The following is a 49630-nucleotide window of genomic DNA, read 5'->3' on the forward strand; positions in this document are numbered from 1 at the left end:
CCGACCCAGGCATACTCGGTTTGCGCGACGGCGCTGGCGGCAAGAAGCGAAAGTGAAGCAGCAAGCAGGTGATGGGCAGTTGGCATGGTGACTCCTTGATGATTCGGTGGGGGTTTTTCCCCTCACCCTAACCCTCTCCCCTGAGGGGCGAGGGGACCGTTCGGTACATTTACGCACGAACGGCGCAAACGACACGGTAGGTTTTCTCCCTCTCCCCTATAGGGAGAGGGCCGGGGTGAGGGGCAATCGGCACTATTTCATAGCTGTTTAGTGATCTCCAGCAGCTGACGTACGTCCGCCGGACGAGTATTACCGCTGGCTTTATCAATAATCGAACTATAGATATGGGGAATAATTTTGCTAACACCAGCATCCAGCGCAATTTTCAGGATTTCGCCGTAATTTTCCAGATCGATACCGCCGGTCGGTTCCAGCCAAAAATCATGACGCGCGCAGGCCTGCGCCACGGCAACGTACTCGTCACGATGTTTCAGACCACCCATCGGGAAATATTTAATAGAGCTGCCGCCCATATCTTTTAGCAGCGCAATCGCGGTCTCCAGCGGGACAATGCCGTCAGGTGTCGTAGAGGACAGCGGGCCGGTGGAGATTTTCACCATGCCCACGGTGCCGGTCGGAGAGACCAGGCCGTTTACCACGGTTTCATTCTGCCCCAGCAGCGCGCGGCTGGTGGCCACGCCGGTGAAGACCTGGTTGACGTGCTGTGGCTGAACCTGGCGAGAAATTTCGCTGACCATCGCCGACTGGTTCGGATCGCCCGCACCGAGCCCGACGGAAAGCGCGTTATCAATCAGCTGCGCATATTCGCGCATGTCCGCTACCGCGCTTTCGATATCCGGGTAATTTTTGGAGAGCACGCCAACCAGCACGTGGCCTTCCGCCGCGTCATAAATCTCGCGCGCATTATCTTTGCTACCCGCAAGGACGTTCAGGCAGACGCGATCGCGATAAAAGTTTGGGGTCAGTTTCATGCGTTTTTCTCCTTGTTAAGAACTTCAGCAATACGACGGGAGACAATCTCCAGCTGCTGCGCGTCCACGCTGCGAACATCGGCTTCGATAATGCCTTCGTTGGCCTTGTAGCCGCGGAAATAGATGGCGTACTCACCCTGCATGAGCGCGCTGACCAGCTCGCCGGTGGCGATACCGGTGACGGCTTCATCAAACTTGATTTCCGCACGGGCGATATCACGCCCGGCGCTATCCCACACCACGCGCGCGGTGACGCCGTTTAGCGTATTCAGCTGTTCAATGAACGGGGTCATTTTGGCCACCATCTCGTCGCCGCTCTCTTTACGCGCCGTCAGATAATGTTCAATGGCGCAGGTCAGCCCCAGAATGCCCTCTTTGCCCACTTTCATGGCGCGGCCAATGCCCATCGACTGGCGCTTCACCCACTCAACGTACTGGGTTTTACCAATCACCAGCCCGCTGGTTGGCCCTTCAATCGCCTTCGCGCCGCTGTAGATAACCAGATCCGCGCCAACGCGGTAGTAGCACTGCAAATCTTCTTCCGCCGCCGCATCCACAATCAGCGGCAGATTATGATGACGCGCCACCACCGCCGCCTGCTCAACGCTGAGCATGCTTTTCTGCACGCAGTGGTGTGATTTGATATACAGAATCGCCGCCGTACGCGGGGTAATTGCCGCCGCTAACTGTTCTGCGGAGCATTCGTTCGCATAGCCCGCTTCCACCAGCTTACCGCCACCCAGCGCGACCATGGTGCCCACCGGTGCGCCAAAGTTCACGTTGTGGCCTTTTGGCAGGACAATTTCGTTGTTCTCAATCGGCGTGACGTGGAGGTTTTCCAGCAGCCAGTCGCTGTCTTTGACCAGCACCGCCGCAACGGACTGCGCAATCCCCGCCGAAGCGCAGGAGACAACGGTCGCCCCTTCTACGTCCAGCAGCCTGGCAATGTAGTCACCGGTTTTGTTGACCAGATCTTTCATCTCAAAATACTGATTCATCCCCGCCATCGCGGCGTCCACCACTTCCGGGCGCGGCGTCGAGACGCCCAGCGCCGTCATGCGGCCGGAGGTATTAATGACTTGTTTTAAATTGTACTTCTCAAAAATTGAAGGCATTTTCCGCGCTCCCTTGTTCGGTCAAATAGCCCTTGCCCGCGCGAATCGCGGCAAGCGGCAGCAGAATCTTGTCAGCCTGAAGGCTCTCTTTTTCAGCATCCACCAGCAGCGTCGGCGTAGATGCGAGGGTGAACAGCGTGAGATCAGCGTCATAGCCAACGTTCAGCCGTCCTTTGTGGGACAAACGCAGCCCGTCGGCGGCCTGTGAGGTCACGCAGGCGATGACCTGCGGCAACGACATGCCGATGGCGAGGAATTTCGACATCACCAGCGCCAGTGAACGCACCGGGCCGTCGATGCGGTTGCGGCAGTAAATATCGGAGCTGATGGTGTCGGGCAGAATGCCCATCGCAATCGCCCGCCGCGCCACTTCAAAGCTGAAGCTGGCGGTACCATGGCCGACATCAAGCCGTACCCCGCGCTTTAAGGCACGCACAATGCTGCTGCGCAGCTCGCCTTCCGGCGTCAAAATACGGTTCGGTTTGCCGTTATAGCAGTGGGTGATAATGTCGCCCGAACTCAACAGTTCGGCGATTTCATCGAGGTTCGGCGGGTTATTGCCGATGTGCACCATCAGCGGCAGATCGCCGTTTTGCTGCTGAATGGCTTTCGCCCGCTCCAGCGGCGTAATACCGTTTTCACCGACTACGCTGCTGCTCATGCGCGCTTTCAGGCCGACGATAAAGTCCGGGTGACGCTGCACCGCCTGTTTCACCGCATCGGCATCGATATTGGCCATATTGGCCAACTCGTTCTGCGCAATCAGCCCGACGCGGGAGATATTGAGCAGCGCGTAAACATCGGTCGCCGCCTGACGGGTGAGCTGATAAAAATCGTCCACGTCATCGGCACCGGTACTGCCCGCGTCAATCACGGTGGTGACACCGGTGGCAATGCCCACGCTGTCCGGCTGGTCGTGGTAAATCGGTGAGTTGGGGTAGCAGTGAACGTGGGAGTCAATCCAGCCCGCGCTGACGTAATAGTTGCCGTCCAGCTCGATGGTTTTGTGCGAGGGCGCGCTAATCTCGCCCAGCGCCGCGATTTTCCCGTCCTGGATGGCGATATCAGTGAGGGTATCGTCGACGAGGCGCGCACGGCGCAGGAGTAAATCAAACATCTCTCTCTCCTGTAAAAATAGGGGGAGGCGTTCGCGTCTTATCCGGCCGGTCTGTTTTGGCCGGATAAGCACTACGCCATGGGGCACTTAGCTAATTGCCACCGGGAAGATAGAACCCAGAAGCATGGCGCCAAGGATCGCGCCGCCGGTAATCGGCTTCTGCCAGATGTAGAAGAGCAGCGCGCCGACCAGCGAACCGATACCGATAGGAATCGAAGCGGTCATCGCACTGAGGATAATCAACGGGCCGAGGAAGCGGCCTGATGCATTACCTGCGCCCATCATCACGTCGGCACCGTAGGTGGAGTCGCTCTGGTTGATGGTGAACTTACGCGCCAGAATGATGATGTAGCCAATCGCCAGACCGATCACCAGCCCGGTAATCAGGGAAGCGATAAAGTTGGTCACCGGGAACATGATGCCCGCGCCCAGCAGCAGCGCCGGAACGCCGAGGCCTACGCCGGTCTGGATGGCGCCGCCGATATCAAGGATCCCCACCAGCGAGCCTTCGATGATACGGGCGAACAGGAAGCTCGCGCCAAACGCCGCCACCGCGCCGTAAGCACCGGTATCAATCCCCGCTTTTAACATCGCCACGAAGGCCACTTCGTTAAACGCGCCGATACCGTACAGGTAGTACATGTGTGTCCCGGCAAAGACGCCGGAAGAGAGCAGGCCCACGAAGATCGGGAACGACCAGTCGGCATACCAAAAACCTTTATTTTGTTCCATGTCAGGCTCCCGTTATTTGCCGCTGATTGAGCTGTGGATCAGGTCCAGCCAGTTCGGCACGGTCAGGTGGAAGGATTCGATCATCTTCATGTCGAAGCCGCGGAAGAAAGCGCTCAGGACGAACAGCGCAACGATGGCAGCCATCATCACCTTGGTGACGCGATGCCAGCCGCTCTCTTCTACACCCTTACCAATCAGGATACCCAGCACCAGGCCCGGTACCGCGTTGCCCATAATCAGCTGCGCTGCGCCGCCGAAGATGGTGGCCCAGAAGCCGGATTTCTTACCGGCATCAATCGCGGCCAGCCAGAAGATCACCGGCATCACGGTGTTCACCAGCAGGTTTGCCGCAGGGACCAGTACCTTCACGGCGGTGACCTGCAGCGCCTGCGGTACGGAGGAAGCCGTTAAGTTAAGGAAGGCCACGACGATCATGCCGATCACGCCGCAGGCAATCGCCATTTTCTTCGGATCGTGCAGCGTCTCACCGACGTTGCGATTTTTGATCATCAGCGCTGCCGCACCCCAGTTCGGGATAATGCGGTGATCGACGTCCTGGGTGAAGGAACCTGCTGCAACGGAAGAAGCCCAGGCGTTAAAGAAGAAGCCAAGGCCAAAGGAGAAGTGGGAAGCCGGATCGCCTTCACAGGAGTTCAGTTCGCCCAACGTACGAAATGCGCCCATCCCTTGGGTGGTGGGCGCATGAAACATACGTGCCGCTCCGGCGCCCACGCCGACGCCAACCAGGCCGCCGATGATGAGCGATTTTATTAAAATTATCAGGAACATATTCTGACCCTTTGGTAAAAATCAGGTTTGCGCGACGAAATCCACTTTATCGATATCAATGGCGGTCACGTTGACGGTTACGTCCAGCTCCACGCTGTACGCACGTCGTTCACGGCGTAAAAAGAAAAACAGGAAGGCTTCTTTTCGTACCGCTTCACGCGCATGAACAACCGCCACGTCCTGTGGCTCAATACGCAATAAGATGTGCGATGATGTTTTCATCACCGCGGCCTGCACATGGTTCAGGGCATCGGCGAACGCCCGCGTTTTGCTCTCGCCTTTGCCCGTGACCCTCACCGTGGTGGTGAATTGTTCTTTCATGTTCACGCGCCGTACTTCTTCTTCCAGGCTTCAACCAGACGCTCGCCCAGCTCTTCTTTATCCATAAAACCGAAGCCCAGTACGTTGAAACCTTCGTTGATGGCGGTCACGCCCTCTTCCACCGAACGCATGCCGTATTTGGCTTTGTAGCCGTGTTTGTTCTGTGCGGTGATGGCGCCTGCGCCGCCGCTGCCGCAGAAAGAGATGCCGAAGGTGGCGTTTTCTGCTTTCATCATGTCGCCAAGCTTCATGTCCGCGGCGACGCCCGGTACGACTACTGCACGAGCACCGGCTTTTTCCGCGCCAGCGGCAACTTTTTGTCCTTTACCCAGGCGGTCGCCAATTACTACGGTGATCTGTTCCATGTGTTGCTCCTTACAGGTTTTCTTTTGCGACTTCGAAGTGGACGGACAGCAGCCAGGCCTCTTCTTTTGGCAGATTGCCGAATTCCGCGACCACGTCGCGAGCCAGATTCATTGAGTCTTCTGATATTTCTTCAAACAGACTGGCGTCCACTTCCGGCAGCGGTTCACCGCTGATTGACCGATGGGCCATGGCCCGCACGTGGGACGTCAACATTTGCTCCTGCACGTCGTTGGGGGTGATACCGCGTTGGCGTAACAGTGCGAACACCTGCTTAAGCATCTTGTCTGCCAGCTGTTCGGTCTGTGCTGCCTGCTCCCCTGCGTCGTGTATTACCGCTCCGTTATTCACTCGTGTTACCCCGCTAATGTCTCTGGGGATAAAACTAACGTTGGGGGCGAGGAGTTTGTAGCGAGTTGTTTTCCACTTCGAAGTGGAAAGGCAGACGGCCTGGGTGATCTGATTCACATATTCATCACGAATCTCACGATTTCGATATATTCGCGTGATGAATGTCACGAATGCGGGACGAGGCAATAGGAAAAGCGAATGGTAAAACGAGGGTCAAAAGTGTGAAGCGGGCGGAACTTTGCGAGAGGAAAGCGGGAAACGTCGGCTGACGCTTCCCGGAAATGCTTAGCGGTACTTCTTGTGATAGGTGTTGCGGGTGGTTTTAAACTCTTCAGCCGCGGCCTGAGCTTCTTTGATTTTGCCTTCGTTGGCCAGCTTCAGCGCACCGTCAATCTGGCCAATCAGGATATCGAAGCCGTGGCGGAAATCTTTCATCTCAGGGCTATCAGGCGCTTTGCCTTCCAGCTTCGGCGGAGTCTCTTTTTGCGCATCGACGGCGGCGGTACGCATCTTGTTCAGCGCGCCTTTCAGCTCGCCTGCATCGGAGGTTTTCTGCACGACTTGCAGATTTTCCGCCAGCGTATCCATATCTTCACCGAGATCAGCAAAGGCCGAAGCCGAGCCGAGGGCAAAAGCAGAGACAGCCAGCATCGCTAACAGTTTTTTACGCATTGCTCACTTCCTTTTTATTATTTAAGCAAAACGGGCGCAGCAGGATGCGCCCTAAACGTGATTACTGGCCGGCGATTTTCATCTCCGGTAACAGTACAGAACCACACTGGATATTACTCCGTGTCTCAATATCGTCGGCAATGGTGACCATATTGCGCCACATATCTTTCAGGTTGCCGGCGATGGTGATTTCACTTACCGGATACTGAATTTCGCCATTCTCAACCCAGAAACCAGAGGCGCCGCGGGAGTAATCGCCGGTGATGCCGCTAACACCCTGCCCCATCAGTTCAGTGACGACAAGGCCCGTGCCCATCTCTTTAAGCAACTTTTCAAAACTCAGACCGCGGCCCTGGATGCGCCAGTTGTGGATGCCGCCCGCGTGGCCGGTGCTTTTCAGTCCCAGCTTGCGCGCAGAATAATTGGTCAGCAGCCACTGCGTCAGCACGCCGTCTTTAATAATGTCGCGACGCTCGGTGCGCACGCCTTCACCGTCGAATGGTGTAGAAGCCAGCCCTTTCAGCAGATGTGGATGCTCTTCAATAGTCAGCCATTCTGGCAGAATTTGCTCACCCAACGAGTCAAGCAGGAAAGTGGATTTACGGTAAACCGAACCACCGGCAATCGCCCCGACCAAATGGCCAAACAACCCGGTAGCCACTTCATTAGCAAAAATCACCGGCGCTTTCATGGTGGAGAGCTTGCGCGGTGCCAGGCGTGATAAAGTGCGGCGGGCGCACTCTTCACCCACCCATTCCGGCGATTGCAGGTCACCCAGCGCGCGCCCGATGGTGTAAGCGTAGTCGCGTTCCATATCGCCATTGGCTTCGGCAATCACGCAGCTGGAGAGCGAGTGGCGGGTCGAGCAGTAGCTTTGCAGCATGCCGTGGCTGTTACCAAATACCTTGATGCCGTAGTGGCTGTTGAAGCTGCCGCCTTCGGTATTGGTGATACGCTTATCGGCTTTCAGGGAAGCCTGTTCGGCGCGAGCCGCCATTTCAATCGCTTCGTCCGGGGAGACTTCCGCCGGGTGGAACAGGTCAAGATCCGGAGCCTCAAACGCCAGCAGATCTTTGTCCGCCACGCCCGCACACGGGTCTGGCGAGGTGTAACGCGCGATATCCAGCGCCGCCTGTACGGTACGCGCAATCGCATCCGGGCTCAGGTCGGTTGAAGAGGCGCTGCCTTTGCGATTCTGGTGATATACGGTGATCCCGAGCGCGCCATCGCTATTAAATTCGACGTTTTCAACTTCACCGTAGCGGGTGCTGACGCCAATACCGGTGGTCTTGCTGACCGCGACTTCTGCACCATCTGATTTACCGGCCGCCAGCTCTAACGCCGTGGAGACCGCTTTTTCCAGCGCAATACGTTGTTCCGCAACTTGTGTGATCACTTTCATCGTCTAAGCCATAATCTGAGGTAAAGTTAAATGAAGTCTAACAGAGAACCCTTTCTCAGTATGCGCTCAAGCTGTTAGTATTAGCCTCTTTTTTAAGGAGCCTGAAATGACAAAGCAGCCCGAAGACTGGCTCGACGAAGTCCCCGGTGATGATATCGAGGACGAAGATGATGAAATTATCTGGGTCAGCAAGAGTGAAATTAAGCGTGATGCCGAAGAGCTGAAAAAGCTCGGAGCAGAGCTGGTTGATCTGGGTAAAAATGCCCTGGATAAAATCCCGCTGGACGCCGACCTGCGCGCCGCCATTGAACTGGCGCAGCGTATTAAGATGGAAGGCCGCCGCCGCCAGCTGCAGCTGATTGGTAAGATGCTGCGTCAGCGCGACGTGGAACCTTTCCGTCAGGCGCTGGACAAGCTGAAAAACCGTCACAACCAACAGGTCGTTCTGTTCCATAAACTGGAACAGCTGCGCGATCGTATGGTTGAAGGTGGGGATGAAGCGGTTGAAGAGGTGCTGAACCTCTGGCCAGACGCTGACCGCCAACAGCTGCGTTCGCTGGTGCGTAACGCGAAAAAAGAGAAGGCTGGGAATAAGCCGCCTAAATCCTCTCGTCAGATCTTCCAGTATCTGCGCGAACTGGCTGAAAACCAGGATTAAATCTCTTAAAAACGCCCTCTTCCGAGGGCATTTTTTATCGGCTACAGCGTCATCACCACCTGACGTAACTCATCATTAAAACGTTGATACTGCGCGGCATCAATCGCCTGCGGATAGCTCAACACAATCAATTCATGGTCAGCAATACCGACATGATAAGTCGGGTGCGCGTGCGGCCACGGGTTAGCGCTAAAGCCCATTCCCTCATAAAAACGCAGACGCTTCTGCGCAATCTCGGTGGTCAACGGGTCGATTTCCAAAACGGTGAGCGGCGCGCGCGCCAGCATCTGCCCCAGCAGGCGTTTACCGTAGCCCTGTGAGCGTAGCGTGCTATCAACAGCCAGATGCTCAATATAGAGATAGCCATCAAACGCCCATGTGCCGCTCATTCCAATAAACTGCTCACCGTCAAACCAGGCTTCCAGTGCATAGTGCGTATCGTTCATGGCGCTCTGTTTGGCCGCTAACTCCCGCTGTTCATGCCAGGGAAAAGCCTGCTCATACAGCGCATCAACCCGTGGAAAAAAGAGGGACTGCGTTGAAGTCAGCTTCTGTGACGTTAACTTGTCCATGTCTGGTCCTTACTGAAATCAGGAAATAAAAAAGCCAACCGGTTTCCCGATTGGCTGAGGAGAAACCTGAGCGATCAGATTAATGCTGTTGTTGTTCCGCTTTTTTCGCCAGACCATCCAGCAATTTCTGGTGAATACCACCAAAACCACCGTTGCTCATCACCAGAATATGGTCGCCCGGCTCGGCGTTTTTCACCACCATATCGGCCAGCGTATCAACGTCTGCGCTCCAGTGTGCTGGCTGCACGCAGGCTTCAGCCACTTCCGCCACCTGCCACGGAATATGCTGCGGCTGCAGCAGGAATACTTCATCGGCACGGCCCAGGGACGGTGCCAGATCGTCTTTGCATACGCCCATTTTCATGGTGTTCGAACGCGGCTCGAGCACGGCGATGATTTTAGCCGTGCCGCCAACTTTACCGCGCAGTGCCTGCAGCGTAGCGAGGATAGCGGTCGGGTGGTGGGCAAAATCGTCATACACGCAGACGCCGTTAGCTTCACCACGCAGTTCCAGACGACGACGGGCGTTGATAAAGCTTCCCAGCGCGTTGGCTGCATCTGCCGGCGTTACGCCAACATGGCGCGCGGCGGCGATCGCCATCAGACCGTTGTGCATGTTGTGTTCGCCAACCAGGCCCCACTTCACTTCGCCAACCTTTTCACCGTCCAGCAGCACTTCCCACTCGGAGGCGTCGGTATTCAGCTTCTTCGCCTGCCAGTGGCCCTGCTCGCCCACCAGCTCCTGCTCACTCCAGCAGCCCATTGCCATCACCTGTTTCAGGTTGGCGTCGTTCTCAGGCAGGATGATGCGGCCTTGTCCAGGGACAATACGCACCAGGTGGTGGAACTGTTTCTGAATCGCTTTCAGGTCATCGAAGATGTCCGCATGGTCGAACTCAAGGTTATTGAGGACCAGCGTACGCGGGCAGTAATGCACGAACTTGGAGCGCTTATCAAAGAAGGCGCAGTCGTATTCATCGGCTTCAATCACGAAGAACGGGCTATCACCCAGACGAGCGGAAACATCGAAGTTACCCGGCAGGCCGCCAATGACAAAACCTGGCTTATAGCCACAGGCTTCGAGGATCCAGGTCGCCATCCCGGCGGTGGTGGTTTTACCGTGGGTACCGGCAATCGCCACGACCCAACGGTCACGCAGCACGAAATCGTGCAGCCACTGCGGGCCGGACATGTACGGAATGTTTTTCTCCAGCACCGCTTCCACGCACGGGTTACCGCGAGTCATTGCGTTGCCGATGATGACCAGATCCGGCTGAGGGTCAAGCTGGCTTGCATCGTAACCTTGAATTAAATCAATGCCTTGATTTTCCAGCAGCGTGCTCATCGGGGGATACACATTGGCATCCGAACCCGTGACTTCATGACCCAGAGAACGAGCCAGCATGGCCAGGCCGCCCATGAAAGTGCCACAAATACCCAAAATATGAATGCGCATACGTCACTATCCTTTTGTAATCTGCCTCGCATTTTACCCATATGTTTGCCATCAGAGAAATGCATTTAGGGATATTCCGTAGTTTGCTGGCGCGATTCACCTGTGCGTATTTTTTTTATTCTTTGTTAAGATTGTTGCAGTCGCTTTACTCATCATCCAATGCAGGGAAAGTGTTATGAAAACGTTAGGTGAATTTATTGTCGAAAAGCAGCACGAGTTCTCTCATGCTACCGGTGAGCTCACTGCTTTGCTGTCGGCAATAAAGTTAGGTGCCAAGATCATCCACCGCGATATCAATAAGGCCGGTCTGGTCGATATCCTGGGTGCCAGCGGCGCAGAAAACGTACAAGGAGAAGTACAACAAAAGCTCGATCTGTTCGCGAACGAGAAACTGAAAGCCGCGCTGCGCGCACGTGACATCGTCGCCGGTATCGCCTCCGAAGAAGAAGACGAAATCGTCGTCTTTGACGGCTGCGAACACGCAAAATATGTGGTCCTCATGGATCCACTGGATGGCTCATCTAATATCGACGTTAACGTCTCTGTCGGGACTATCTTCTCTATCTATCGCCGCGTAACGCCAGTCGGTACGCCGGTGACCGAAGAAGATTTCCTTCAGCCGGGTAACCGCCAGGTTGCTGCGGGCTACGTGGTTTACGGCTCGTCCACCATGCTGGTCTACACCACCGGCTGCGGCGTGCACGCCTTTACCTACGACCCTTCTCTGGGCGTGTTCTGCCTGTGCCAGGAGCGCATGCGCTTCCCGGAACGCGGCACCACGTATTCCATCAACGAAGGTAACTACATCAAATTCCCGAACGGTGTGAAGAAGTACATCAAGTTCTGCCAGGAAGAAGATAAGTCCACGCAGCGCCCGTACACCTCCCGCTATATCGGTTCTCTGGTCGCTGATTTCCACCGCAACCTGCTGAAGGGCGGCATCTATCTGTACCCAAGCACCGCCAGCCACCCGGATGGGAAGCTGCGTCTGCTGTATGAGTGCAACCCGATGGCGTTCCTGGCGGAACAGGCAGGCGGTAAAGCCAGCGATGGTAAAGAACGTATCCTGGATATTCAGCCGGAAACGCTGCACCAGCGCCGTTCGTTCTTCGTCGGTAACGACCACATGGTTGAAGACGTTGAGCGTTTGATTCGCGAGTTCCCAGACGCGTAAGCATTAGGTTCGAGGTTTCCCCTCACCCTAACCCTCTCCCCTGTGGGGAGAGGGGCAAACCAATTACGCCACCTGCAGACGGAACGAAGCCATCGCTGAGGTCAGCGCCTGCGACTGTTCTTCCAGCGAGCGAGTTGCTGCCGACGACTGCTGAACCAGCGCCGCGTTCTGCTGCGCCGTTTCATCCATCTGGCTCACCGCGATGTTCACCTGCTCGATACCGCGACTCTGCTCCTGAGAGGCGCTGGCAATCTCGCGCATCAGTTTGGTCATCCGCATTACCTCAGTGGCAATCTCATCCATCGTTTCCCCGGCCTGCTGCGCCAGGTCGCTGCCTTCACTAACATGATTCTGCGACGCGGAAATCAGCTGGCGAATCTCTTTCGCCGCATCGGCGCTGCGGCTCGCCAGGTTACGTACTTCGCCCGCGACCACGGCAAAACCGCGTCCCTGCTCGCCCGCGCGGGCGGCTTCAACGGAAGCATTGAGCGCCAGAATATTGGTCTGGAACGCAATGCCGTCAATCACCCCAAGGATGTCGGCGATACGGTTGGAACTACCGGCGATGTCCTGCATTTTTTCAATCACGTAGCAGACCATTTCGCTGCCGCGATCGGCGGTATCGGAAACGTCTTTCGCCAGCTTATGCGCCTGATCGGCGTTGTCAGCGTTTTGCTTCACGGTCGCTGTCAGCTCTTCCATGCTGGCCGCCGTTTGCTCCAGCGACGTGGCAGTCGACTCGGTGCGCTGCGCCAGATGGTTATTGCCCGCCGTCAGCTCGCGGCTGCCGATATCAATTTGCGAACTGGCATCACGCACCCGCATTACCGAGTTCATCATCGACTCGCGCATCCCGGCAATCGCCCCGTTGAGACGCTTAATCTCAGCGCTATTGGCCTTCAGCGGTGAATCGGTTAAATCGCCGGAGGCGACTTTCTCCAGCTGCGCAATCGCGGCATCCAACGGTTTAAGCAGCAGGTGGCGCAGCTGCAGCCAACCGAGCGCCATAACACCTGCGGTCAGCAAAATAGCGATCGCCATCAGCACCAGCACTTTATTTTTCGTGGCGTGAACAGCAGCGACTTCCACCTGGCCGCGAGACTCACCCCAGTCCTGGAAAGCATGAATGGAATTATCAAACTGGCGGGATACCGGAATCATGGTCTTTTCCAGCAGGTCGTAATAACCATCGACGTTTTGCCCTTCGAGCGCAGCCAGCATCGGTTTGATCGCCTGGCTATTGTACTGCTCATAGCTTTTCGCCACGTTCGCCATCAGCTGTGCGCCGTCGGCATCATCCATCGACGACTGGCTAACGGCGGCAATAATTTTCTGCGCCTGCACCACTTCTCCACTAAGCTGTTTGACCGCTTTCGCCGCATCCTCCAGCATGCCGATTTCCATCAGTCTCACCGCCTGACTGGCCTCATTACGCGCACGCAGCAGCAGCGTATAGCCTTCATTAAGCTGAGTCATTTGGTCGCTTTGTAAGTGGTCGATACGTTGCAACGAGGTGGAGCTTTGGGTGAGAGCATAAATGCCAATGCCACTCACCAGGAGAAGCAGCAGGGTCATCACGGCAAGCAGGGACAGCAGGCCGGTACGGATAGAAAGCGTTCTGAGCATCATAGTTTTGTCCGGTAGCAGGGTACGTTTGGCGTAAAAGTAAACTATCGGCTGCTACCGGAAAAACTTTAGCGTATCAGTATGTTAGTTCTTTGTTACTTCAGCATTGACGCGGGTTACGGCCGCGTTTTGCCGATTCTCCCACAGTACTGTCAAGCCGCGCTGGAGCGCGATAAAAATAAACAGCAGAATGCCGATGGCGATTTTGGTCCACCAGGAACTCAACGTACCGTCAAAGTTGATATAGGTTTGAATCAGCCCCTGAATCCCCACACCGAACAGCGTCCCCAGCACCGTACCGACGCCGCCGCTGAGCAGCGTGCCGCCAATCACCACCGAGGCGATGGCATCCAGCTCCACCCCAACCCCCGCCAGCGCATAGCCCGCTTGGGTATAAATGGAGAAGACGATACCCGCCAACGTCGCCAGCCCGGTCGACAGCATATAAATACGCACAATGGTGCTGCGGGTCGGGATGCCCATCAGGTTTGCCGACGTGGCGTTACCGCCGATAGCGTAAACCTGGTTGCCAAAGCGGGTGCGGTGAGCGAGAAAGATCCCCAGAATCACCACCAGCAGCATCAGCAGCCCCATGGCGCTCAGGCGTCCACCGCCGGGAATAGTCCATGCCAGCCCGGAAAGCGTATCGTACAGCGGGTGATCGATAGGAATTGACTCTTCGGACACCAGATAGCTGACGCCGCGCAGGAAAAACATCCCGGCCAAAGTGATGATAAATGCCGGAATCTTCAGGGCATCAATCAGCCAGCCCATAAAGGCGCCAAAGGCACAGCCCATGACCAGTACCAACGGGAAAGCCACCAGCGGCGACAATCCCCAAAAGCCGATCGCTTTGGCCAGGAATACGCCGGTGAAAGCGATCACAGAGCCGACCGACAGATCGATCCCACCGGAGAGGATCACGAAGGTCATTCCCACGGCAATGATCCCCAAAAAGGCATTATCGGTGAGAATGTTGCAGATCACCCGCGTGGAGGCAAAACCCGGAAACTGCGTCAGGCAGTAGAGATAGCCAAGGACAAAGACGCCGAGGGTGATCATCAGCGGTAAGTTACGTTTTATCATGGCCCCGTATCCTTTTCAGCATCTGAATAAAGCGCGGTGATTGGACGATCAGCACGCACATCACCACTACCGCTTTCACTACCTGGTTAAGCTCCGGCGGAAAACCGGAGAGCAAAATACCGGTATTCATACCCTGAATGATCAGAGCGCCCACCACCGACAGCAGCAGGTTAAAGCGCCCCCCCATCAGCGATCCACCGCCGATCACCACCGCCAGAATAGCGTCCAGCTCCAGCCACAGCCCGGCGTTATTGGCATCCGCTCCGCGAATATCCGCCGCCACAATGATCCCGGCAATCGCCGCACAGACGCCGCTTAACACGTAGGCCAGCATCACCACGATACGAGTATTCACCCCCGCATTTTTCGCCGCACGGATGTTAATCCCCACCGCTTCAATGAACATACCGAGCGCCGTTTTACGGGCTACCACCCAGAAGATCACGAGGGTGACCAGCGCAATAATGACCGGCGTTGGAAACAGCAACATTTTACCGCTGCCGAGCCAGGCCAACGCCGGCGAATCGAAGGTGACAATCTGCCCTGAAGTAATGAGCTGCGCGACGCCCCGCCCGGCCACCATCAGAATAAGCGTCGCCACAAAGGGCTGAATTTTCAGAATGGCCACCAGAATGCCGTTCCACAGCCCGGCTAAAACGCCTGAACCCAGCGCGGCCAGTAGCACCATCGGCAGGCTATGCCCGGCGACGGTCATTGAGGCAGCGGTCGCCCCGGCAATCGCCATCACCGCGCCGACCGACAGGTCGATACCTCCGGTGGCAATCACCAGCGTCATACCGATGGCCAGCAGGGCAACGGGGGCCGCGCGGTTAAGAATATCGATAGGGCTGCCGAACAGACGGCCATCCTGGAGGGTTATCTGGAAAAAGTGCGGTGCCACCAGGCTATCGACCAGCAGCACCAGGATAAGGGCCGCCACTTGCGGCATCCCCGGCGGCCAGCGAAAGCGGCGCCCGGACGACTCAGTATGTGGAACGGATCGAGGCATCACGGTTAACTCCTTAGGCCGCAATAGCGTTCATAATGGCGGGAACGGACAGCTCATCAAGTGGGATCTCAGCGATCTGCTGACGATCGCGCATGATGATCACCCGGTCGGCGTAGCCCACCAGCTCTTCAAGTTCAGACGAAATAACCAGCAGCGCCAGGCCGTCGGCACACAGGGTTTCAATCAGGCGGATAATCTCCGCGTGCGCCCCGACGTCGATCCCGCGCGTTGGCTCATCGAGGATCAAAAACTGCGGGCGCGTCAGCAGCCAGCGAGACAGTAAGACCTTTTGCTGGTTGCCACCGGAGAGAAACTCCACCGGCTGTTCAGCGCTGGGGGTACGGATCCCCAACTGGCGGATAAAACGTTCGGCGATGTCGTTTTGCTCTTTGCGCGGAATGGGCCGCAGCCAGCCGCGCTGAGCCTGTAACGCCAGAATGATATTTTCCCGTACCGAAGCAGCGGCAATAATGCCGTCGGTTTTTCGATCCTCAGGGCAGAAGCCGATCCCAAGGCAGGAAGCCTGATGCGGCGATCGCAGCGTTTGCGGTTTGCCTTTGATCGTTGCCTGACCGCTGTCAGCAGGACGAATGCCGAAGATCACCTCTGCGGTTTCCGTACGACCCGATCCCAACAGCCCGGCGAGCCCGACAATTTCCCCAGGGCGGACCTGAAGATCGAACGGCGCAATGGTGCCTTTTTTGCCGTAGCCTTCAAACGAGGCCACCGGTTTATCGCTAAGCAGCGTACGCCCGGCGCGCTGTAACGCCTGATGTTCCAGCTCACGGCCAAGCATCATTTTGACCAACTCAATCTGCGGCAGCTCGCGGGTTTCACGGCAGCCGACAAAGCTACCGTTACGTAGAACGGTGATGCGATCGCTCACCGCGTAGACCTGATCGAGGAAATGGGTCACGAAGATCAGACTCACGCCCTGATCGCGCAACTGGCGCATCAGGGTAAACAACATCTCCACCTCTTTGGTATCGAGACTGGCGGTCGGTTCATCGAGGATCAACACTTTGGCAGAGAGATCGATGGCCCGGCAGATAGCGACAATCTGCTGCATCGCCACCGAAAAACGGTTCAGCGGCTCGCGAACATCAAGCACAAAGCCATAAGAGGCCATCAGCTCACTGGCGCGTTTCTCCATCTCTTTACGTCGCAGCAGGCCGAAGCGTTTTGGCTCGCGGCCAATAAACAGGTTATCCGCCACCGACATGTTCGGCAGCAGATTCACTTCCTGATACACCGTGCCAATACCCAGTTGCTGGGCGTGGGCGGTATTTTTGGGATTAATTTGTTGGCCTTCCAGCCAGATAGTGCCGCTGTTAGCGTGATAGACGCCGGTCAGCGCTTTAATCAGCGTCGATTTACCCGCACCGTTTTCACCCAGCAGCGCCATGATTTCCCCGCGCCGTAGGCTGAAATTCACGTTATCCAGCGCCTTAACGCCGGGAAAATATTGGCAAAGCCCCTCGGTGCGGAGGATTTCCTGGTGTGTTTCAGTGGTCATTACGCGCTCCCCCTCACCCTAGCCCTCTCCCGCGGGGGAGAGGGGATATATTGTGCCAACAGCCCGCTCGGAATCTGACGCCCTGCACCGCCCGGCACTCTCTCCCTTTCAGGGAGAGAGTTGGGGTGAGGGGGTAGGCGGCTTAGTAGCCCATATTTTTCTTCTTCTCTAACTCTTCTTTCGCTGTATCCGGCAGGTAGAGCGTGGATTTGGTCAGGGTGACTTTTTCCGGCATGGTGCCGTCTTTCTTGAATTTCTCCAGCGCATCAAACGCCGGGCCAGCCATATTTGGCGTCAGCTCGACGCTGGCGTTAGCGTCACCGGCAATCATCGCTTTGTAGATATCCGGCACACCGTCAATCGAACCGGTCAGGATATCCTTACCCGGCTTGAGCCCGGCTTCTTTGATAGCCTGAATGGCACCGATCACCATGTCGTCGTTGTGCGCGTAAACCATGCAGATGTTTTTGCCGTTGTTCTCAGCTTTGATAAAGCTCTCCATAACCTCTTTACCTTTACTGCGGGTAAAGTCGCCGGACTGAGAGCGGATAATCTTGATATTCGCGGCTTTAGAAATAGCGTCGGCAAAGCCTTTCTTACGGTCAATCGCCACGCTCGCCCCAACTGTGCCCTGCAGCTCAACCACGTTACATGGCTTGCCGTCGATGGTTTTAATCAGCCATTCACCAATCAGTTGGCCTTCCAGCACGTTGTTGGCGGTGACGGTGGTCATGTAGAGCGATTTGTCTTTCACATCAATGGAACGGTCGAGCAGGAAGACCGGGATTTTGGCCTCTTTCGCTTCTTTCAATACCGGTTCCCAGCCCGTCGCCACGACAGGTGCGATAAAGATGGCGTCAACACCCTGGGCGATAAACGAACGCACCGCTTTAATCTGGTTTTCCTGTTTTTGCTGACCATCGGCAATCTTCAGGGTGATACCGCGTTTTTCCGCTTCCTGCTTGGCGACGTTCGTTTCCGCCGCTCGCCAGCCGGATTCAGAACCGACTTGCGAAAAACCCACCGTTAAAGGGGCAGCCATGACCATAGACGACATGGCTGCGGAAACTGCTGTGACAAGAAGTAAGCGCTTCCACATAGAGGTATCCTCGTAGGGTTATTGTTGGTTAAAGATCCACCTGCGGGAAAACTATAGACAATGGGATATGTAACGGAATGAGTTACATCACACTTCAAAAAAGTAAATTATTTGTTAATTAGCGTAGTGGCGAAGAGATCAGGGAGGAGAAGGCGTCGCGCACCCATTGAGCGCTATCACTTTTGTCGAAAAAATGTGCGCGTCACCGTCATTTTTCATCGTGATGTAAGCGGTTTCATGAATTTATTCAGTATGCAGCTAAGATTATGGATTTTCCTGCCATAAGAAGCGGCTGAAAAAGGCGGGGTCATTGGGGCAGGACGTAAAACAGGCCAAGACTTTCGCGATGAGTTGGCTATAATACCGGGCACTAGTTTGCCATACATTCTAAAGGAAACAGACATGAGCTTACTCAACGTCCCTGCGGGTAAAGATCTGCCGGAAGATATCTACGTTGTTATTGAAATCCCAGCTAACGCAGATCCTATCAAATACGAAGTCGACAAAGAGAGCGGTGCACTGTTCGTTGACCGTTTCATGTCCACTGCGATGTTCTATCCGTGCAACTACGGTTACATCAACCACACTCTGTCTCTGGACGGTGACCCGGTTGACGTTCTGGTCCCAACTCCATACCCACTGGAGCCAGGTTCCGTCATTCGCTGCCGCCCAGTTGGCGTGCTGAAAATGACCGACGAATCCGGTGAAGATGCGAAACTGGTTGCGGTACCGCACACCAAGCTGAGCAAAGAATACGATCACATCAAAGATGTGAACGACCTGCCAGACCTGCTGAAAGCGCAGATCACCCACTTCTTCGAGCACTACAAAGACCTCGAAGCGGGCAAATGGGTTAAAGTTGACGGTTGGGACAACGCTGAAGCGGCTAAAGCTGAAATCGTTGCTTCCTTCGAGCGCGCGAAGAAATAAGATTTCTTTTCATGCTTTGAAAACACCGCCTTCGGGCGGTGTTTTTATTCCACAATAGCCTGCAATCGCAGCAAAGACTCTTCAACCACGTTCTCTTCAGCCTTTGCCAACCACTTAGCCTGCCTGGCCTGCAAATCCATCATACACAGCTGATTTAGCAGCACTACGCCCTGAACATCCCCTTCTGCGCAGCTGACGGGAATCGCAAACCCTGCGTAACGCGCATAATTTCCACCCTGCGAAATAGGCGCAACGAGCACCGTACCTAACTGATTAAACGCGCCTGTCGAGAGGACTAATGCAGGCCTTCCTGCTCCCTTCTGCTCATGCCCGCACGCAGGATCAAAGCCAACCAAGACGATATCCCCGCGCTGAAAAATGGGGCGCTTTACCATATTTCGTTGCCCACAGGCTTATCATGGCCCCAGATATCCTCTTCGGTGATAGCTGGCGCGTTCGGATCGCACTGCGCCAGAAGCTCATCGAGGGTATAGCGCTTAGCAATCGGTGTTAATACCCACTGATTATTCTGCACATTTGCCTCCATACATTGCCCCGGCTGCAAACCGAGCTCTTTCATCACAACGCCAGGAATGACCATACCCGCACTGTTTCCCCATTTCTTTATAATGATTCGCATCGCCCCTCCAGAGTTATACAAAGTATAACTCTGGGGATGAAAAAGTCATTCTGCGCTAGATGAAAAGGGATACCCGTATGAGATCCGGATAAAGAGTGAAACAGGAATAAACAGCGAAAATGGGCGTGGAAGGAGGTGTTATTGCAGAAAAATTATCGCGATAGCTCACTAAAAAACAACGCCACCCGAAGGTGGCGTTGCCGTATTCAATACTGGTCTTTATCCAACCAGTTGCCGCTTTCTATCAGCGTACATCCCGCGATTGGGCGCTGATAAACGTACATCCAGGCACTACCGTAAGGCGTCTGGATAAGATGGCGTGCGTATTCGCCCGCCTTGGTGCGCAGCGCATCCAATTCGGCCAGCGTCGATGCGTCGATCCGATAGACTTCACCGTGTACTGTGCCATCGCCGGGCACTGCGCCTGGATAGTGGCCCAGACTGTACAGTTGATAATCGGAAACGCTGTGATCGCCCAGCCACTGGGCGTTAGTCATCCAGTGGCTGTTGCCTTGTTTGCGCCGTAAACTGCCGTACACAAATATTCGCATTGCTAAAACTCAAACTGATAGAGCAAATCGAGCGCCTGGTCTACGCCAGACACCGCTTCCAGATACAGCTTAGGCATCAGGCGATAGCGTAACGTGAGCGTCGCCAAAGAGTCAAAGATCCCCACGCCATATTTCACCTGTAGACCCGGCAATACGTAACCGCTGACCACCACCTGGGAGGAATCACCCACCCCTTGCGTGTCTAACGCCAGATTACTTACGCCAAAGGTCTCCCCGATTTTACCCACAACTTGACCACTTTGTGCAACCCCCATACCAATAAGCATCGACGTCATCGCCGCACCGTCGCTCTGACCGCTATCCAGACCCTGTCCGCGAACAAGGTAAGAGAGCGCTTCCTGCTGCGACATTGCCGGGTCGGAGAAGACCTCGGCCTTCGGCTGATCGGCAGTACCCGTGACGCGAACACCGGCGATCACATCGTTTTCCGTCGACTCTGGGTTACGAATCGCTTCGATATTGAGTAACGGCTGATCCGGTGGGCCGGAGAACAGCAGCTCGCCTTTACGCACAATCAGATCCTGGCCGTAGGCGTGGAACCGCCCTTCCGGGATATTGATTTGCCCGTTAAGACCCAGCCCCTGTTTGTCCTGAGCCACTTTCAGATCGCCCGTCAGACGAGCCTTCAGACCAAAGGCATCCAGACGCACGTTGTTGCCCACATGGATCTTCAGATTGCTGTTGATCGGGATTGACGCTGATTTGGTCTCTTCCGGCTGCAATTGGTTGTTGAGCATCACTTCATCGCTGGAGACGCCTACCGCGCTCTCTGGCACCTCTTTCACCACAATACGTGCCCACGGTACATCAACGCTGCCGTCGAGGGTGAACAGGCTTGGTGTGGCGTTAAACTCCACATCTGGTGATACATCGAGACGAACCATCGGTGGCACAGTGATACGTACCCGACTGCCTTTCGCCGCAATACGCGCGCGCCAGTTCTCAATCTGCCGCCAGTCAGCATCACCGTTGAGGCTAATCTGTCCCTGTTGGGTGCGGATCTCCCCTTGCAGCGTTGAGCTGGCACCGTTGAAGTTCATGGTTACCTGGCTTGGCTGCATATCAAACGGCATAAAGTTGCCGTCGATATCCAGGCCGCTTAGCTGGAGCTGACCAAACATCAGCGGGCTTTGGAGGTCGCCGCCCAATCGAAGATTGGCGTTCAGCTTACCGTCAGCTTTTTCACCGCGGGAGAAGACAGGATTGACCATCGCCAGCGAGAAGTTACGGATATTGACGTTACCGCCAAGATTACGCCGCCCCTGCGGATCGGTCACCTGCACCTGGCCATCCAGTTGACCGTTGTTGGTCAGCCGGATAAGCCAGCCCAGTTCAGCGCGGTTATTGTGCAAGTCAGCGCTGAGATTCAACGTATCAAATGCCACCGGTAGCGGCGCATCATTGACGATCTGCGTGACCTTCACATTACGCCCTGAGAGCGTGACTTTACCCTGCGGCAGCCCCTCTTTGGTGGTGTCCCAGGTAACATCTGCGTTACCGCTAAACACGCCGCTGGCCTGCGTCGCTTCGGGCATAAACGGCTTAAGCATCGCCAGGTCGAAACGGTTCAGATTGACGATGGCATGCCCTGCCGCCCCGGCATCAATGGTCTGCGGTACGCACAGTTCCGCATTCGGGTTCACCCAGCAGTGTGGCCCGATACTGATTTTCTGCTCGAGATTGCGGTAGTCCAGCGCGATATCGCGGTTAATGGACCACGGGCCCACCGGCGTCTGGAAGCGCGTATTGCTTAGCGCCCCCTTCCAGCGTTCTTCTTTGCGATCGAAACTTCCTGCCAGCGCCAGCTGACCGGAGACCGGCTCTCCTTGAACCTGTAACTGCAGAGAGTGCTGTTTTTCGTTGCCCTTCGCCGCCAGATGCACCAAGCCAATGCTAACGTCCGGCTGTACGATGCGCTCAACGCGTACATCGAGGTTACCGGCAATCTGGTCGGTGGATTTGATATCGCCATCCACCCGTACCTGGCCAATTGACAGCTCCTGCCAGCGTAGACTGCGGGCGGTAATGTCGGCCAATACCTGAGGTGCGTCGACGGTGCCACGGATTTTCACCAGCCCTTTCGCGGTCCCGCCAAGGCCCGGCAGCATGTTGTCGAGCTTCGGCGCATCAATGTTGGCATCGAGGTTAAGATCTTTCACCCCAAGCTCACCTTTGATATCAACATTGTTGTTGCCCAACGCCACGTGTAGACCAGGAATGGTCCATTGCAGATAGCTGTTACCCCGCGCAGAGCCGTCCACCAGCACTTTATTTTGCTTAACGTTGCCGGTGATTTTCACCTCCGGCACGCTCATCTGCCAGGTACCACCGTACAGACTGCCGTTGGTTTTAATCAGCCCTTCTAGCTTCGACGGCCATTCTGGCGCCAGCTTTCCGGTATTAATCCCGTGCAGCGCCAGCTCACCGCGCCAACTTATCGCTTGCTGCCAGTCGAGCAGTGCTTTGAACTCAGTTGTGCCATCCAGCGCCGCAATCGCGAGCTTATCGAGGTTAACCTGGCGCTCATTGCCTTTGGCATCCAGGGTAATTTTCGCCGGCGGTACGCCCTGCCCTTTCACCGCGGTGGCGAAAGAAAGGGTGTAGTCGGTCATTTTGCCGCCCAGCTTCAGCTTGAGATCATCTGCCTGGAACTGTTTCTCGCCGGTAAACGGCCAGTACAGCTGCTTGCTGTTGATCTCCACGTTAAACGGCAGCCCTGCCTCTGCAAGCTGCGCCTGCGCCCGCAAATTCATATCCACCTGGCCTGAGAGATTCACCCCCACTTCCAGCTGTTTACGCACCGCACCGGCCACCTTCAGCTTCACTTTCTCGCCCTTGAGCGGGTCAATATTCAGCGTGCTGTTGAGGGTCATATCCACCGGCCAGTCATTGATGAGCTGCGCCGTACCGCTGGCGTTGACCGTACCCTGGCTGGAGTCGATATCCAGCGTGTCGAGCTTCATGTTGCCGTCAATGCTGCTCACCTTAAGCAACATTTTATAGACCGTCAGATCGGTATCGCCGGTAATGCGCAGCTGTTCGCCGCTGAAAGACTCAATATTAAGATTCAGCGGCAGATGAACATCGGTCATCTCCGGCAGCACCGGTTTGGAGAACAGCTCGGCCATGGTTTCACCCAGCGGCTTTTCCTGCGGCTGCGGGTTGTCGATCTTCGGTTCAACCACCTCTTTTTGCGCGACGTCCGCCACTTTCGGCAGCGCAATCAGCAGCCCCTGCAGCGAGGTTGGCGTCAGCGTCAGGTTTTTCTCCTGCCAGTTCAGGCCGCTGGTGAAATCCATCACCGACACCGTGGTGTCATCAATTTTGATATTGATGTTATTGAGCGAGACCCGGCTCAAGGTAATCGGGTACGGCGTCGAGAGGTTCAGCGGCCCCGTGTCCTCTTCTTCAACCGGGGCTGCAGGCGGCATTTTGCTGCTGTCGATAGCCACGTTGATGTCGCGCAGCGCAAGGTCATTCACGCACACGCTGCTGTGCCACAGGCAGCTCAGATTCACCGCAAGGTGAAATTCTCCCGCGTCCACCGCCACCCCAGGCTGGGTATAACGTACTTTTTTCAACGTCAGGTCACGCCAGCCGCCGGTCACCTGGCCGATTTCCAGCCCCGGCACCCAGCGGTTTGCCGCGTTAAACAGCAGATGCAAACCCGTCGTCGTACCGATAAGGAAGCCAACGGCTCCCACCAGCACAACCAGAAAAATCAGAACGCCGAGGCTTATTTTTTTCCATAACGTCATAGTTCAGGCCCCAGTCCGATATAAAACTGCAATCCATGTTCATCTTTATCGCCAACCGGCACGGCGAAATCGAGCTTGATTGGCCCGACAGGGGACTGCCAGCGCACGCCGACACCGGCACCGGTTTTCCAGTCGCTTTGGCGAATATCACTGACCGCCTCACCGCCGTCGACAAACATCGCGCCCCACCATTTCCCGGTGACGTTGTATTGATACTCCAGTGAGCCAGTCGCCAGCTTAGACGCACCGATCAGCTTGCCTTTGGAGTCTTCTGGGGCAATCGATTTGTACTTATAGCCACGAATGCTGCGATCGCCACCGGCAAAGAAACGCAGGTCCGGCGGTACGCGGTCAAAGTCGCCGGTTTCAATCCAGCCAAGGTTGCCGCGCATCACGAAGCGGTGTTTATCATACAGCGTGCGAATCCACACGTTCTGAGCCTGGAAGACCGAGAAGTCGACGTCCGAACCCCAGGCCGTGTTGGAGTAATCAATCGAATAACGCTGGGAATCGCCCCAGGTCGGCATCAGACCGCCACGCGAACGGGTACGACTGATTGAGACGCCCGGATAGAACAGCATGGTGGTGTTCGTGACGTCGGCCTGCGTAAAGTGGTCGAGACTCCAGCGCAGGTTAATCGCTCGCTGCCAGCCGCTGGAAAGATCCCAGAAGCGCGAGACGGCAAGCGTGGTAGAGTCGGCCTTAGTATCGTTGAGATCGGTACTCTTGAAGCCGCCCTGTACCAGATAATACTGTTCCAGCGGGTTCTTCAGCAGCGGCATTTTGTAGCTGAAATCGAGCTGTTGTTCCGGTGCCGAAACGCTCAGACTGGTCGTAAAACTATGACCATAGGAGTTTACCCACGGTTTTTTCCATGAGGCTTTTACGCGTGGCCCCACGTCGGTGGAATAACCACCGCCGAGCTCGACGGTATTTTCACTACGCGGTGACACCACGCCGTGGAGCGGCAATACTTTGGTTTCACGCGATTTTTCAAATTCCGGTGCGACAACCACGGAATTAAACCAACCGGTGGCGGAAAGGCGGCGGTTCAGTTCCGCCAGATCGCTGGAACTGTAGTAGTCCCCTTTTTTGAACGGCACCAAATGCTGGAGATAGTCATCACGGATCTGCGAGCCTTCAAAGGTCACATCGCCAAAACGGTAGCGCTGACCGCTATCGTAGTCGATATCCCAGAACGCCTGGTGGCGATCCAGCGCAATGCCGAGCTGGCTCTTTTTAAATTCACTGTCAAAGTAGCCCTTACGCAGCGATACGCTGGTCAGTGAGCTTTTGAAATGGTCGTAATCGCCATGATTCAGCACAGTGCCAATTTTTGGCCGAGTTTTCAGCAGGTCAAGATAGTCCCTGTCGTCGCGGGCACCGCCGCGCAAAATCACTTCGGTTCCGCCAATCAGCACCGGTTCTCCCGGCGTGACTTTCGCCAACAGCACCTGGCGGCCTTTTGCCGGTGGTGGCTTCAATTCGAAGTCGATGGTCGGTTCGTAGTAGCCGAGGGCTTTTAATCCTTCGCGAATCGCATCGTCCACGCGCGCGCGAAAGCGTCGGTCCGGCGTGACCTCATCACTATCAATCGTAGAGAGCTGCGCTCGAACGTTTTTTTGTAGTTCGCCTGAGAGCCCTTCAACCTGTAGACGGATGCTCGCTGCACTGGCAACACCGCTGGTCAGCAGCAAGCTCACCAAACATAACTGGCGGATTTGTCGCACATTTTCTCCTGAATATCCTTGTTTCCACCCCAACGGGAAACGAAAGTCCGCTCCGCGGCCATGACTGCGTTTTGCCTTTATTGGTGCGCTTTTAGCGCTCGGCACACAACGTCAGTTTAAAAAACCCACTCTTTGTCGGGTTGAAATAAAGACAGAGCCCCAAATTATTCTTATGTTTAAATTTAGACGTATTCGGCGCGTTTATTGTGTTAAAAGACACGCCCGGTTACAACCTTAACGGAAATTACTGTTCCCCGGAGGTCTTTCCCATGAGTTTAGTTGATAAAAAACACCTTGTATCTCAGTCAGATGCATTGAGTGGAAGAAATACGCCGATGCCGGTCGCCACGCTTAATGTTGTGACCGAACACTCAATGACGCACGTTCCTGACGGCATGGAGGTCGCGATTTTCGCCATGGGATGCTTCTGGGGCGTTGAACGTCTCTACTGGCAGTTACCCGGTGTGTATAGCACCGCTGCAGGCTACACCGGCGGCTATACGCCGAATCCGACCTATCGGGAAGTCTGTTCGGGCGAGACCGGGCATGCGGAGGCAGTGCGCGTCGTGTTTGATCCGGCGGTGGTGAGCTATGCCGATTTATTGAAGGTGTTCTGGGAGAATCACGACCCGGCGCAGGGGATGCGTCAGGGCAACGACCACGGTACCCAATACCGTTCGGCCATTTATCCGACGACACCGGAACAGGAACAAGAAGCCAACGCCAGCCTGAAGCAGTTCCAGCAGGCCATGCGGACTGCCGGTGACGAACGTACGATCACCACCGAAATCGCCGCCGCTAAACCGTTCTACTATGCGGAAGATGAGCATCAGCAGTATCTGCACAAAAACCCGTATGGCTATTGCGGCATCGGCGGGATTGGCGTCTGCTTACCACCGCAGCTACAGGGTTAACTATCCAATGCCACGCGCGCCGCATGGCGCGTGGCGTTCGCCACCGTCCCGTAGTCCATCACTTTCCCCTGCAATAAAAGGTTATAGACCGGCGACTGAGGCCGGTTAAGCCGCGTTTGCAACAGATGCACAGCCTCAATACCGAGATCGCGGCAAGGGACGCGAATCCCCGTCACCGGCGCGATGAGGCCATTTTCCAGATTCCACGAAAAATCGGTGGTGATAAGTGAAATATCCTCTGGCACGCGCAGGTTATGACGCTGCAACGCCTTCATCACGCCATCGGTCATGCTTGTGCTGTTGGGGAAAATCACATCGGGCCACTGGGCGCGATCGTGCGTCGTCAGCCATGTATCCAGCGCCCGCTCAGCCTCTCCTGCCGTGAACCACTCAGTGACAAGCAGGTCATGCTGCGGGTTAAAAGGAACGTGGTGATAGCGATAAGCCTCTTTAATACCGTCCAGCCGGGCATAGAGAGTCTCTCTACGCAGACAGGTCATCGTCAACACGCGTCGATGCCCTTGTTCAAAGAGATAGCGCATCGCGGTAAAGCCAATAGCTCGGTGGTCAGGTGAGACGCAATCCAGCGCCATTTCTCGGTCAATAGAGTTAATCAGCACGCAGGGCTTATTCAGCGTACTCGCCAGCTTGAGAATCGTTGGGTCATCCGTGCCAATAATGATCACCGCATTGATGCTTTTCTGGTTGGCTTTTTCGAGGAATAATTTCACGTCTGCATGCTGTTCTTCCAGCGCACAGTGGCTGATCCAGACATCATGCGGCGCGCTGGCTTCGGCAATCCCTTTGGTGACCTCCAGATAAAAACTGTCGCCTCGCCCCTGGAACGTACGCTCCGGTGCAAACACGGCAATGCCGTTAATCAGCAGTCTTCCGTTAGCCAACCCATCCAGCACCCCCAACTGGCGGGCACATTTCACAATAGCCTCTCGCGCTTTGTCGCTGGTATAGGATTTACCGCTCAGCACCCGGGAAACGGTGCTGATGGAATAGCCGGTTCGAGCGGCAATTTCATCCATTCTTAGCTTACCGGGCATTGTGTGACCTCGCTCGCAATCATATTTTGCAAATTTTTGCAGTACCAGTTCACTGATTTTAAAACCTATTTTCAGTTTCTTGCCCAGTTTCCTTTTCTGCCTGCGAGCATTCTCACAAATTCCGTTTGTCCACGCCGAACGCCATGCCTATTTTCAGGTATCAGTCATTCCTATCACGTAAGGTGCAACATGGATAAGGTGCGTTTTGGCATTATCGGCGTAGGGAATATCGGGACCGTTCACGCCCGATACCTGCTGGCAGGAACGGTAAAAGAGGCCTGCCTGACGGCAGTGTGCGACAACAATCCCGACAAACATCCCACCATTCGCCAGCTGGTGGGCGAAAAAGTGGCGATGTTCAGCGACGCAAAAGAGATGCTGAAAAGCGGGCTGATTGATGCGGTGATTGTCGCCACACCGCACTACGACCACCCAGGCCTGTCAATGCTGGCAATGCGCAACGGCATTCACACGCTGTGCGAAAAACCGGCAGGCGTTTACACCGCCCAGGTACGGGAGATGAACGAATTTGCCCGCGGCTGCAATGTGGTATTCGGCATGATGTTCAACCAGCGCCCAAACCCGTTATACCAAAAAGTGAAGGATCTTATCGACAGCGGCGAACTGGGCGAACTACGCCGCTCCAACTGGATTATCACCAACTGGTATCGCTCGCAGAGTTACTACAATTCCGGCGGCTGGCGCGCCACGTGGAAAGGCGAAGGCGGCGGCGTGCTGCTCAATCAAGACCCGCATCAGCTCGACCTGTGGCAGTGGCTGGTCGGCATGCCGGTGCGCATGCGGGCATTCTGTCAGTTTGGCAAACACCGCCAGATAGAAGTGGAAAACGAAGTCACGGCCTATGCCGAATATGCCAACGGTGCCACCGGCGTGTTTATCACCACCACCGCGGAAGCCCCCGGAACTAACCGCCTGGAGATCGCCGGCGATCGCGGCAAAGTGGTCGTCGAAGACGGCACATTACGCTTCTGGCGGCTGCGTGAATCAGAAACAGAGTTTAACGCTCGATGGGAAAAGGGCTTTGGCGAACCCGAGTGCTGGGAAGTAAAAATCCCCGTCGCGTCAGAATGTAGCGATCATCACGTTATCACCGCCAACTTTGCCGCCGCCGTTCTGCACGGCACGCCGCTGCTGGCTCCCGGCACCGACGGCATTCACGGCCTGACACTCTCCAACGCCATGCATTTATCCACCTGGACCGACAGCTGGGTCGATCTGCCGTTCGACGAAGCGCTGTTTAAAAAGCTGCTCGATGAACGCATTGCTGGTTCCATCGACAAACAGGTTGAAAGTAAAACGCTGGATGCCTCCGGCACCTGGTAATCCGCAGCAGGAGAGAATCATGTTACGTATTGCGATTGTGGGAACAGGGAACATTTCCCATAACCATATTCAGGGATATCAGGAATTTGCCGACCGCTGCCAGATTGTGGCGCTGGTCGATATCTATCCGGAAAAGGCGCAAGAAAAGAAAGAACGCTATGGCCTGAACAGCGCCACCGTTTTTAGCAGCCATCAGGCAATGCTCGAGTCGGGGATTGAAGTTGATATCGTCGATGTTTGCACGCCGCCGTATGTACACGCCGAGATCAGTATCGATGCACTGAATGCCGGCAAGCACGTGCTGTGCGAAAAACCGATGGCCGCCTCACTGGAAGAGTGTGATGCGATGATCGCCGCCCAGCGTGCCAGCGGCAAGATTCTGTCGATTATCGCGCAAAACCGCTTTACCGATGCTTTCTGGCGGCTGAAACAGGTCGTCGACTCCGGTGAGCTCGGCAAAGTGTGCCACGCGCAGGTTGACTCATTCTGGTGGCGCGGCCACTGCTACTACGACCTGTGGTGGCGCGGCACTTGGGAAAAAGAGGGCGGCGGCTGCACCCTCAACCATGCGGTACACCATATTGACGCCATTCAGTGGATGCTCGGTTTCCCGAGGGAAGTGGTGGCAATGATGACCAACGTCGCCCACGACAACGCCGAAGTGGAAGATCTCTCCGCCGCGATTTTCCGTTACAGCAGCGGCGCGCTCACCCAGCTTACCGCATCGGTGGTACATCACGGTGAAGATCAGAAGATTGTCATCCAGGGCGATAAAGCGCGGATCTCCGCACCGTGGGACGTCTGGGCGAGTGTTTCAGCCGACAACGGCTTCCCGCAGGAACAGCACGACAGCGAGCGCGAAACGCGGCTGGACGCCCTGTTCCGTAACACGCCAAAGCTGAAATATACCCTGCATACCGGGCAGATTAACGATCTGCTAAACGCAATCGATCATCAAGGCGAACCGCTGATTGACGGCGTGCAGGGCAAGCGCTCGCTGGAGCTGATTACCGCCATTTATCAATCATCGATCACCGGACGCGTGGTGACCCTCCCCGTCAATCCGCAAGAACCCTGGTATAAAACCGGCGGCCTGGTTTCCCTCGCCCCCCGCTTCTACCAGAAGGGCGCATCGGTGGAAAACTTCAGTGAAGTGGGGGCGATCCCACTGGGTAAAGATTTGGACAAAGGAGCATAAACATGAGCATCAAAGACGGTATGAACTACGCCCCGGTGGGCAAACCCCAACCGGTTGTCGCTGCGGGTGAGTTTGTCATTGCCGCCGCCGCGCTGGACCACGGCCATATCTACGGAATGTGCAACGGCCTGATTGAAGCCGGTGCCACGTTGAAATGGGTCTATGACCCCGATCCCGCCAAAGTGGATAAATTTGTCCAGCAGTACCCGCAGGTGAAAATCGCCCCGACCCTCGACGTCATTCTCAACGATAGCAGCGTACAGCTGGTAGCAGGTGCGGCGATTCCTTCCGAGCGATGCGCCTTAGGGCTGAAAGTGATGGATGCGGGTAAAGACTATTTTACCGATAAGGCTCCGTTAACCACGCTGGCACAGCTGGAAGCCGCCAAACTTAAAGTGGCGCAAACCGGGCGTAAATACGCGGTTTACTACAGCGAACGTCTGCACGTTGAAAGCGCCGTATTTGCCGGACAGCTGGTACAGCAAGGAGCGATTGGCCGCGTCATGCAAACGCTGGGAGTGGGCCCACATCGTGAAGGTACTGGCCGCCCGGATTGGTTCTACGAGAAAGAATTTTTCGGCGGCATCCTGTGCGATATCGGCAGCCATCAAATTGAACAGTTCCTATTTTACACCGGCAACAACGACGCTCACATTGTGGCAAGCCAGGTGCGCAACGTGAACCACCCACAGTATCCGCAGTTTGAGGATTTTGGCGATGCGATGCTGGCCGGTGACAACGGTGCCACCGGCTACTTCCGCTGCGACTGGTTCACGCCGGATGGTCTCTCGAGCTGGGGCGACGGGCGTCTAACCCTGCTGGGCACCGAGGGCTATATCGAAATCCGCAAATACGTCGATATCACCCGTGGCGAGCAGGACGTGGTCTATCTGGTTAATAAAGAGGGCGAATTCCGCTATCCGGTTGCCGGTCAGGTTGGCTTCCCATACTTCGGCCAGTTGATTCTCGACTGCCTGAACCGGACAGAAAACGCCATGACCCAGGAACACACTTTTAAAGCGGCCGAGCTGTGCATGAAAGCGCAAATGCTGGCAAACGCGGTGGCCTAACGGGAGCAAAGATGAAAACACGTCAAGCGGCTATTATCGGCGCAGGAGCTATCCATACCTGTCACGTGGAGGCACTAAGCCATCTTCCTGATGTCGTGCTGCGCGCCATTGTTGATACCGACAGCGATAAAGGCAATCGCCTGGCGGCGAGCTACGGCTGCCAGTTTTTCCAGGACTACCGCGAGATGCTACTGGACGGAGCCGTTGACGTGGTGCACATCTGCACGCCGCACTCCCTGCATAAGCCGATGATCCTTGCCGCGCTGGCGGCAGGGAAACAGGTGTTCTGCGAAAAGCCGCTGGTGATGAGCCCCCTGGAGGTAGATGAGATTGCGTCCGCTGCCGCTATCGCTCAGCGTCACGTCGGCATCTGTTATCAAAACCGTCTCAATCCGACCAGTCTGGCTATCGCCCGCAGTATTGAGGAAAACGCACTTGGTCCAATGCGCGCTATCAAAGCGGTGCTGACCTGGTCGCGTTCGGGCAACTACTATGCAGACAGCCCCTGGCGCGGCAGTTTTTCCACCGAGGGAGGTAGCCTACTGATAAACCAGGCCATTCATACACTCGATCTGATGCAGTGGTTTGGTGCTGGCGTCAGCCGCCTGAAAGGAACGGTCGACAGTACCCTACTGGCCGATGAGATTGAAACCGAAGACAGCGCCATGGCGACCCTCTGTTTTAACAACGGTGCTCGCGGGCTGTTCTACGCCAGCAACTGCCATGCCAGCGATTCACCGCTGCTGCTGGAGCTGGAGTTTGAGCGCGGCATGTTGCGGCTCACGGACAACGAACTGTGGCAAATTCGTGGTGATGAACGCGTGAAGCTCGCCAGCAACGCTTCGCCGGACGGCGTGGGCAAAAGCTATTGGGGAATTGGTCACCAGCAGGCAATACGACAGTTTTACCAGGCGCTCGATAACCCAACCCAAGGACATTATTGCGGTATAAATCAGGCGGCAAAATCATTACAGATGGTTAATGCCATTTACCAATCGTCACTATTGAGGAAGTGGGTGAATATAACGCAGTGATGGTCATCCAGTTTTTCCTGCTGTCAATAATATACAGTGCAGGGGCAACTCTGCACTGATAAACCCTACCAGTACAGGAATAATAATATCATGGTAAAACCAACCGAACGTCGCGTTGGCTATGGCATTGCCATTGGCTACGGCGTAACAGACCTTTTTGGCGGCGGTGCCTTTGCCGTAATAGGAACATGGCTTTTATTTTTTTATACTACTTATTGCGGATTGACCGTATTAGAGGCTGGGTCAATATTCGCGATTGCCCGAATTATTGATGCTATTTTAAGCCCGGTGATGGGTTACATCACTGATAACTTTGCGCATACCTGGCTTGGTCGCAAGTTCGGCCGACGCCGTTTCTTCTTGCTGATAAGCTCCCCGCTGATGTTCCTGTATGCGCTGGTCTGGGTCACCGACATGAACTACTGGTACTATCTCGGTACCTACCTCTCCATTGAACTGCTGTCCGCGATGGTATTAGTACCCTGGGAGACGCTTGCCGCCGAGATGACCAATCGCTTTAGCGAGCGTACGCGACTCTCCGGCGTGCGTATGATGTGTTCGGCATTGGGTGGTTTCCTGGCGGTTTCCGTTCCCGGTATTATTATGCAATACACGGGTCATGATAACGCCTTTACGTTCACCTTAACCGGGATCGTTTTTGCTGTTATTTACTGCGTGGCGGTATTTACCACCTGGGCCTGCACCTGGGAAGCCAAAGACGTGCGCGAAGAGTATGAATTCCAGCCCGATAATCAACGAAGCAGTGGGTTATTTAATCATTTAAAATATTTAGTTATCGATCTTATTTCCTCTTTCAAAATACGGATATTTCGCCAGCATATTCTGATTTATATCTGCTCTTTTACCGCCATGGATGTATTTGGTTCCGTATTTACTTATTACGTGGTGTACGCTCTACATCATGATGCCGGAATGGTTTCCGGGTTATTAAGTATTGCTGCCTTTGTCTCTATTCCCGGCACCTTCGGTTTTATGATGTTAATGAATAAGTTTAATCTGACGCCCTCTGCGGCGCTGAGGCTTTCTTACGGTAGCATTTTGCTGGTACTGGCCTTTTTATTTATCACCTACGTTGGGCATTTGCAGGTGCCTGCACTGCTGTTTTCCGCCGTGTTTGTCCTGCTGGGTTTGGCAAAAGCAGGGCTGTATTACATCCCGTGGAATATCTATAGCTTTATCCCCGATGTGGATGAAATTGTGACTCGCCAGCGTCGGGAGGGGATCTTCGCTGGCGTGATGGTGTTAACCCGTAAAAGCACCGTGGCGCTGGCGATTATGCTGATTGGTATCGTGCTGGAAGAAAGCGGGTTTGTGAAAGGCGGTGGTACGCAACCTGCAAGTGCGCTACATGCAATTATTGGCCTAATGATATTCGCCACCGCGGGACTGCTGGCCATCAGCTTCTACATCACGTACCGCTTCAAGCTGACGCAGAAAACGCACAGCATTCTGATTAAAGAAGTCGCCCGTCGTAAGCTTGGCGGCAGCGCGCAGGACTGCGACCAGGAGACCCGCGACGTCATTCTCGCCCTGACCGGCTATCCCTACGATAAAGTGTGGGATGCGGCGTCTGATGGCAGCCTGAAAACCAGAGCACTGCCGACAAACGGTTAACTGACAGAAAAACCGGCTTGATAAACTCAAGCCGGTTAAGGCTTAAGATGGATAAGACATTGGTCGCCTGTTATGACTATCCGACTCAGTCAACAGGATAGCGACGTGGTTATCACCTCAAAAGAACAACTCAGCCAGCTCAAAGATAACCTCTTTGTGGGCGAGGCTCCTGAGCTCATCAACAGCACTATTACGTTTACGGGCACCAACAATATTCTTGCCTGCGAAAAAGGCGTCACGTTGCAGGATACGCGCATTCATTTCAACGCGAACCATTCCGTTATCTATTTAAGCGCCAGCCACGCACCCTATATCGCAAAGATTGTGACCCACAATAATTCGACCTGCTACATCGGTCAGAATAACTACATCAACGACACCCTGACGCTTATCCTGTCGGAAGGCAAAAATATCATGATCGGCAGTGAATGCTGCATTTCACTGGGGATTTGGATGCGCAACGCGGACCCACACCTGGTGTTTAGCGCCGAGAGCCATAACAGAATAAATCCATCACGCAGTATTTATATCGGTGACCACGTCTGGCTTGGACAGAGTTCGATGATCCTCAAAGGGTCAATTATCCACTCAGGATCAATCGTGGGTGCAATGAGCCTGGTGGCGGGAAAAGAGATTGCTTCCAATAGCTGTTGGGGGGGGAACCCGGCCGCAAAGATTAAAGAGCAGATTTTCTGGTCTGGTGAATGCGTACATAGCTGGACCGAAGAGACTACACATTATTACGCCACCTGCGAGCATGACCATTACATATTTGCCAACTGCGGTCAGGTCATTAACATCAATGAGTTAGAGCAGCGACTCCAGCATGCCAAAACCGCAGCGGACAGGTTCAATGTACTGCTCAATACCGTATTAAAAAACAACAATAAAAACAGATTCTATGGCTAACTCGATGAGACAAATCCTCATCTCATCGTTACAAAAGTGACCTCTGGCGGCTTTACAGTGCTTTACGCTATACTAGCTGCTGAAATGATCGCCCCACCGCTACGGGGCGATATTCAATATGTACTTCACGCGGATTTATCCACTTCCCCTTTCGAGGATCTGGCCTAACGGGTCGGATAAGATATGTTAAACAGTATATTCATCATAATTTGCCTGATCGCTGTCAGTGCGTTTTTCTCGATATCCGAGATTTCACTTGCCGCATCGCGCAAAATTAAACTGAAACTCCTTGCCGATGAAGGCAATATCAACGCACAGCGTGTTCTAAAAATGCAGGAAAACCCCGGTATGTTCTTTACCGTGGTGCAAATTGGTCTTAACGCGGTCGCCATTCTCGGCGGTATCGTCGGCGACGCGGCATTCTCTCCCGCTTTCCACTCTCTGTTCTCCCAATATATGTCTCCGGAACTCTCCGAGCAGCTGAGCTTCATCCTCTCCTTCTCGCTGGTCACCGGTCTGTTCATCCTGTTTGCCGATTTAACTCCGAAACGCATCGGTATGGTGGCGCCTGAAGTTGTGGCTCTGCGTATCATCAACCCGATGCGCTTCTGCTTGTTCATCTTCCGTCCGCTGGTCTGGTTCTTCAACGGCATGGCCAACATCATCTTCCGCATCTTCAAGCTGCCGATGGAGCGTAAAGACGATCTGACCTCTGACGATATTTACGCCGTCTTTGAAGCCGGTGCACTGTCAGGCGTGCTGCGTAAGCAAGAACACGAACTGATTGAAAACGTGTTTGAACTCGAATCCCGTACCGTGCCGTCCTCCATGACGCCACGTGAAAATGTTATCTGGTTCGATCTGCACGAAGATGAGCAGAGCCTGAAAAATAAGGTCGCCGAACATCCACACTCCAAGTTCCTGGTGTGTAATGAAGATATCGACCACATCATTGGCTACGTTGACTCAAAAGACCTGCTGAACCGCGTACTGGCGAATCAGAGCATGGCGCTGAACAGCGGCGTGCAGATCCGCAATACGCTGATCGTGCCGGATACCCTGACGCTATCAGAAGCGCTGGAAAGCTTCAAAACGGCCGGTGAAGACTTCGCAGTGATCATGAACGAATATGCACTGGTCGTAGGGATTATCACCCTTAACGACGTGATGACCACCCTGATGGGCGATCTCGTTGGTCAGGGGCTGGAAGAGCAAATTGTGGCCCGTGATGAGAACTCATGGTTGATTGACGGCGGTACACCGATTGACGACGTGATGCGCGTGCTGGATATCGACGATTTCCCGCAGTCGGACAACTATGAAACCATCGGCGGCTTCATGATGTTTATGCTGCGTAAGATTCCGAAACGCACCGACTCGGTGAAGTTCTCCGGCTACAAGTTTGAGGTGGTGGATATCGATAACTACCGCATCGACCAGCTGCTGGTGACGCGAATTGATAATAAGCCAACGGTGCTGGTGCCTAAACAAGCTGACCTGATGGAAAGCGAGCACAGCAACGCGTAAATGACATCCGCTACAAACATCAACGGCTCCCATTGGGAGCCGTTTTCAATTCTGCCGCATTGCGGTTCGTTTACGCCATTTCGGTCTGTAAACGTAACACCTGGCGGTTCACTTCAGACATGACAGATAGGTGCTGCTTGTCGCGAATTTTCGGGATAAGGATTTTCCCTTTATCAAACTCAAAAGCGCCAACGTCCTTGATATACAACCGTCCACGGAACAGGGTCTTAACGTATTTTGCTACCTGAAACGGGTTGTAGCGTTGGAAAATTTTCATTTTAATCTCCTGCGAGTACTACGCCCTAGTTGATCCACATTTGGCTTCAACGCTCCGGGGCGCAAAGTTAAATACTCGTTAACTATAGTCCATAAAAACTAAGGGCCTCCATCATAGGGGGCCTTATTTACCAATTTATTACAATAATTCAGAACTTTCTTTTCAACCATACGATGAAGACAGTATAAGGCTTCATTTTTATGAGATTGTGTGCGGTCCTCCACAAACTGGCACCGTCTTTGCGGGAAAAGTCCATAAATCGCACTTATGATTAAAACTATCGACCAAGTGGTCGGATCACCTGCTTAAAAAAGGAAAAACCATGACCCTACGTACGCTACTGGCGGTTTCATGCCTGTTAATGCCGTTAATGGCAACCGCACATAACTTCACAAATGGACAACGCGTCGCTCCGGTTGGCGTGGCAGATCGAGGCGAATTGATTCTCGATAATGATAAGTTTAGCTACAAAAACTGGAATAGCGCGCAGCTGGCTGGAAAAGTGCGGGTGGTGCAACATATTGCCGGTCGCTCATCCGCCAAAGAGAAAAACGCCGCGCTGATCGAAGCGATTAAATCTGCCGGCCTGCCACACGACCGCTACCAGACTACCACCATCGTCAACACTGATGATGCGATTCCGGGCTCATCCATGTTTGTGCGTAGCAGCATTGAGAGTAATAAGAAGCTGTTCCCATGGTCACAGTTTGTGGTTGATAGCGACGGTGTCGTGCGTAAGGCCTGGCAGCTTAATGAAGGCAGCTCTGCCATCGTCGTACTGGATAAAGATGGCCGCATACAGTGGTCAAAGGACGGCGCTCTGACGGACGCGGAAGTCCAGCAGGTGATTGCCCTGCTGCATAAGTTGCTGGGTTAACTATTCGATTAACGTGGGGGCGCACTGAGGCCAGCGGTAGCCATTATGGACTGCCGTCAGCATCGCCTTCATATCGGCATAGCGCCCTTCGTTACTTGATGCGTGCAGTACAACACTTATCAAATCCGCGCCGCCTGGGGCGCGGGTATAAACCAACAGATGGTTAAGTGCGGCACCCAGCGTTCCGGTTTTTCCTCCTAATACCTCGACACCAATCGTCTCGACAAAAGTGAGCGATGATATGATCCTTTTTTGTCGCGGATTGGAGCCCTCAAGAGACAGCGTATATCGCCGTTTTCCCCAGATATCAGTAATCGCCGGATAATGCAGCGCAGCCAGCCCCAGACGCGCAATATCTCGTGCACAGGTGACCTGCCCTCTGGCAGCTAAACCGTGGGCATTGATAAAACGGCTGCGAAACATACCGAGCGACATCGCCACCCGATTCATCTGCTGCACAAAGCGCTGACGAGGGTCACCCTCTCCCCCTTCAAGCGCCAACAGGCGTTCTCCCATCGTACGCGCAACGATGGTTGCCGACACGTTACTGGAAGGGATGAGCATATTATGTAGTGCATCCCACAGGGTTAACGTATCGCCTGGCGTCAGATTGTTGCCAGAGCCAGGAGTCTCTTCTCCCTCCCGCATTATCAGCTTCAGCGTAATGTCGGGCTGGATCTGCAAAGCAGCGATCGCGGCCAATACTTTCGTCAAGGACGCGGGGGCGACGGAAAGTCGCTCATTATGAAGAAACAGTGGCTTACTGACCGATGTGGCCAGGTAACAGCAGGCGCTGCGCGCGCTCAGCGTCTCGCCGAGCGAATCGCGCCATAGTACAGACATACAACAGTCTCCGGACAGGAATGACAGCAGCATAGGGATCAATGCTGCTGTTGGCAAAAACTTAGAAAATCGACACCCGGAATCCTGGGTTGAGGAACGATTCGCGGGGAGTGTAATCCAGCGTTTTGCCTTGCCAGTCGTTGACGTGTGCGCCAGCGGCAGCGGCAACCGCGTGACCGGCTGCGGTATCCCAGATGTTGGTCGGCCCAAAGCGCGGGTAGAGCTGGGCTTCCCCCTCCGCCACCAGGCAGAACTTCAACGACGAACCAATCGACGCCGTCTGGTGTTCACCGAGCTGCTGGAGATACTCTTTGAGCTCATCGTCATTGGCAAAGTGCGAGCGGCTCACCACTACTTTTGGCGGGTTCGCGTCGCGAACCTGAATCGGTTTACGCACACCGCACTCTTCCTTCCACGCTTTCCCGTTCGCCGCGCTGTACATCACCTTCAGCACAGGTGCGTATACCACGCCAAGCACCGCTTTTCCGTTCTCAATCAACGCGATATTGACGGTGAACTCACCGTTACGTTTGATGAACTCTTTAGTACCATCGAGCGGGTCCACCAGCCAGTAGCGCTGCCAGTGCTGGCGGACATCCCAGCCCGGCGGATCTTCTTCTGACAGAATTGGCACGTCCGGCGTCATCGCCTTCAGACCGTTCACAATCACATGGTGAGCTGCGATATCCGCCGCCGTCACCGGGGAATCATCTTTCTTGCTGGTAACGTCTAACGGCTGTTTGCCATCGTACACCTGCATAATGGCATCGCCGGCGTCGCGCGCAAGCTGACTAACTTGTTCTAACATTCTCCACCTCGTTAAGATTACAGTGGCGTTAACTTATTGTTTTATTTATATCGCATCGCCGTTAATTCCGCTATGCCCATCATTGTTCTGGATAACTGTGAACCGCTGCCGATTTCCCGTCATGATTTTCTGGCATGATTCACACCTTCGTAAGCAACAGAAAATTAATACATTTAAATCTGTGTCTTAGATCTAAAAAAGGATGCCTCTGATGATCAAGTTTAGCGCAACGCTTCTGGCTACGCTGATTGCTGCCAGCGTCAATGCGGCAACGGTGGATCTCCGCATAATGGAAACTACCGATCTCCATAGCAATATGATGGATTTTGATTACTACAAAGATACCGCCACCGAAAAATTTGGCCTGGTCCGCACGGCGAGCCTGATCAACGCCGCACGCGACGAAGTGAAAAACAGCGTGCTGGTCGATAACGGCGATGTGATTCAGGGCAGCCCACTGGGCGACTACATGGCGGCAAAAGGTCTGAAACAGGGCGATATTCATCCGGTCTACAAGGCAATGAACCTGCTCGACTACGCGGTAGGCAACCTCGGTAATCACGAATTCAACTACGGCCTGGACTATCTGCACAAAGCGCTGGCCGGGGCGAAATTCCCGTACGTCAACGCCAATATTATCGATGTTAAAACCCAAAAACCGTTATTTACCCCATACCTGATAAAAGAAACGGAAGTCATCGATAAAGACGGCAGCAAGCATCAGCTCAAAATCGGCTATATCGGTTTTGTGCCGCCGCAGATTATGACGTGGGATAAAGCCAATCTGAGCGGCAAGGTGACGGTTAACGACATCACCGAAACGGCGCGTAAATATGTCCCAGAGATGCGCGCCAACGGCGCTGACGTGGTGGTGGTCATTGCCCACTCCGGGCTTTCCGCCGACCCGTATCAGGCGATGGCCGAAAACTCCGTCTACTACTTAAGCCAGGTGCCGGGCGTTGACGCGATTATGTTTGGTCATGCCCACGCAGTATTCCCAGGCAAGGACTTTGCCAATATTAAAGGCGCAGATATTGCCAAAGGCACGCTTAACGGCATTCCAGCAGTGATGCCGGGCATGTGGGGCGATCACCTTGGCGTGGTCGATCTGGTGCTCAACAACGACAGCGGGAAATGGCAGGTGAACTCCGCCCAGGCTCAGGCGCGGCCGATTTACGATGCGGCAGCGAAAAAATCGCTGGCGGCGGAAGACAGCAAACTGGTTGACGCCCTGAAGGCCGATCACGACGCGACCCGCGAGTTTGTCAGCAAGCCTATCGGCAAATCTTCCGACAATATGTACAGCTTCCTGTCGCTGGTGCAGGACGACCCAACCGTTCAGGTGGTCAATATGGCGCAAAAAGCCTACGTTGAGCACTATATTCAGGGTGACCCAGATCTGGCAAAACTGCCGGTACTGTCCGCCGCAGCCCCGTTTAAAGCCGGTGGACGTAAAAATGATCCGGCAAGCTTTGTCGAAGTCGAGAAAGGCCAACTCACCTTCCGTAACGCCGCCGATCTCTATCTGTACCCGAACACCCTGGTGGTGGTGAAAGCCAGTGGCAAAGAGGTGAAAGAGTGGCTGGAGTGCTCAGCCGGGCAGTTTAACCAGATCGATATCCACAGCAGCAAGCCGCAGGGCCTTATCAACTGGGATGGTTTCCGCACCTATAACTTCGACGTTATCGACGGCGTAAACTACCAGGTCGATATTACCCAACCGGCACGCTACGACGGTGAATGTCAGAGCATTAATCCAAAATCCGAGCGTATTAAAAATCTGACCTTTAACGGCAAGCCTATCGACCCGAACGCGACATTCCTCGTCGCCACCAACAACTACCGCGCCTACGGCGGTAAGTTTGCCGGCACCGGGGATAACCATATTGCCTTCGCTTCACCGGATGAGAACCGTTCCGTGCTGGCCGCATGGATAAGCGCCGAATCGAAGAAAACCGGGGAAATTCATCCAGCGGCCGATAACAACTGGCGTCTGGCCCCTATTCACAGCGACACCAAGCTGGATATCCGCTTTGAAACTTCACCGTCAGAAAAAGCGGCGGCATTTATCAAAGAGAAAGCGCAGTATCCGATGAAGCAGGTAGCGACCGATGATATTGGTTTTGCGATCTATCAGGTGGATTTGAGCAAGTAATCGCCATAACGGAGAGCGTATTGCTTCTCCGGATTATCACTGGCCGGGTCTTGTGACCCGGCCAATTTCTTTACGCCGACGCGGGTATTTCATCCTCATCTACCGCCGGGTGATTCGCCATCACTTCGGGCAAATTAACCTCAATCCAATCGGCCAGCGCCGCCACCTTCTCACTCACCGCCTCACCCATCGGCGTCAGGCTATACTCAACGTGCGGCGGGACCACCGGGTAGGAAATACGGTTAATAAAACCATCCTGCTCCAGTGCCTGTAGCGACTGAGCCAACATTTTTTCGCTCACGCCGCCCATCTTGCGGCGCAGGTCGCTAAAACGGTGCGTGCCTTCCCGCAGCGCCACCAAAATCAATACCCCCCAACGGCTGGTCACGTGTTTGAGCACGTCCCGCGAGGGGCAGCTTTCGGCAAACAGATTGCCGTTACGCAGCTTTTGCGTCAGCGTCGGTTTCAGTTCTTTCATACTTACCTTTTTGTACGTACTTACTAAAAGTTAGTTATGATGTTAGCTTACCACAACACCATACGAACACGAAGGAGAATACCCATGATCGCGATTACCGGAGCCACCGGCCAGCTTGGCCAGCACGTTGTTGCTAACCTGCTTCAGAGCACCGCCGCCAACCAATTGGTTGCCATCGTTCGTAACCCGGCGAAAGCTGAAGCGCTGAGCCAGCAAGGCGTGAATGTGCGTCAGGCCGACTATGGCGATGAGGCCGCGCTGACCAACGCGCTGCAGGGCGTGGATAAACTGCTGATTATCTCTTCCAGCGAAGTGGGCCAACGTGCGCCGCAGCACCGCAACATCATCCAGGCGGCAACCGCTGCTGGCGTGAAATTTATCGCCTACACCAGTCTACTGCACGCAGACACCTCCCCATTGGGACTGGCAGACGAACACATCGCCACCGAAAAAATGCTCGCCGACTCGGGTATCCCTTATGCGCTGCTGCGTAACGGCTGGTATACCGAAAACTATCTGGCTAGCGCACCACCCGCACTGGAGCATGGCGTCTTTATTGGTGCTGCTGGCGAGGGCAAAATCGCCTCGGCAACCCGTGCAGACTACGCCGCTGCTGCTGCACGCGTGATGAGCGAAGATAATCATGCTGGGAAAGTCTACGAACTGGCGGGCGATAACGGCTGGACGCTGAGCGAGCTGGCAGCCGAACTGGCAAAACAGAGCGGTAAAAAAGTGGTGTATCAGAACCTGAGCCAGGCGGATTTCGCCGCGGCGCTGAAGAGCGTGGGCCTGCCTGCCGGGCTGGCAGACATGCTGGCAGACTCTGACGTGGGCGCATCAAAAGGTGGTCTATTCGATGACAGCCATACCCTGAGCAAACTGATTGGTCGCCCAACCACGTCACTTGCCGACAGCGTCAAAGGCATCCTGTAAGCGTTAAAAATCGGTTAAATGTGGTAGCGCCCCTGCGGGCCATCTCTGATAATAAAAAGATGGCCCAGGGGGAAACATCACGTGCAAGGCGTACCGGAACTGTTTAACGATGAGAAAGACAGCGCGCGCTTTCGCCACCTGCCGCAGGTGCCGGGCGTTGAGCTGTACCATGCGCATATCTCGCGCTACGCTTTCGAGCCGCACACCCACGAAGCGTTTGGCATTGGCGTGATTGAAGCCGGGGCTGAGCGCTTTCGCTATCGCGGCAGCCAGTATGTCGCCCCCGTCCACTCCGTTGTCACCATGAACCCCGACGAACTACACACGGGCGAAGCCGAAACCGCCGACGGCTGGCGCTACCGGATGATCTATCTGGAGCCACAGCTGCTGGAGGACGTCACCGGCACCCGCCATTGGTGGTTTGCCGACGTGACCCGCCATGACCCTCTGCGTTCACAGCTGATTGGCCGCCAAATCCACGCACTCTGGCACACCGACGATCCGCTGGCACAAAAAGGGCTGCTGCTGGATATGATCGACACCTTCCAGCCGCTAGCCTGCCATGCGCCAGTGCCACCGGAAGCGGCTCATCGCTTTGCCCGCGTGCGTGAATACCTGTACGACAACTACATGCACTCCATTACTCTGGATGAACTGGCCAACGTCGCGGCGCTTAGCCCGTGGCATTTCCAGCGGCAGTTTAAGGCACATTTCCACGTCACTCCGCATCAGATGCTGATGGCGGTACGTCTATGGCGGGCAAAGGAATTTCTCACCTACGGTATGCCCGCCGCCGAAGTCGCCGCGGCCACTGGGCTTACCGACCAATCGCATCTGACTCGCGCATTTACTCAACGCTATGGCATTACCCCGGTGCGCTACCAAAAACAGGTTGCCCGTCGCTAATCAGCAATCTCATACAATACTGAACGCTTTTCCCTTCCTACACTTTGCCCATGATAAATCGATTGGAATCAAATGATGATTAGCGGTGTGCTGTACGCCCTGTTAGCGGGTTTAATGTGGGGGCTGATTTTCGTTGGGCCGCTTATCGTGCCGGATTATCCGGCGGTATTACAGTCGATGGGACGCTATCTGGCGCTGGGGCTGATTGCTCTGCCGCTTGCCTGGATGGGCCGTGCGCGTTTACGTCAGCTAAGTCGTCAGGACTGGTGGACAGCGCTAGCGCTCACGTTGGTGGGTAATGTGGTTTATTACGTCTGCCTTGCCAGCGCGATTCAGCGCACCGGTGCACCGGTTTCGACGATGATTATTGCTACGCTGCCGGTGGTGATCCCGATTTTTGCCAACCTGCTTTATAGCCAGCGCGATGGAAAGCTGTCGTGGATGCGGCTGATGCCAGCGCTGGTACTGATTGGCATCGGGCTGATGTGCGTAAACATTGCCGAACTGCGCCAGGGGCTGCCGGATTTCAGCGGCTGGCGCTATGGATCTGGTATCGCTCTCGCGTCTGTTTCGGTAGTGTGCTGGGCGTGGTATGCACTGCGCAACGCCCGCTGGCTGCGGGAAAACCCGGATAAACCGCCACTGATGTGGGCAACGGCCCAGGCACTGGTCACGCTGCCAGTATCGCTGGTCGGTTACGTCGCAGCTTGCCTCTGGCTACACCTGCAAACGCCTGATTTTGCCCTGCCCTTCGGCCCGCGCCCAACCGTGTTTATCGGCCTGATGATTGCCATCGCCGTGCTGTGTTCTTGGGTGGGTGCGCTGTGCTGGAACGTGGCGAGCCAGCGGTTGCCGACGGTGATCCTCGGGCCATTGATTGTCTTTGAAACGCTGGCGGGGCTGCTGTACACCTTCCTGCTTCGTCAAGAGATGCCGCCAATGTTAACGCTGAGCGGCATTACGCTGCTGGTGATAGGAGTGGTGATTGCGGTCCGGTCGAAACCGCAGAAACCGGCGGTAGTGCCAGTTTCTGAGGCCTGAGACTTAGAAGGTTTCCCAGTTCGCTTCGTTATGCACCGCCATTTTGGCTGACGGAGCGGACTTCTTTTTCACCGGCGATTTCTGCGCCTGCTGCTGGCGGGTGATTCGAAATACCGCCACCGTTTCGTTCAGACGTGCGGCCTGTTCTTCCAGCGCGGCAGCGGCTGTTGCCGATTCCTCCACCAGCGAGGCGTTCTGCTGCGTCACGCGGTCCATCTCGGCAACCGCCTGGCCGACCTGATCGATACCCCGGCTCTGTTCATCAGAGGCCGAGGCGATTTCACCCATAATGTCGCTCACGCGGGTCACAGCGTTAACAATTTCAGCCATGGTCTCTCCCGCTTCATGCACCAGCGCAGAACCGGCGCTGACGCGATTACCCGAGTCGTCAATCAGCCCTTTGATCTCTTTCGCCGCCTGCGCGCTACGCTGCGCTAGCGTACGCACTTCCCCGGCAACTACCGCAAAGCCGCGCCCTTGCTCACCGGCGCGCGCCGCTTCTACCGCGGCGTTCAGCGCCAGAATGTTGGTCTGGAAAGCGATGCCGTCAATCACATTGGTGATCTGCGCAATTTTGCTCGAGCTGGCCGCGATTTCATCCATGGTACGCACCACGCCATCCACTACATTACCGCCCTTCTGGGCCGTCTCCGATGCGTTTTGCGCCAGCTGAGTTGCCTGACGAGCGTTATCGGCGTTCTGCTTCACGGTTGCGGTCAGTTGCTCCATGCTGGCTGCCGTCTCTTCCAGCGATGCCGCTTGCTGCTCGGTGCGCGAAGAAAGATCGTTGCTGCCCGCTGAGATTTCACCCGCACCGGTATAAATGGTGTCCGCCCCTTCGCGCACCACGCCAACGGTTTTTGCCAGCGACTGCTGCATCTCGTTGACGTTACGCGCCAGCAGCGCCATTTCGTTACTGCCTTCGGTGTTGATATTGTTGGTCAGGTCACCCTCGGCAATATGGCGAATATGTTCCATTACCCCATGGAGAGGTTTCAGCAGCACGCGCTGCATGGCCATCCAGCTCACCACAATTACGGCCACCACCAGCAGCATAATTGCCGCCAGGGACCACAGAATGCGGGAATAATCACTTTCATTTTGCTTAATACCGGCATTGGTCAATGAGGCCTGCGCGGCGCGCCACTCCTGATAAACAGCCTGCATGGCCTGCTGTTTCTGCTCGGCATTTTGCTTGAACATCTCTTCCAGCTTACCTTCGGCCAGCAGTTCATTCATTCGCGCAAGCGTTGCAGAATAAATACCGTACTGCTTCTCCAGGCTGTCCGACAGATGCCCATCCAGCCCCGGGGTTTCCGGCAGCGCATAGTATTTGTCATAGTGGCGCTTCGCGTCAGCCAAAAGATTATTGGCCGTCTCCACCAGCGTTTTCAGCTCGCCACCATTGGTGCTGCTCGCCATCGTGCCTTGCAGGCGCAACATGCCGCGGTTTAGGGTCACTCGGGCTTGGTTTAAGCTAATCCAGGCATCGGTAAATTCCGCCACGTTCTGGCTGGAAAGCTGGGAAACGGTAAAGTTTTGCTTGTCGTTGTTAAGTGCGCGTACGAAAACGCCCGCGGAAATAAGCTGCATCGCGCCCAGCGCGAACAGCACGATAATCAGTACGGTAATGACTTTTATTCGTTTGAACATCATTTGCCTTTCTAGTGCAGGTGGTCTGAAGTCTCACTATCGGCAGCGCGGCGGGGTTATTTAATCGATTCAGGTCTTACCAGAGTCATTCTTAATAAGATTCAGCACCTTAAACGGCAATAATTTTTTGTGACAACCATCACCTAATTCCGCTCCCTCGAAAGGGGTATATCTTCATTTTAAAGATGCATTTAAAATACATCTTATATTATTGATGACGAGGTAACTGCTATGACCTTTCGCGACCAACCCTTAGGCGAGCTGGCGCTCTCCATCCCACGCGCATCCGCGCTGTTCCGTAAATATGATATGGATTACTGCTGCGGCGGTAAGCAGACACTCGCACGTGCAGCGAGCAGGAAAGAGCTGGACGTTGCCGTGATTGAAGCGGAGCTGGCAAAGCTGGCGGAAGAGCCGGTCGAGAAAGACTGGCGCGTTGCCCCGCTACCGGAAATCATCGACCATATTATTGTGCGCTACCATGACCGTCACCGTGAACAGCTGCCAGAGCTGATTTTGCAGGCGACCAAAGTAGAACGCGTTCACGCGGATAAACCCAACGTACCGAAAGGTCTGGCGAAATATCTGACTATGCTGCACCAGGAGCTCTCCAGCCACATGATGAAAGAGGAGCAGATTCTGTTCCCGATGATCAAACAAGGAATGGGCAGCCAGGCGATGGGGCCTATCAGCGTGATGGAAAGCGAGCACGATGAAGCGGGTGAACTGCTGGAAGTGATTAAGCACACCACCCAAAACGTCACTATTCCGCCGGAAGCCTGCACGACCTGGAAGGCAATGTACAACGGTATTAATGAAATGATTGATGATCTGATGGAGCACATCAGTCTCGAAAATAACGTCCTGTTCCCGCGCGCACTCGCCGGGGAATAAGTTCGCTATCCGCCTCCAATACGGAGGCGGATTTTTTTACAGCAGCCCTTTCTGACGGAAGGTTTCCCGCGTCGCCACGTTGAGATCCATGCTGGCTAACTCTTCCGCTTTAACCCACGCGATTTCCTGAAATTCTTCATTAAAGGTCACATCGCGATTGGCGCTTATACAGTCGAAGATAAGATAAATCATGTAGATCTGCTCGGTTGTCCCATCCGCGTAGGTTTTTACCCGCACGTCGTCACGAAACGCCCACGGCTTCACTTCGCTTATCACCAACGCTTCGCCCAGCTCTTCGCGGATTTCACGCAACAGCGCCTGTTCCATGGTTTCACCAGCCTCCATACCGCCGCCGGAAATCGCCCATTGGCCGGGGAAGACACCGCGATCGTCGGCCATTTTGCACAGCAGGTACTCGCCCTCGTTTTGAATTACCGGGCAGACAATGGTTCTCTGACGCATTTCATCTCCATATGCTTTCAGGTGTGGCGGGGAAACTAGCACGTTGGCTGGCAGGGTTCTACGAGGCGGGACGCAAAAACAAATAAAGCGCCCCGAAGGGCAACACCGTGAGCTTAAGATTGAGATACCCGGGGCGACCGCCGGGTTTGGCGTCCCTCCGGGAACCAAATCCCGGCGTTTCCCCTAATCACTTTGCTTACGTTAACGGGGTTACCCCGAAGGGCGCTTTATCACAGAGGCGAAGGTCGCTTACTTAGCTTGCTGATTCTTACGCAAGAACATCCAGCCCAGCCCCAGTACGATGAACCAAATTGGCGTCACCATCAGCGCTTCGCGGGTATCGGCTTCCAGCGTCAGCAGAACCAGAACAAAGGCGAAGAATGCCATACAAACCCAGCACATCACTTTGCCCAGCGGCATTTTGTACTTAGAAGACTCATGCAGATGAGGACGCTTCTTACGGTACACCAGGTAAGAGCACAGAATAATCGTCCAAACAAACATGAACAGGATTGCCGACACGGTGGTGATCATCGTAAATGCGGCAATCACGCTAGGGTTCACCATCAGCATCACCACGCCGCCCAGCAGGCAGATACAGGAGAAGGTCAGGCCTTTCGCTGGTACCGCACGCTTGGAAAGTTTGGCAAACAGGCTCGGCGCAACGCCATCCTGTGCCAGACCGAACAGCATACGGCTGGTCGAGAATACGCCGCTGTTGGCAGAAGAGGTCGCAGAAGTCAGCACCACAAAGTTGATGATACTCGCCGCGGCCGGCAGGCCGACCAGCATAAACAGTTCAACGAACGGGCTCTTATCCGGCACCACGGAGCTCCACGGCGTCACCGACATAATCACGATCAGCGCGAAGACGTAGAACATGATGATACGAATCGGAATCGAGTTAATCGCGCGCGGCAGGGATTTCTCCGGGTCTTTGGTTTCCGCGGCGGTAGTACCTACCAGTTCAATCCCAACGAAGGCGAAGACCGCTATCTGGAAGCCAGCAAAGAAGCCGCTAATGCCTTTCGGGAACCAGCCGCCGTCATTCCACAGATGTTCAAAGGAGGCTTCGACACCGGTTGGTGATTTGAAGTGCATCAGCACCATCACCAGACCCACGACAATCAGCGCTACAATGGCGACGATTTTGATCATCGCAAACCAGAACTCCATCTCACCAAACATCTTCACGGTGGCGAGGTTCAGGCTCAGCAGAAGGACAACGACCGCCAGCGACGCGACCCAGTCCGAGAGTCCGGGGAACCAGAACTGGGCATACGCGGTAATCGCCACCACGTCGGCCATCCCGGTCACTACCCAGCAGAACCAGTAGGTCCAACCGGTGAAATAGCCCGCCCACGGGCCCAGCAGGTCAGCAGCGAAGTCGCTAAACGACTTATATTCCAGGTTGGAGAGCAGCAGCTCGCCCATCGCACGCATGACGAAGAACAGCATAAAACCGATGATCATATAAACGAAAATGATCGATGGCCCAGCGAGACTGATAGTTTTACCCGATCCCATAAACAGACCTGTCCCGATGGCGCCGCCGATCGCGATAAGCTGAATATGCCGGTTAGTGAGGTTTCGCCGTAGCGATTGTTCAGCCGGCTCCTGCTCAGAGGCAGCAGCGACTTTGATCTGATCAACCATGTATTTTTCTTCCTGTTGTTTCTGTCTGTGTTGTGCGGGCTCTACTGGCCCTTTATGTCGTCATGCAAGACGATCCTATCTATAGGATGCCTCGATATTAGGTAAGAATCGGAGGGATGAATACTATGATTTAAATATAATGTTAATTTTATGTTTAAAGTGAGTGTTATATCACCTCACCTATGGGAAACAGCTCACAAAAATACACGCAACAGCGGTATTTGCAAGATTAAATCCCAGGATATATCAAACTTCAGGAGTTTGTATCCCCTCTCCGGCCG

General features: G+C 54.8%; 48 protein-coding genes (1 of these 48 running past the window's edge). 17 read left to right on the forward strand and 31 right to left on the reverse strand.

What is annotated here, in order from left to right:
- The 11 genes from KP80_RS04670 to pmbA all read right to left on the reverse strand — a co-directional run.
- Positions 1-86, reverse strand: the 5' portion of a protein-coding gene (locus tag KP80_RS04670) for a lactonase family protein (RefSeq protein ID WP_052282422.1). It extends 1066 nt beyond the left edge of the window; only the first 86 of its 1152 coding nucleotides appear in the window; its start codon is at positions 84-86; its stop codon lies off the left edge, out of view.
- A 171-nt stretch (positions 87-257) separates the two neighbouring features.
- Positions 258-992: a 2-dehydro-3-deoxy-phosphogluconate aldolase gene (gene dagF / locus KP80_RS04675; RefSeq protein ID WP_052282423.1), complete on the reverse strand. Its 735-nt coding sequence runs from the start codon at positions 990-992 to the stop codon at positions 258-260.
- Positions 989-2107, reverse strand: a complete 1119-nt coding sequence (locus KP80_RS04680) for a DgaE family pyridoxal phosphate-dependent ammonia lyase (protein ID WP_052282424.1) — start codon at positions 2105-2107, stop codon at positions 989-991. The genes dagF and KP80_RS04680 overlap by 4 nt, the downstream gene beginning before the upstream one ends.
- Positions 2091-3224, reverse strand: coding sequence for an amidohydrolase/deacetylase family metallohydrolase (locus tag KP80_RS04685; protein WP_052282425.1), 1134 nt, complete (start codon positions 3222-3224; stop codon positions 2091-2093). The genes KP80_RS04680 and KP80_RS04685 overlap by 17 nt, the downstream gene beginning before the upstream one ends.
- An 87-nt stretch (positions 3225-3311) precedes the next feature.
- Complete coding sequence (locus KP80_RS04690) at positions 3312-3956, reverse strand: DUF4310 family protein (RefSeq protein ID WP_052282426.1); 645 nt, start codon at positions 3954-3956, stop codon at positions 3312-3314.
- A 12-nt stretch (positions 3957-3968) separates the two neighbouring features.
- The gene (locus tag KP80_RS04695; protein WP_052282427.1) at positions 3969-4745 is read right to left on the reverse strand and encodes a DUF4311 domain-containing protein; all 777 of its coding nucleotides are present in this window, start codon (positions 4743-4745) and stop codon (positions 3969-3971) included.
- 21 nt (positions 4746-4766) lie between these two features.
- Positions 4767-5066: a DUF4312 family protein gene (locus KP80_RS04700; protein WP_052282428.1), complete on the reverse strand. Its 300-nt coding sequence runs from the start codon at positions 5064-5066 to the stop codon at positions 4767-4769.
- Between the two features lie 2 nt (positions 5067-5068).
- A complete protein-coding gene (locus tag KP80_RS04705) occupies positions 5069-5431 on the reverse strand; it encodes an SFCGS family glycine-rich protein (RefSeq protein WP_052282429.1) in 363 nt (120 codons plus the stop codon).
- 10 nt (positions 5432-5441) lie between these two features.
- On the reverse strand, positions 5442-5780 hold the full coding sequence (locus KP80_RS04710) for a glycine dehydrogenase (protein ID WP_072129041.1): 339 nt from the start codon (positions 5778-5780) through the stop codon (positions 5442-5444).
- A 285-nt stretch (positions 5781-6065) separates the two neighbouring features.
- Entirely contained in the window at positions 6066-6452 is a 387-nt protein-coding gene (cybC, locus tag KP80_RS04715) for a cytochrome b562 (RefSeq protein ID WP_052282430.1), read from the reverse strand.
- Positions 6453-6513: 61 nt separating this feature from the next.
- Positions 6514-7854, reverse strand: a complete 1341-nt coding sequence (gene pmbA / locus KP80_RS04720) for a metalloprotease PmbA (protein WP_052282431.1) — start codon at positions 7852-7854, stop codon at positions 6514-6516.
- Between the two features lie 106 nt (positions 7855-7960).
- On the opposite strand from pmbA, the gene yjgA reads away from it, so the two are divergent.
- Complete coding sequence (gene yjgA / locus KP80_RS04725) at positions 7961-8512, forward strand: ribosome biogenesis factor YjgA (RefSeq protein WP_052282432.1); 552 nt, start codon at positions 7961-7963, stop codon at positions 8510-8512.
- Positions 8513-8553: 41 nt separating this feature from the next.
- Here yjgA and KP80_RS04730 read toward each other — a convergent pair whose 3' ends face one another.
- Positions 8554-9084: a GNAT family N-acetyltransferase gene (locus tag KP80_RS04730; RefSeq protein WP_052282433.1), complete on the reverse strand. Its 531-nt coding sequence runs from the start codon at positions 9082-9084 to the stop codon at positions 8554-8556.
- A gap of 79 nt (positions 9085-9163) precedes the next feature.
- On the reverse strand, positions 9164-10540 hold the full coding sequence (gene mpl, locus KP80_RS04735; RefSeq protein ID WP_052282434.1) for a UDP-N-acetylmuramate:L-alanyl-gamma-D-glutamyl-meso-diaminopimelate ligase: 1377 nt from the start codon (positions 10538-10540) through the stop codon (positions 9164-9166).
- A gap of 175 nt (positions 10541-10715) precedes the next feature.
- Between mpl and fbp the strand changes: the two genes are divergently transcribed.
- Entirely contained in the window at positions 10716-11714 is a 999-nt protein-coding gene (gene fbp, locus KP80_RS04740; RefSeq protein ID WP_052282435.1) for a class 1 fructose-bisphosphatase, read from the forward strand.
- Positions 11715-11777: 63 nt separating this feature from the next.
- Here the strand turns inward: fbp and KP80_RS04745 are convergent, their stop codons facing one another.
- From KP80_RS04745 to ytfQ, 5 genes are all read right to left on the reverse strand, one after another.
- Positions 11778-13340 (reverse strand): methyl-accepting chemotaxis protein, encoded by a 1563-nt coding sequence (locus KP80_RS04745; RefSeq protein ID WP_052282470.1) that lies wholly within the window; start codon positions 13338-13340, stop codon positions 11778-11780.
- A gap of 84 nt (positions 13341-13424) precedes the next feature.
- On the reverse strand, positions 13425-14426 hold the full coding sequence (gene yjfF / locus KP80_RS04750; protein ID WP_052282436.1) for a galactofuranose ABC transporter, permease protein YjfF: 1002 nt from the start codon (positions 14424-14426) through the stop codon (positions 13425-13427).
- The gene (gene ytfT / locus KP80_RS04755; protein WP_156315576.1) at positions 14413-15438 is read right to left on the reverse strand and encodes a galactofuranose ABC transporter, ATP-binding protein YtfT; all 1026 of its coding nucleotides are present in this window, start codon (positions 15436-15438) and stop codon (positions 14413-14415) included. The genes yjfF and ytfT overlap by 14 nt, the downstream gene beginning before the upstream one ends.
- 10 nt (positions 15439-15448) lie before the next feature.
- A complete protein-coding gene (gene ytfR / locus KP80_RS04760; RefSeq protein ID WP_052282438.1) occupies positions 15449-16951 on the reverse strand; it encodes a galactofuranose ABC transporter, ATP-binding protein YtfR in 1503 nt (500 codons plus the stop codon).
- A 142-nt stretch (positions 16952-17093) separates the two neighbouring features.
- A complete protein-coding gene (ytfQ, locus tag KP80_RS04765; protein ID WP_052282439.1) occupies positions 17094-18050 on the reverse strand; it encodes a galactofuranose ABC transporter, galactofuranose-binding protein YtfQ in 957 nt (318 codons plus the stop codon).
- Between the two features lie 402 nt (positions 18051-18452).
- On the opposite strand from ytfQ, the gene ppa reads away from it, so the two are divergent.
- Positions 18453-18980, forward strand: a complete 528-nt coding sequence (gene ppa / locus KP80_RS04770; protein ID WP_005134479.1) for an inorganic diphosphatase — start codon at positions 18453-18455, stop codon at positions 18978-18980.
- A gap of 44 nt (positions 18981-19024) precedes the next feature.
- Here the strand turns inward: ppa and KP80_RS04775 are convergent, their stop codons facing one another.
- From KP80_RS04775 to tamA, 5 genes are all read right to left on the reverse strand, one after another.
- Complete coding sequence (locus KP80_RS04775; RefSeq protein WP_052282440.1) at positions 19025-19375, reverse strand: type II toxin-antitoxin system ChpB family toxin; 351 nt, start codon at positions 19373-19375, stop codon at positions 19025-19027.
- Positions 19369-19620: an AbrB/MazE/SpoVT family DNA-binding domain-containing protein gene (locus KP80_RS04780; protein ID WP_052282441.1), complete on the reverse strand. Its 252-nt coding sequence runs from the start codon at positions 19618-19620 to the stop codon at positions 19369-19371. The genes KP80_RS04775 and KP80_RS04780 overlap by 7 nt, the downstream gene beginning before the upstream one ends.
- Positions 19621-19826: 206 nt before the next feature.
- Complete coding sequence (locus KP80_RS04785; RefSeq protein WP_052282442.1) at positions 19827-20171, reverse strand: gamma-glutamylcyclotransferase family protein; 345 nt, start codon at positions 20169-20171, stop codon at positions 19827-19829.
- 2 nt (positions 20172-20173) lie between these two features.
- Positions 20174-23950: an autotransporter assembly complex protein TamB gene (gene tamB, locus KP80_RS04790; RefSeq protein ID WP_052282443.1), complete on the reverse strand. Its 3777-nt coding sequence runs from the start codon at positions 23948-23950 to the stop codon at positions 20174-20176.
- Positions 23947-25680, reverse strand: a complete 1734-nt coding sequence (gene tamA / locus KP80_RS04795; RefSeq protein ID WP_052282444.1) for an autotransporter assembly complex protein TamA — start codon at positions 25678-25680, stop codon at positions 23947-23949. Before tamA ends, tamB begins: the two co-directional genes overlap by 4 nt.
- A gap of 269 nt (positions 25681-25949) precedes the next feature.
- Here tamA and msrA point away from each other — a divergent pair, with 269 nt between their 5' ends.
- Positions 25950-26594, forward strand: a complete 645-nt coding sequence (gene msrA / locus KP80_RS04800) for a peptide-methionine (S)-S-oxide reductase MsrA (protein ID WP_052282445.1) — start codon at positions 25950-25952, stop codon at positions 26592-26594.
- On the opposite strand, the gene KP80_RS04805 is transcribed toward msrA, so the two are convergent.
- The gene (locus tag KP80_RS04805; RefSeq protein WP_052282446.1) at positions 26591-27649 is read right to left on the reverse strand and encodes a LacI family DNA-binding transcriptional regulator; all 1059 of its coding nucleotides are present in this window, start codon (positions 27647-27649) and stop codon (positions 26591-26593) included. The two genes, msrA and KP80_RS04805, sit on opposite strands and share 4 nt — an antisense overlap.
- Positions 27650-27838: 189 nt before the next feature.
- Between KP80_RS04805 and KP80_RS04810 the strand changes: the two genes are divergently transcribed.
- The 7 genes from KP80_RS04810 to KP80_RS04840 all read left to right on the forward strand — a co-directional run bounded on the left by KP80_RS04810 (position 27839) and on the right by KP80_RS04840 (position 36366).
- Positions 27839-28993 carry a Gfo/Idh/MocA family protein gene (locus KP80_RS04810; protein ID WP_052282447.1) on the forward strand — a complete coding sequence of 385 codons (1155 nt, stop codon included), beginning with the start codon at positions 27839-27841 and terminating at the stop codon, positions 28991-28993.
- Between the two features lie 19 nt (positions 28994-29012).
- The gene (locus KP80_RS04815) at positions 29013-30191 is read left to right on the forward strand and encodes a Gfo/Idh/MocA family protein (protein ID WP_052282448.1); all 1179 of its coding nucleotides are present in this window, start codon (positions 29013-29015) and stop codon (positions 30189-30191) included.
- Positions 30192-30193: 2 nt separating this feature from the next.
- Positions 30194-31261 (forward strand): Gfo/Idh/MocA family protein, encoded by a 1068-nt coding sequence (locus KP80_RS04820; RefSeq protein ID WP_052282449.1) that lies wholly within the window; start codon positions 30194-30196, stop codon positions 31259-31261.
- An 11-nt stretch (positions 31262-31272) separates the two neighbouring features.
- A complete protein-coding gene (locus KP80_RS04825; RefSeq protein ID WP_052282450.1) occupies positions 31273-32295 on the forward strand; it encodes a Gfo/Idh/MocA family protein in 1023 nt (340 codons plus the stop codon).
- A 90-nt stretch (positions 32296-32385) separates the two neighbouring features.
- A complete protein-coding gene (locus tag KP80_RS04830) occupies positions 32386-33930 on the forward strand; it encodes an MFS transporter (RefSeq protein ID WP_052282451.1) in 1545 nt (514 codons plus the stop codon).
- Positions 33931-34002: 72 nt separating this feature from the next.
- A complete protein-coding gene (locus KP80_RS04835) occupies positions 34003-34839 on the forward strand; it encodes an acyltransferase (RefSeq protein ID WP_082221712.1) in 837 nt (278 codons plus the stop codon).
- Between the two features lie 183 nt (positions 34840-35022).
- Positions 35023-36366, forward strand: a complete 1344-nt coding sequence (locus KP80_RS04840; RefSeq protein WP_052282453.1) for a hemolysin family protein — start codon at positions 35023-35025, stop codon at positions 36364-36366.
- 70 nt (positions 36367-36436) lie between these two features.
- Here KP80_RS04840 and KP80_RS04845 read toward each other — a convergent pair whose 3' ends face one another.
- A complete protein-coding gene (locus KP80_RS04845; RefSeq protein ID WP_052282454.1) occupies positions 36437-36643 on the reverse strand; it encodes a DUF1107 domain-containing protein in 207 nt (68 codons plus the stop codon).
- A gap of 322 nt (positions 36644-36965) precedes the next feature.
- Between KP80_RS04845 and KP80_RS04850 the strand changes: the two genes are divergently transcribed.
- Positions 36966-37520, forward strand: coding sequence for a YtfJ family protein (locus tag KP80_RS04850; protein ID WP_052282455.1), 555 nt, complete (start codon positions 36966-36968; stop codon positions 37518-37520).
- On the opposite strand, the gene KP80_RS04855 is transcribed toward KP80_RS04850, so the two are convergent.
- Together KP80_RS04855 and cysQ are read right to left on the reverse strand one after the other, a co-directional pair.
- Positions 37521-38363 carry a D-alanyl-D-alanine carboxypeptidase family protein gene (locus tag KP80_RS04855; protein ID WP_052282456.1) on the reverse strand — a complete coding sequence of 281 codons (843 nt, stop codon included), beginning with the start codon at positions 38361-38363 and terminating at the stop codon, positions 37521-37523.
- Between the two features lie 61 nt (positions 38364-38424).
- Positions 38425-39171, reverse strand: a complete 747-nt coding sequence (gene cysQ, locus KP80_RS04860; protein WP_052282457.1) for a 3'(2'),5'-bisphosphate nucleotidase CysQ — start codon at positions 39169-39171, stop codon at positions 38425-38427.
- Positions 39172-39382: 211 nt separating this feature from the next.
- Here cysQ and cpdB point away from each other — a divergent pair, with 211 nt between their 5' ends.
- Positions 39383-41326 (forward strand): 2',3'-cyclic-nucleotide 2'-phosphodiesterase, encoded by a 1944-nt coding sequence (gene cpdB, locus KP80_RS04865; RefSeq protein WP_156315578.1) that lies wholly within the window; start codon positions 39383-39385, stop codon positions 41324-41326.
- Positions 41327-41396: 70 nt separating this feature from the next.
- Here the strand turns inward: cpdB and KP80_RS04870 are convergent, their stop codons facing one another.
- Positions 41397-41804, reverse strand: coding sequence for a winged helix-turn-helix transcriptional regulator (locus KP80_RS04870; RefSeq protein WP_052282459.1), 408 nt, complete (start codon positions 41802-41804; stop codon positions 41397-41399).
- Between the two features lie 84 nt (positions 41805-41888).
- Between KP80_RS04870 and KP80_RS04875 the strand changes: the two genes are divergently transcribed.
- From KP80_RS04875 to KP80_RS04885, 3 genes are all read left to right on the forward strand, one after another.
- Positions 41889-42737, forward strand: coding sequence for an SDR family oxidoreductase (locus KP80_RS04875; protein ID WP_052282460.1), 849 nt, complete (start codon positions 41889-41891; stop codon positions 42735-42737).
- A gap of 81 nt (positions 42738-42818) precedes the next feature.
- A complete protein-coding gene (locus tag KP80_RS04880) occupies positions 42819-43643 on the forward strand; it encodes an AraC family transcriptional regulator (RefSeq protein WP_052282461.1) in 825 nt (274 codons plus the stop codon).
- Between the two features lie 75 nt (positions 43644-43718).
- Positions 43719-44684 carry a DMT family transporter gene (locus KP80_RS04885; RefSeq protein WP_052282471.1) on the forward strand — a complete coding sequence of 322 codons (966 nt, stop codon included), beginning with the start codon at positions 43719-43721 and terminating at the stop codon, positions 44682-44684.
- Between the two features lie 3 nt (positions 44685-44687).
- Here KP80_RS04885 and KP80_RS04890 read toward each other — a convergent pair whose 3' ends face one another.
- Positions 44688-46337: a methyl-accepting chemotaxis protein gene (locus KP80_RS04890; protein ID WP_052282462.1), complete on the reverse strand. Its 1650-nt coding sequence runs from the start codon at positions 46335-46337 to the stop codon at positions 44688-44690.
- A 231-nt stretch (positions 46338-46568) separates the two neighbouring features.
- On the opposite strand from KP80_RS04890, the gene ytfE reads away from it, so the two are divergent.
- Positions 46569-47231, forward strand: coding sequence for an iron-sulfur cluster repair protein YtfE (gene ytfE / locus KP80_RS04895; RefSeq protein WP_052282463.1), 663 nt, complete (start codon positions 46569-46571; stop codon positions 47229-47231).
- Between the two features lie 36 nt (positions 47232-47267).
- Here the strand turns inward: ytfE and nudI are convergent, their stop codons facing one another.
- Together nudI and cycA are read right to left on the reverse strand one after the other, a co-directional pair.
- Positions 47268-47693, reverse strand: a complete 426-nt coding sequence (gene nudI, locus KP80_RS04900; RefSeq protein WP_052282464.1) for a nucleoside triphosphatase NudI — start codon at positions 47691-47693, stop codon at positions 47268-47270.
- A 249-nt stretch (positions 47694-47942) separates the two neighbouring features.
- The gene (gene cycA, locus KP80_RS04905; protein WP_052282465.1) at positions 47943-49349 is read right to left on the reverse strand and encodes a D-serine/D-alanine/glycine transporter; all 1407 of its coding nucleotides are present in this window, start codon (positions 49347-49349) and stop codon (positions 47943-47945) included.
- Positions 49350-49630 lie beyond the last annotated feature (281 nt).

It is taken from the genome of Kluyvera genomosp. 1, from assembly GCF_001266615.1.
Classification (GTDB): domain Bacteria; phylum Pseudomonadota; class Gammaproteobacteria; order Enterobacterales; family Enterobacteriaceae; genus Kluyvera; species Kluyvera cryocrescens_A.

Coding starts and splice junctions, on each gene's coding strand:
- dagF (WP_052282423.1), bottom strand. CDS start 992: ATGAAACTGACCCCAAACTTTTATCGCGATCGCGTCTGCCTGAACGTC.
- KP80_RS04680 (WP_052282424.1), bottom strand. CDS start 2,107: ATGCCTTCAATTTTTGAGAAGTACAATTTAAAACAAGTCATTAATACC.
- KP80_RS04685 (WP_052282425.1), bottom strand. CDS start 3,224: ATGTTTGATTTACTCCTGCGCCGTGCGCGCCTCGTCGACGATACCCTC.
- KP80_RS04690 (WP_052282426.1), bottom strand. CDS start 3,956: ATGGAACAAAATAAAGGTTTTTGGTATGCCGACTGGTCGTTCCCGATC.
- KP80_RS04695 (WP_052282427.1), bottom strand. CDS start 4,745: ATGTTCCTGATAATTTTAATAAAATCGCTCATCATCGGCGGCCTGGTT.
- KP80_RS04700 (WP_052282428.1), bottom strand. CDS start 5,066: ATGAAAGAACAATTCACCACCACGGTGAGGGTCACGGGCAAAGGCGAG.
- KP80_RS04705 (WP_052282429.1), bottom strand. CDS start 5,431: ATGGAACAGATCACCGTAGTAATTGGCGACCGCCTGGGTAAAGGACAA.
- cybC (WP_052282430.1), bottom strand. CDS start 6,452: ATGCGTAAAAAACTGTTAGCGATGCTGGCTGTCTCTGCTTTTGCCCTC.
- pmbA (WP_052282431.1), bottom strand. CDS start 7,854: ATGAAAGTGATCACACAAGTTGCGGAACAACGTATTGCGCTGGAAAAA.
- yjgA (WP_052282432.1), top strand. CDS start 7,961: ATGACAAAGCAGCCCGAAGACTGGCTCGACGAAGTCCCCGGTGATGAT.
- KP80_RS04730 (WP_052282433.1), bottom strand. CDS start 9,084: ATGGACAAGTTAACGTCACAGAAGCTGACTTCAACGCAGTCCCTCTTT.
- mpl (WP_052282434.1), bottom strand. CDS start 10,540: ATGCGCATTCATATTTTGGGTATTTGTGGCACTTTCATGGGCGGCCTG.
- fbp (WP_052282435.1), top strand. CDS start 10,716: ATGAAAACGTTAGGTGAATTTATTGTCGAAAAGCAGCACGAGTTCTCT.
- KP80_RS04745 (WP_052282470.1), bottom strand. CDS start 13,340: ATGCTCAGAACGCTTTCTATCCGTACCGGCCTGCTGTCCCTGCTTGCC.
- yjfF (WP_052282436.1), bottom strand. CDS start 14,426: ATGATAAAACGTAACTTACCGCTGATGATCACCCTCGGCGTCTTTGTC.
- ytfR (WP_052282438.1), bottom strand. CDS start 16,951: ATGACCACTGAAACACACCAGGAAATCCTCCGCACCGAGGGGCTTTGC.
- ytfQ (WP_052282439.1), bottom strand. CDS start 18,050: ATGTGGAAGCGCTTACTTCTTGTCACAGCAGTTTCCGCAGCCATGTCG.
- ppa (WP_005134479.1), top strand. CDS start 18,453: ATGAGCTTACTCAACGTCCCTGCGGGTAAAGATCTGCCGGAAGATATC.
- KP80_RS04775 (WP_052282440.1), bottom strand. CDS start 19,375: ATGGTAAAGCGCCCCATTTTTCAGCGCGGGGATATCGTCTTGGTTGGC.
- KP80_RS04780 (WP_052282441.1), bottom strand. CDS start 19,620: ATGCGAATCATTATAAAGAAATGGGGAAACAGTGCGGGTATGGTCATT.
- KP80_RS04785 (WP_052282442.1), bottom strand. CDS start 20,171: ATGCGAATATTTGTGTACGGCAGTTTACGGCGCAAACAAGGCAACAGC.
- tamB (WP_052282443.1), bottom strand. CDS start 23,950: ATGACGTTATGGAAAAAAATAAGCCTCGGCGTTCTGATTTTTCTGGTT.
- msrA (WP_052282445.1), top strand. CDS start 25,950: ATGAGTTTAGTTGATAAAAAACACCTTGTATCTCAGTCAGATGCATTG.
- KP80_RS04805 (WP_052282446.1), bottom strand. CDS start 27,649: ATGCCCGGTAAGCTAAGAATGGATGAAATTGCCGCTCGAACCGGCTAT.
- KP80_RS04810 (WP_052282447.1), top strand. CDS start 27,839: ATGGATAAGGTGCGTTTTGGCATTATCGGCGTAGGGAATATCGGGACC.
- KP80_RS04815 (WP_052282448.1), top strand. CDS start 29,013: ATGTTACGTATTGCGATTGTGGGAACAGGGAACATTTCCCATAACCAT.
- KP80_RS04820 (WP_052282449.1), top strand. CDS start 30,194: ATGAGCATCAAAGACGGTATGAACTACGCCCCGGTGGGCAAACCCCAA.
- KP80_RS04825 (WP_052282450.1), top strand. CDS start 31,273: ATGAAAACACGTCAAGCGGCTATTATCGGCGCAGGAGCTATCCATACC.
- KP80_RS04830 (WP_052282451.1), top strand. CDS start 32,386: ATGGTAAAACCAACCGAACGTCGCGTTGGCTATGGCATTGCCATTGGC.
- KP80_RS04835 (WP_082221712.1), top strand. CDS start 34,003: ATGACTATCCGACTCAGTCAACAGGATAGCGACGTGGTTATCACCTCA.
- KP80_RS04840 (WP_052282453.1), top strand. CDS start 35,023: ATGTTAAACAGTATATTCATCATAATTTGCCTGATCGCTGTCAGTGCG.
- KP80_RS04845 (WP_052282454.1), bottom strand. CDS start 36,643: ATGAAAATTTTCCAACGCTACAACCCGTTTCAGGTAGCAAAATACGTT.
- KP80_RS04850 (WP_052282455.1), top strand. CDS start 36,966: ATGACCCTACGTACGCTACTGGCGGTTTCATGCCTGTTAATGCCGTTA.
- KP80_RS04855 (WP_052282456.1), bottom strand. CDS start 38,363: ATGTCTGTACTATGGCGCGATTCGCTCGGCGAGACGCTGAGCGCGCGC.
- cysQ (WP_052282457.1), bottom strand. CDS start 39,171: ATGTTAGAACAAGTTAGTCAGCTTGCGCGCGACGCCGGCGATGCCATT.
- cpdB (WP_156315578.1), top strand. CDS start 39,383: ATGATCAAGTTTAGCGCAACGCTTCTGGCTACGCTGATTGCTGCCAGC.
- KP80_RS04870 (WP_052282459.1), bottom strand. CDS start 41,804: ATGAAAGAACTGAAACCGACGCTGACGCAAAAGCTGCGTAACGGCAAT.
- KP80_RS04875 (WP_052282460.1), top strand. CDS start 41,889: ATGATCGCGATTACCGGAGCCACCGGCCAGCTTGGCCAGCACGTTGTT.
- KP80_RS04885 (WP_052282471.1), top strand. CDS start 43,719: ATGATTAGCGGTGTGCTGTACGCCCTGTTAGCGGGTTTAATGTGGGGG.
- KP80_RS04890 (WP_052282462.1), bottom strand. CDS start 46,337: ATGTTCAAACGAATAAAAGTCATTACCGTACTGATTATCGTGCTGTTC.
- ytfE (WP_052282463.1), top strand. CDS start 46,569: ATGACCTTTCGCGACCAACCCTTAGGCGAGCTGGCGCTCTCCATCCCA.
- nudI (WP_052282464.1), bottom strand. CDS start 47,693: ATGCGTCAGAGAACCATTGTCTGCCCGGTAATTCAAAACGAGGGCGAG.
- cycA (WP_052282465.1), bottom strand. CDS start 49,349: ATGGTTGATCAGATCAAAGTCGCTGCTGCCTCTGAGCAGGAGCCGGCT.